This window comes from Streptomyces sp. AC550_RSS872, assembly GCF_019049285.1.
In the GTDB taxonomy this organism is placed as follows: domain Bacteria; phylum Actinomycetota; class Actinomycetes; order Streptomycetales; family Streptomycetaceae; genus Streptomyces.
This window is the reverse complement of record NZ_JAGMUL010000140.1, coordinates 56493-107543: the sequence shown is the minus strand read 5'-3', so window position 1 is coordinate 107543 and position 51051 is coordinate 56493. Positions and strand designations below refer to the sequence as shown.

General features: G+C 71.6%; 52 protein-coding genes, 1 pseudogene and 1 riboswitch (1 of these 54 cut by a window edge). Of the genes and pseudogenes, 30 read left to right on the top strand and 23 right to left on the bottom strand.

Going from position 1 to position 51051, the window contains the following annotated elements; translation table 11 throughout:
- Nucleotides 1-295 (bottom strand): annotated as a pseudogene (locus KUM44_RS36660) (hypothetical protein); the annotation flags it as partial.
- A 139-nt stretch (nt 296-434) separates the two neighbouring features.
- On the opposite strand from KUM44_RS36660, the gene KUM44_RS36655 reads away from it, so the two are divergent.
- On the top strand, nt 435-2390 hold the full coding sequence (locus tag KUM44_RS36655; protein WP_217214080.1) for a serine/threonine-protein kinase: 1956 nt from the start codon (nt 435-437) through the stop codon (nt 2388-2390).
- 13 nt (nt 2391-2403) lie between these two features.
- The gene (locus KUM44_RS36650) at nt 2404-2592 is read left to right on the top strand and encodes a hypothetical protein (RefSeq protein WP_217214079.1); all 189 of its coding nucleotides are present in this window, start codon (nt 2404-2406) and stop codon (nt 2590-2592) included.
- A 3-nt stretch (nt 2593-2595) separates the two neighbouring features.
- Here KUM44_RS36650 and KUM44_RS36645 read toward each other — a convergent pair whose 3' ends face one another.
- The 4 genes from KUM44_RS36645 to KUM44_RS36630 are packed head-to-tail and all read right to left on the bottom strand — an operon-like array spanning nt 2596 to nt 6742.
- Nucleotides 2596-3810 (bottom strand): sensor histidine kinase, encoded by a 1215-nt coding sequence (locus KUM44_RS36645; protein ID WP_217214078.1) that lies wholly within the window; start codon nt 3808-3810, stop codon nt 2596-2598.
- A gap of 37 nt (nt 3811-3847) precedes the next feature.
- Nucleotides 3848-5560 carry a cation acetate symporter gene (locus tag KUM44_RS36640; protein ID WP_217214077.1) on the bottom strand — a complete coding sequence of 571 codons (1713 nt, stop codon included), beginning with the start codon at nt 5558-5560 and terminating at the stop codon, nt 3848-3850.
- A 40-nt stretch (nt 5561-5600) separates the two neighbouring features.
- Entirely contained in the window at nt 5601-5960 is a 360-nt protein-coding gene (locus KUM44_RS36635) for a hypothetical protein (protein WP_217214089.1), read from the bottom strand.
- 2 nt (nt 5961-5962) lie between these two features.
- On the bottom strand, nt 5963-6742 hold the full coding sequence (locus tag KUM44_RS36630; protein WP_217214076.1) for a LytTR family DNA-binding domain-containing protein: 780 nt from the start codon (nt 6740-6742) through the stop codon (nt 5963-5965).
- 89 nt (nt 6743-6831) lie between these two features.
- Here KUM44_RS36630 and KUM44_RS36625 point away from each other — a divergent pair, with 89 nt between their 5' ends.
- From KUM44_RS36625 to KUM44_RS36600, 6 genes are all read left to right on the top strand, one after another.
- Nucleotides 6832-7347, top strand: coding sequence for an Lrp/AsnC family transcriptional regulator (locus tag KUM44_RS36625; protein ID WP_217214075.1), 516 nt, complete (start codon nt 6832-6834; stop codon nt 7345-7347).
- A gap of 123 nt (nt 7348-7470) precedes the next feature.
- On the top strand, nt 7471-8283 hold the full coding sequence (gene ddaH, locus KUM44_RS36620) for a dimethylargininase (RefSeq protein WP_217214074.1): 813 nt from the start codon (nt 7471-7473) through the stop codon (nt 8281-8283).
- Nucleotides 8280-9497: an ornithine--oxo-acid transaminase gene (gene rocD, locus KUM44_RS36615; protein WP_217214073.1), complete on the top strand. Its 1218-nt coding sequence runs from the start codon at nt 8280-8282 to the stop codon at nt 9495-9497. The genes ddaH and rocD overlap by 4 nt, the downstream gene beginning before the upstream one ends.
- Nucleotides 9498-9701: 204 nt before the next feature.
- Nucleotides 9702-12161, top strand: coding sequence for a SpoIIE family protein phosphatase (locus KUM44_RS36610; RefSeq protein ID WP_217214072.1), 2460 nt, complete (start codon nt 9702-9704; stop codon nt 12159-12161).
- Between the two features lie 94 nt (nt 12162-12255).
- Nucleotides 12256-13488 (top strand): PP2C family protein-serine/threonine phosphatase, encoded by a 1233-nt coding sequence (locus KUM44_RS36605; RefSeq protein ID WP_217214071.1) that lies wholly within the window; start codon nt 12256-12258, stop codon nt 13486-13488.
- A gap of 342 nt (nt 13489-13830) precedes the next feature.
- Nucleotides 13831-14556, top strand: coding sequence for a 1-acyl-sn-glycerol-3-phosphate acyltransferase (locus KUM44_RS36600; protein ID WP_217214070.1), 726 nt, complete (start codon nt 13831-13833; stop codon nt 14554-14556).
- Here KUM44_RS36600 and KUM44_RS36595 read toward each other — a convergent pair.
- The 7 genes from KUM44_RS36595 to KUM44_RS36565 form a co-directional block, all read right to left on the bottom strand.
- Nucleotides 14549-15337 (bottom strand): urease accessory protein UreD, encoded by a 789-nt coding sequence (locus tag KUM44_RS36595; protein WP_217214069.1) that lies wholly within the window; start codon nt 15335-15337, stop codon nt 14549-14551. The two genes, KUM44_RS36600 and KUM44_RS36595, sit on opposite strands and share 8 nt — an antisense overlap.
- Complete coding sequence (ureG, locus tag KUM44_RS36590; RefSeq protein WP_217214068.1) at nt 15325-16008, bottom strand: urease accessory protein UreG; 684 nt, start codon at nt 16006-16008, stop codon at nt 15325-15327. The genes KUM44_RS36595 and ureG overlap by 13 nt, the downstream gene beginning before the upstream one ends.
- A 156-nt stretch (nt 16009-16164) precedes the next feature.
- Complete coding sequence (locus KUM44_RS36585) at nt 16165-16839, bottom strand: urease accessory protein UreF (RefSeq protein ID WP_217214067.1); 675 nt, start codon at nt 16837-16839, stop codon at nt 16165-16167.
- A 34-nt stretch (nt 16840-16873) separates the two neighbouring features.
- Nucleotides 16874-18595, bottom strand: a complete 1722-nt coding sequence (locus tag KUM44_RS36580; RefSeq protein ID WP_217214066.1) for an urease subunit alpha — start codon at nt 18593-18595, stop codon at nt 16874-16876.
- Nucleotides 18588-18899: an urease subunit beta gene (locus KUM44_RS36575; RefSeq protein ID WP_217214065.1), complete on the bottom strand. Its 312-nt coding sequence runs from the start codon at nt 18897-18899 to the stop codon at nt 18588-18590. Before KUM44_RS36575 ends, KUM44_RS36580 begins: the two co-directional genes overlap by 8 nt.
- Before the next feature lie 11 nt (nt 18900-18910).
- Nucleotides 18911-19213: an urease subunit gamma gene (locus tag KUM44_RS36570; protein WP_028808600.1), complete on the bottom strand. Its 303-nt coding sequence runs from the start codon at nt 19211-19213 to the stop codon at nt 18911-18913.
- Nucleotides 19214-19345: 132 nt separating this feature from the next.
- Complete coding sequence (locus KUM44_RS36565; RefSeq protein ID WP_217214064.1) at nt 19346-19975, bottom strand: TetR/AcrR family transcriptional regulator; 630 nt, start codon at nt 19973-19975, stop codon at nt 19346-19348.
- 118 nt (nt 19976-20093) lie between these two features.
- Between KUM44_RS36565 and KUM44_RS36560 the strand changes: the two genes are divergently transcribed.
- Nucleotides 20094-21113 (top strand): ABC transporter permease, encoded by a 1020-nt coding sequence (locus KUM44_RS36560; protein ID WP_217214063.1) that lies wholly within the window; start codon nt 20094-20096, stop codon nt 21111-21113.
- Between the two features lie 90 nt (nt 21114-21203).
- Here KUM44_RS36560 and KUM44_RS36555 read toward each other — a convergent pair whose 3' ends face one another.
- Nucleotides 21204-21491 carry a type II toxin-antitoxin system Phd/YefM family antitoxin gene (locus KUM44_RS36555; protein WP_217214062.1) on the bottom strand — a complete coding sequence of 96 codons (288 nt, stop codon included), beginning with the start codon at nt 21489-21491 and terminating at the stop codon, nt 21204-21206.
- 68 nt (nt 21492-21559) lie between these two features.
- On the opposite strand from KUM44_RS36555, the gene KUM44_RS36550 reads away from it, so the two are divergent.
- The 3 genes from KUM44_RS36550 (at nt 21560) to KUM44_RS36540 (ending at nt 23540) form a co-directional block, all read left to right on the top strand.
- Entirely contained in the window at nt 21560-22195 is a 636-nt protein-coding gene (locus KUM44_RS36550; protein WP_217214061.1) for an ATP-dependent Clp protease proteolytic subunit, read from the top strand.
- A 7-nt stretch (nt 22196-22202) separates the two neighbouring features.
- Complete coding sequence (locus KUM44_RS36545) at nt 22203-22511, top strand: hypothetical protein (protein WP_217214060.1); 309 nt, start codon at nt 22203-22205, stop codon at nt 22509-22511.
- Between the two features lie 341 nt (nt 22512-22852).
- Nucleotides 22853-23063: riboswitch (cyclic di-AMP (ydaO/yuaA leader) on the top strand.
- Nucleotides 23064-23066: 3 nt separating this feature from the next.
- On the top strand, nt 23067-23540 hold the full coding sequence (locus KUM44_RS36540; RefSeq protein WP_217214059.1) for a C40 family peptidase: 474 nt from the start codon (nt 23067-23069) through the stop codon (nt 23538-23540).
- Nucleotides 23541-23604: 64 nt separating this feature from the next.
- Here KUM44_RS36540 and KUM44_RS36535 read toward each other — a convergent pair whose 3' ends face one another.
- Nucleotides 23605-24219 carry a LysE family translocator gene (locus KUM44_RS36535; protein WP_217214058.1) on the bottom strand — a complete coding sequence of 205 codons (615 nt, stop codon included), beginning with the start codon at nt 24217-24219 and terminating at the stop codon, nt 23605-23607.
- A 124-nt stretch (nt 24220-24343) separates the two neighbouring features.
- Here KUM44_RS36535 and KUM44_RS36530 point away from each other — a divergent pair, with 124 nt between their 5' ends.
- Nucleotides 24344-25258 (top strand): LysR family transcriptional regulator, encoded by a 915-nt coding sequence (locus KUM44_RS36530; protein WP_217214057.1) that lies wholly within the window; start codon nt 24344-24346, stop codon nt 25256-25258.
- 107 nt (nt 25259-25365) lie between these two features.
- On the opposite strand, the gene KUM44_RS36525 is transcribed toward KUM44_RS36530, so the two are convergent.
- Nucleotides 25366-25809 (bottom strand): ATP-binding protein, encoded by a 444-nt coding sequence (locus KUM44_RS36525; RefSeq protein WP_217214056.1) that lies wholly within the window; start codon nt 25807-25809, stop codon nt 25366-25368.
- Nucleotides 25810-26022: 213 nt separating this feature from the next.
- On the opposite strand from KUM44_RS36525, the gene KUM44_RS36520 reads away from it, so the two are divergent.
- A complete protein-coding gene (locus tag KUM44_RS36520) occupies nt 26023-26892 on the top strand; it encodes a helix-turn-helix transcriptional regulator (RefSeq protein WP_217214055.1) in 870 nt (289 codons plus the stop codon).
- A gap of 9 nt (nt 26893-26901) precedes the next feature.
- Nucleotides 26902-27126 carry a DUF397 domain-containing protein gene (locus KUM44_RS36515; protein WP_217214054.1) on the top strand — a complete coding sequence of 75 codons (225 nt, stop codon included), beginning with the start codon at nt 26902-26904 and terminating at the stop codon, nt 27124-27126.
- Nucleotides 27127-27227: 101 nt separating this feature from the next.
- Here KUM44_RS36515 and KUM44_RS36510 read toward each other — a convergent pair whose 3' ends face one another.
- Nucleotides 27228-28355: an 8-amino-7-oxononanoate synthase gene (locus KUM44_RS36510; RefSeq protein WP_217214053.1), complete on the bottom strand. Its 1128-nt coding sequence runs from the start codon at nt 28353-28355 to the stop codon at nt 27228-27230.
- A gap of 146 nt (nt 28356-28501) precedes the next feature.
- Between KUM44_RS36510 and bioB the strand changes: the two genes are divergently transcribed.
- The 3 genes from bioB to bioD are packed head-to-tail and all read left to right on the top strand — an operon-like array spanning nt 28502 to nt 31737.
- Nucleotides 28502-29728: a biotin synthase BioB gene (gene bioB / locus KUM44_RS36505; RefSeq protein ID WP_217214052.1), complete on the top strand. Its 1227-nt coding sequence runs from the start codon at nt 28502-28504 to the stop codon at nt 29726-29728.
- Complete coding sequence (locus KUM44_RS36500) at nt 29721-31019, top strand: adenosylmethionine--8-amino-7-oxononanoate transaminase (protein WP_217214051.1); 1299 nt, start codon at nt 29721-29723, stop codon at nt 31017-31019. Before bioB ends, KUM44_RS36500 begins: the two co-directional genes overlap by 8 nt.
- Before the next feature lies 1 nt (nt 31020).
- A complete protein-coding gene (gene bioD, locus KUM44_RS36495; RefSeq protein WP_217214050.1) occupies nt 31021-31737 on the top strand; it encodes a dethiobiotin synthase in 717 nt (238 codons plus the stop codon).
- Between the two features lie 308 nt (nt 31738-32045).
- On the opposite strand, the gene KUM44_RS36490 is transcribed toward bioD, so the two are convergent.
- Nucleotides 32046-34286, bottom strand: a complete 2241-nt coding sequence (locus KUM44_RS36490; protein ID WP_217214049.1) for a helix-turn-helix transcriptional regulator — start codon at nt 34284-34286, stop codon at nt 32046-32048.
- 109 nt (nt 34287-34395) lie between these two features.
- Here KUM44_RS36490 and KUM44_RS36485 point away from each other — a divergent pair, with 109 nt between their 5' ends.
- Complete coding sequence (locus tag KUM44_RS36485; RefSeq protein ID WP_217214048.1) at nt 34396-35082, top strand: triacylglycerol lipase; 687 nt, start codon at nt 34396-34398, stop codon at nt 35080-35082.
- Between the two features lie 125 nt (nt 35083-35207).
- The gene (locus KUM44_RS36480) at nt 35208-35900 is read left to right on the top strand and encodes a class I SAM-dependent methyltransferase (RefSeq protein WP_217214047.1); all 693 of its coding nucleotides are present in this window, start codon (nt 35208-35210) and stop codon (nt 35898-35900) included.
- A gap of 15 nt (nt 35901-35915) precedes the next feature.
- Here the strand turns inward: KUM44_RS36480 and KUM44_RS36475 are convergent, their stop codons facing one another.
- Nucleotides 35916-36290 carry a fic family toxin-antitoxin system, toxin component gene (locus KUM44_RS36475; RefSeq protein ID WP_217214046.1) on the bottom strand — a complete coding sequence of 125 codons (375 nt, stop codon included), beginning with the start codon at nt 36288-36290 and terminating at the stop codon, nt 35916-35918.
- A 4-nt stretch (nt 36291-36294) separates the two neighbouring features.
- Nucleotides 36295-36522 carry a hypothetical protein gene (locus tag KUM44_RS36470; protein WP_030053911.1) on the bottom strand — a complete coding sequence of 76 codons (228 nt, stop codon included), beginning with the start codon at nt 36520-36522 and terminating at the stop codon, nt 36295-36297.
- Between the two features lie 193 nt (nt 36523-36715).
- Here KUM44_RS36470 and KUM44_RS36465 point away from each other — a divergent pair, with 193 nt between their 5' ends.
- The 7 genes from KUM44_RS36465 to KUM44_RS36435 all read left to right on the top strand — a co-directional run bounded on the left by KUM44_RS36465 (nt 36716) and on the right by KUM44_RS36435 (nt 45033).
- Nucleotides 36716-37552 (top strand): ABC transporter ATP-binding protein, encoded by an 837-nt coding sequence (locus KUM44_RS36465; RefSeq protein WP_217214045.1) that lies wholly within the window; start codon nt 36716-36718, stop codon nt 37550-37552.
- Nucleotides 37553-37556: 4 nt separating this feature from the next.
- Nucleotides 37557-40142 (top strand): ABC transporter permease, encoded by a 2586-nt coding sequence (locus KUM44_RS36460; RefSeq protein WP_217214044.1) that lies wholly within the window; start codon nt 37557-37559, stop codon nt 40140-40142.
- Between the two features lie 94 nt (nt 40143-40236).
- Complete coding sequence (locus tag KUM44_RS36455) at nt 40237-41148, top strand: LLM class F420-dependent oxidoreductase (protein ID WP_254390645.1); 912 nt, start codon at nt 40237-40239, stop codon at nt 41146-41148.
- 56 nt (nt 41149-41204) lie between these two features.
- Nucleotides 41205-41630, top strand: coding sequence for a GNAT family N-acetyltransferase (locus tag KUM44_RS36450; RefSeq protein WP_217214042.1), 426 nt, complete (start codon nt 41205-41207; stop codon nt 41628-41630).
- A 166-nt stretch (nt 41631-41796) separates the two neighbouring features.
- Entirely contained in the window at nt 41797-43191 is a 1395-nt protein-coding gene (locus KUM44_RS36445) for a hemolysin family protein (RefSeq protein ID WP_217214041.1), read from the top strand.
- On the top strand, nt 43188-44201 hold the full coding sequence (locus tag KUM44_RS36440; RefSeq protein ID WP_217214040.1) for a hemolysin family protein: 1014 nt from the start codon (nt 43188-43190) through the stop codon (nt 44199-44201). The genes KUM44_RS36445 and KUM44_RS36440 overlap by 4 nt, the downstream gene beginning before the upstream one ends.
- Nucleotides 44202-44250: 49 nt before the next feature.
- Nucleotides 44251-45033 carry an SGNH/GDSL hydrolase family protein gene (locus KUM44_RS36435; RefSeq protein ID WP_217214039.1) on the top strand — a complete coding sequence of 261 codons (783 nt, stop codon included), beginning with the start codon at nt 44251-44253 and terminating at the stop codon, nt 45031-45033.
- A gap of 63 nt (nt 45034-45096) precedes the next feature.
- Here the strand turns inward: KUM44_RS36435 and KUM44_RS36430 are convergent, their stop codons facing one another.
- Complete coding sequence (locus KUM44_RS36430) at nt 45097-45891, bottom strand: hypothetical protein (protein ID WP_217214038.1); 795 nt, start codon at nt 45889-45891, stop codon at nt 45097-45099.
- Nucleotides 45892-46372: 481 nt separating this feature from the next.
- On the opposite strand from KUM44_RS36430, the gene purB reads away from it, so the two are divergent.
- Together purB and mug are read left to right on the top strand one after the other, a co-directional pair.
- Nucleotides 46373-47815, top strand: coding sequence for an adenylosuccinate lyase (gene purB / locus KUM44_RS36425; RefSeq protein WP_217214037.1), 1443 nt, complete (start codon nt 46373-46375; stop codon nt 47813-47815).
- A gap of 13 nt (nt 47816-47828) precedes the next feature.
- On the top strand, nt 47829-48374 hold the full coding sequence (gene mug / locus KUM44_RS36420; RefSeq protein ID WP_217214036.1) for a G/U mismatch-specific DNA glycosylase: 546 nt from the start codon (nt 47829-47831) through the stop codon (nt 48372-48374).
- Between the two features lie 104 nt (nt 48375-48478).
- Here mug and KUM44_RS36415 read toward each other — a convergent pair whose 3' ends face one another.
- From KUM44_RS36415 to KUM44_RS36405, 3 genes are read right to left on the bottom strand one after another with little or no spacing between them, the layout of a single operon-like run.
- Nucleotides 48479-48907, bottom strand: a complete 429-nt coding sequence (locus KUM44_RS36415; protein ID WP_217214035.1) for a hypothetical protein — start codon at nt 48905-48907, stop codon at nt 48479-48481.
- A 41-nt stretch (nt 48908-48948) separates the two neighbouring features.
- Complete coding sequence (locus KUM44_RS36410; RefSeq protein WP_217214034.1) at nt 48949-49674, bottom strand: ABC transporter permease; 726 nt, start codon at nt 49672-49674, stop codon at nt 48949-48951.
- 3 nt (nt 49675-49677) lie between these two features.
- Nucleotides 49678-50598 (bottom strand): ABC transporter ATP-binding protein, encoded by a 921-nt coding sequence (locus KUM44_RS36405; RefSeq protein ID WP_217214033.1) that lies wholly within the window; start codon nt 50596-50598, stop codon nt 49678-49680.
- A gap of 108 nt (nt 50599-50706) precedes the next feature.
- Here KUM44_RS36405 and KUM44_RS36400 point away from each other — a divergent pair, with 108 nt between their 5' ends.
- A protein-coding gene (locus tag KUM44_RS36400) for a sensor histidine kinase (RefSeq protein WP_217214032.1) crosses the window boundary here: on the top strand, nt 50707-51051 show its 5' portion. Its footprint extends 825 nt past the window's final position; only the first 345 of its 1170 coding nucleotides appear in the window; the start codon lies at nt 50707-50709; its stop codon lies off the right edge, out of view.

The following is a 51051-nucleotide window of genomic DNA, read 5'->3' as shown; positions in this document are numbered from 1 at the left end:
CCACTCCCACTCCCACTCCCACTCCCACTCCCCCGGCCCCTACCCCTACCCCGACGCCGACGCCGACGCCGCCCAAGTCATCGCCGTCTTCGTCGTCGCCGCCTTCGCCGTCCGCATCGACTCCGCCGCCCTCGTCTCCCGGGAGCTCCCGGCCCGGAAGCTCCACGCCGTCCGGCCCGGGCCCTACGAGCGGCCCCCCGTCCACGGGAACGTCCTCCGCACCCCCTCCGACGGCCAAGCCCACCACGCCCAGCTCACCGCCCTCGCCGCCACCCCCGACCAGCGCCCCGGTCACCACCGGCGCACCCCCGTCCGAGACCGGCGCGCCCGCCACCACCGACCCGGCGACCGGCGCTCCCTCCGCCGTCGAACCCCCCGCGAGCACGACCGCCTAGCAACCACGCAGCGCAGCCGTAGAACCCGGGAGTCACCGGATGCCTTCAGGATCATCGACGTCGGGAGCGGGCCGGGTCGTCGCCGGCCGTTATCTGCTGCTCAACCGGCTCGGCAGCGGCGGCATGGGCCATGTCTGGCTCGCCCACGACCGGAGACTCGCCTGCGAGGTCGCGCTGAAGGAGATCGTGTTCCGGGACCCGGCCGAGGCCGACGAGCGCGATGCCAGGGTGGCCCGCGCCCGGGCGGAGGCCCGGCACGCGGCGGGGCTGCGCGGGCATCCGCACGTGGTGACCGTGCATGACGTGCTGGAGCACGACGGGCTGCCGTGGATCGTCATGGAGTACGTGGCCGGCGCCGTCAACCTGCGTGATCTCATCGACCGGCACGGCCCGCCGGCGCCCGCGGAGTGCGCCCGCATCGGGCTCGCCGTGCTCGACGCGCTGACCGCCGGACACGAGCGGGGCGTCATGCACCGGGACGTGAAACCGGCGAACATCCTCCTCGCGCCGGACCGCTCCGGGGCGCCGTACGGGCGTGTGCTGCTCGCCGACTACGGCATCTCGGTGCAGCCGGACGCCGGGGAGACGCGGTACACGCTGGCGTCGGTGCTCGTGGGTACGGCGGGCTATCTGGCGCCGGAACGGGTCACGGGCGGGGCGCCCACGCCGGCCACGGATCTGTTCTCGCTGGGCTGCACGCTGTACCACGCGGTCGAGGGGCGGGGACCCTTCGACCGCGAGTCGCATCTCGCCCAGGTGACCGCGGTGGTCATGGAGGAGCCCCGGCCGGCCGCGCGGGCCGGGGCGCTGGGGCCCGTCGTACGAGCCCTGCTGGAGAAGGATCCGGCACGGCGGATGTCCGCGGCGGAGGCGGAGGCGGCGCTGTCGCGGATCGTCACGCCGGAGGTCGACGCGTACGCGCGCACCCAGACGGACCTCGGCTCGCAGCCGCACTGGGGCGGGGCGCCGCCTGCGCCCGTGCCGGGGCATCCCGAGGGGCGGCGCAGTCCGGGCTCGGGGTTCGGGCAGCCCAGGGGGTCGGTGGGCTTCGGTCCCCCGCCAGGGACGCCCAGGACGCCCGAGTCATCCGAGTTACCCGAATTTCCTGAATCACCCGACTCATCTGGTGGTCCGTGGGCCTTCGGCGGCGGGCCCGGTCCCGGAGGGCCGCGCCGAACCCGTCCCCGCATCCTCCACGCGGTGCTCGCCGGTCTCCTCGGGCTGGCACTGGCGGGGGCGGGCGCCTGGTACGCCGTGTACCGGGAGTCGGCCCCCGGCGGGACGGAGCGGCCGTACGGCGACGCCGTCGGGCTCGGGGATCCGCTCAAGGGCGGTGACTGCGTGGTGGCCGACTGGCCGGGCGCGAGCGCCTTCCAGGGCACGCCCCGGTTGCGGGTGGATCCCAGCTGCCGGGAGCAGGCCCCCGACGGGCAGGTGATGGCGCTCGTCGCCGCCGCGTCCGCCGCCGAGGCGCGCCGGGAGGGGCCGACGGCATGCGAGGCACGGACGGAGGCGCTCCGCGAGCGGCTCGCGGATGTGCGCAGCTTCGCCGTCGTACCGTCCGAGGCGGGGTTCGAGGCGGCCGGACGGCGCACCGCCTGTCTGGTGCTGGGCGCGCACGGGCCGGTGTTCGGGCCGCTGGGTGAGCACCGGAAGGCGGGGGCGGCGTTCGCCGACACGGCGACCATGCAGCGGCGGGACTGTCTGGACGTGCGCTCGCGCCGGGGCGCCCGCCTGGTGGCCTGCGCGGATCCGCACGACGAGCAGGTGCTCGGGTTCACCCGACTGGGCACCGACGTCACGCTGACCGAGGCGCGTACCGAGTCGGACACGGCGTGTGCCCGGGAGGTGCCGCCGCGCGACTACGGGTTCGACCCTTCCGTGTACACCGCGGGCTCGTGGACGAGCGAGGGGTCCTGGAAGAACGGGACTCATTTCGTCGTGTGCACCGTCAGGAAGCAGAACGGGGGCACCATGGAGGGGGACGAACCATGAGGAGGGTGTCGCGATGCCCGGTTCTAGCGGTTCTGGCGGTTCTACGGACAGTTCTACCAAGGCGATGGGGGTGGTCACCGTCGGCGGTCTCGTCGTGGTGACGGCCTACACGGTGGCGCTCGGGAGCAATGGCTGGCTGTGGTTCGGGTGGGTGGTGCTGGGGCTGATCACACTGGGGCTGGTCGTCAGCCGGAGCACCTGAGCCTCACTCCCGGGGGAGCCGCCCCGCGGAGTGCACGCCCGGCTGGTACTTCGGCAGCCGGGCGGTGATCTTCATGCCCGCTCCCGGGGCGGTCTCGATGACGAGGCCGTAGGCGTCGCCGTACACCTGTCGGAGACGGTCGTCGACGTTGGACAGCCCGATGCCGCCCGACGGGCTGACCTCGCCGGCGAGGATGCGGCGCAGCAGGGCCGGGTCCATGCCGGCGCCGTCGTCCTCGATGACGACGAGGGCCTCGGCGCCGGCGTCCTGGGCGGTGATGCTGATGTGGCTCTTGCCGGCCGGCGCCTTCTTGCCCTCCAGGCCGTGTTTGACGGCGTTCTCGACGAGCGGCTGGAGGCACAGGAAGGGCAGGGCGACCGGCAGTACCTCCGGAGCGATCTGGAGGGTGACGGACAGGCGGTCGCCGAAGCGTGCCCGCACGAGCGCCAAGTAGTGGTCGATGGCGTGGAGTTCCTCGGCGAGGGTGGTGAAGTCGCCGTGCCTGCGGAAGGAGTAGCGGGTGAAGTCGGCGAACTCCAGGAGCAGTTCGCGGGCGCGCTCGGGGTCGGTGCGGACGAAGCTCGCGATCACCGCGAGGGAGTTGAAAATGAAATGGGGGGAGATCTGGGCGCGCAGTGCCTTGATCTCGGCCTCGATCAGACGGGTGCGGGACTGGTCGAGGTCGGCCAGTTCCAGCTGGACGGAGACCCAGCGGGCCACCTCGCCGGCCGCCCGCACGAGGACCGCACTCTCGCGGGGCGCGCAGGCGACGAGGGCGCCGTGGACGCGGTCGTCGACGGTGAGCGGGGCGACCACGGCCCAGCGCACCGGGCAGTCGGGGGCGCCGCAGGTGAGCGGGAAGGCCTCGCCGCGGCCCGACTCCAGGGGGCCGGCGAGGAGTTCCATGATCTCCGTACGGTGATGTCCGCCGACGCCGTCCCAGACCAGGACGTCCTTCTGGTCGGTGAGGCACAGCGCGTCCGTGCCGAGCAGGGAGCGGAGTCTGCGGGCCGACTTGCGGGCGGTCTCCTCGGTGAGTCCGGCCCTGAGCGGGGGTGCGGCGAGCGAAGCCGTGTGCAGGGTCTCGAAGGTGGCGTGCTCGACGGGGGTGCCGAGGCCGCCGAGGTTCTGCGGGCGGGCGGTGCGCCGGCCCAGCCAGAAGCCGGCGGCGAGCAGCGGGAGGATCGCCACGCACAGACCCGCGATGAATCCGCTCATGTCGTCACCGCCTCGCGCCGTCCGGCGATGAGGTCGCTCATGCCTTCACCTCCGCCCGCAGCTCCTCCGGCAGATGGAACCGTGCCAGGATCGCCGCCGTCCCCGCCGGGACCCGCCCCGGGGTGGCCAGCGACACCAGGATCATGGTGAGGAAGCCCAGTGGCACCGACCAGAGCGCGGGCCAGGCCAGCAGCGCGTGCAGGGCTCCGGAGCCCGGGAAACCCGCCATGGTCGCCGCCACGGCGAGCAGCGCCGAGCCGCCGCCGACCAGCATTCCGGCGGCCGCGCCGGGCGGGGTCAGCCGCCGCCACCAGATGCCGAGCACGAGCAGCGGGCAGAAGGACGACGCCGACACGGCGAAGGCGAGGCCCACCGCGTCGGCGACGGGGAGTCCGCCGACCAGGGCGCTCGCGGCGAGCGGGACGGCCATGGCGAGGACCGTGCCGAGCCGGAAGTGCCGTACGCCCCGGGACGGCAGGACGTCCTGGGTGAGCACGCCCGCGACGGCCATGGTCAGGCCCGAGGCCGTCGACAGGAACGCGGCGAAGGCGCCGCCCGCGACCAGCGCGCCGAGGAGGTCGCCGCCGAGGCCGCCGATCATCCGCTCGGGCAGCAGCAGGACGGCGGCGTCCGCGTCGCCGGAGAGGGTGAGTTCGGGGGCGTAGAGGCGGCCCAGGGCGCCGTAGACCGGGGGCAGGAGGTAGAAGGCGCCGATCAGGCCGAGGACGGCGACGGTGGTGCGGCGGGCGGCGACGCCGTGCGGGCTGGTGTAGAAGCGGACGACGACGTGCGGCAGGCCCATGGTGCCGAGGAAGGTGGCGAGGATCAGTCCGTACGTGGCGTACAGCGGGCGTTCACCGCGGTTCTCGGCCTGCGAGGGCGAGAGGCTGCCGCCGCTGCCGCGGTCGGGTTCGGGGACGGAGGCGCCCTGGTCGAAGGTGAGGCGGGTGCCGGCCTCGACGTGGTGGGTGCCGGCGGGGAGCCGGATCTTGTCGTCCTCGTGTGTGCGGCCGTCGACGGTGCCGGTGACGGTGACGGTCAGGGGACGGTCGAGTTCGAGGTCGAGGGTGTCGTCGACGCGGACGGCGCTCTGTTCACGGAACGTCGCCGGTTCGTCGAAGGCGTGGCGGGGGGCGCCGTCGCCCTGCCAGGCGAGGATCAGGAAGAGGGCGGGGACGAGCAGGGCGGTGAGTTTGAGCCAGTACTGGAAGGCCTGGACGAAGGTGATGCTGCGCATGCCGCCGGCGGCGACGATGGCGACCACGACGACGGCGACGATCACCCCGCCGAGCCAGTCGGGTGCGTTCGTCAGCACGGTCAACGTCAGCCCGGCGCCCTGGAGTTGGGGCAGCAGATACAGCCAGCCGGTGCCGACGACGAAGGCGCCCGCGAGCCGTCGTACGGCCTGGGAGGAGAGGCGGGCCTCGGCGAAGTCGGGGAGCGTGTAGGCGCCGGAGCGGCGCAGCGGGGCCGCGACGAACAGCAGCAGGACCAGATAGCCGGCGGTATAGCCGACGGGGTACCAGAGCATGTCCGGACCCTGGACGAGGACCAGGCCGGCGATACCGAGGAAGGAGGCGGCGGAAAGGTACTCGCCGCTGATCGCGGCGGCGTTGAGGCGGGGGCCGACGGTGCGGGAGGCGACGTAGAAGTCGGAGGTGGTGCGGGAGATGCGCAGGCCGAAGGCGCCGACGAGGACGGTCGCGAGGACGACGAGGGCGACGGCGGGGACGGCGTAGCTGGAGTTCACGACCGCATCGGTTCTTTCGGGCTCAGTCGGTCTCTTGGGCTCAGCGGTCTTCGACGAGCCGTACGAAGTCCCGTTCGTTGCGCTCGGCGCGGCGCACGAACCAGCGGGCCAGCAGGACCAGCGGGGCGTAGAGGCCGAAGCCGAGGATCGCCCAGACCAGGTGCTGGGCGTCCGGCATCGCCGCGAAGAGCAGGGGGAGCGGGCCGACGAGGAGGCCGAGCACGGCGAACACGGCGAGGGCGGTGCGCAGTTGGGTGCGCATGAGGGAGCGGACGTAGGTGTGGCCGAGGGTGGTCTGTTCGTCGATCTCGGTGCGCGGGCGGTAGTAGCCGGAGACGCGGCGGGCCTGCCGGGGCGGGCCGGTGACGACGACGCGGCGGTCGGCGGGGTTCTGGGGCATCGTCATGACCTCCGCATGAGCAGGTCCCGCAGTTCGCGGGCGTGGCGCCGGCTGACCTGGAGTTCCTCGGGGCCGACCATGACGCTGACCGAGCCCGCGTCCAGGCGGAGCTCGCCGATGTGGCGCAGGGCGACGAGATGGCGGCGGTGGATGCGGACGAATCCGCGCGAGCGCCAGCGCTCCTCCAGGGTGGACAGGGGGATGCGGACGAGGTGGCTGCCCTTGTCGGTGTGCAGCCGGGCGTAGTCGCCCTGGGCCTCGACATGGGTGATGTCGTCCACGGCGACGAAGCGGGTCACGCCGCCGAGCTCCACGGGTATGTGGTCGGGGTCGGGCTCGCTCACGGGTATGCGGGGCGTGGTGTCACGTTGGGCGGCATCCCGCCGGGAGGCGGCGCGCAGTTCGACGGCGCGGCGGACCGCCTCGGCGAGCCGTTCCTTGCGGACGGGTTTGAGGACGTAGTCGACGGCCTTGAGGTCGAAGGCCTGGACGGCGAAGTCCTCGTGGGCGGTGACGAACACGACCAGCGGCGGTGTCGCGAAGCCGGTGAGCAGCCGGGCCAGGTCCAGTCCGTCGAGGCCGGGCATGTTGATGTCGAGGAAGACGACGTCGATCGCCTCGGGCCCGCCGGGCCCCGACTCCAGGGCGCGGTTGATGCGGCGCAGTGCCTCGGTCGCGTCGCCGGCCCCCTCCGCGCTGCCGACGCGGGGGTCGGCGTTCAGGAGGTAGAGCAGTTCCTCCAGCGAGGGGCGTTCGTCGTCGACAGCCAGGGCGCGCAGCATGAACCCGGAGTGTAGGAGCAATTCGCACGCTTGGACATGTGCTCCCGGTCCGCGTTCGCGCTGGGTGTCGGGCCGCTTACAGTGCCCTCATGAACAGCGGCGCGGCGTCCTTCGACGAACTCGACCGGAAGATCATCACCGCCCTGATGGCGAACGCCAGGACGAGCTTCGCCGAGATCGGCACGAGCGTGGGGCTGTCCGCGACGGCGGTGAAGCGGCGTGTGGACCGGCTGCGCGACACGGGCGTGATCACCGGGTTCACGGCCACGGTCAAGCCGTCGGCGCTGGGCTGGCGTACGGAGGCGTACGTCGAGGTGTACTGCGAGGGGGCGGCACCGCCCAGGCGGCTCGCGGAGGTGGTCCGCAACCATCCGGAGATCACCGCGGCGATGACGGTGACGGGGGGCGCGGACGCGCTGCTGCATGTGCGGGCGCGGGACGTGGAGCACTTCGAGGAGGTGCTGGAGCGCATCCGGGTCGAGCCGTTCATCCGCAAGACGATCAGCGTGATGGTGCTGTCCCATCTCATCCCGGAGAGTCCGGAGGCGGGCGCCAGCCAGCCCGTCCCGAGCGCGGTCCGGAGCGACGCAGCAGACGTGCGCTGAACCGGCCTAAGACGCAGCATTCCTGCGTGGACACGCAATTCTTGTTTCTTGTCGCTCGTCGGCCCGCTTTCTTACCTTGGTGTCAATCCTCATCGACACCGTAGGAAGCGGAGGAACCCCTCTGTGTCCGAAACACGTGTGCCGCGCCGGCGGCGCTTCCTCGTCTGTGAACCCAGACATTTCGCCGTGCAGTACGCGATCAACCCCTGGATGCAGCCCGACGTCCGGGTGGACGTCGATCTGGCCCAGGAGCAGTGGCAGGCGCTGATCCGCGCCTACCGTTCCCACGGCCACTCGGTCGACACGCTGGAGCCGGTCGCCGGTCTCCCCGACATGGTGTTCGCGGCGAACTCGGCGGTCGTCGTCGGCGGCCGTGTCTTCGGTTCCCTGTTCCATGCACCCGAGCGGCGCCCGGAGTCCACGCACTACGAGACGTGGTTCAAGACGGCGGGCTTCGACGTGTACCGGCCCGAGTCCGTGTGCGAGGGCGAGGGCGATCTGGTGTGGACGGGCCGGTACCTGCTCGCCGGCACCGGTTTCCGCACCACCCGCGAGGCGCACCGCGAGGTGCAGGAGTTCTTCGGCCACCCGGTGATCAGCCTGACGCTGGTGGATCCGTACTTCTACCACCTGGACACGGCGCTGTTCGTGCTCGACGACGACAACATCGTCTATTACCCGGAGGCGTTCTCGCCGGGCAGCCGTGAGGTGCTCGCGCGGCTGTACCCGGACGCGGTGCTCGCCACCCGCGACGACGCGACCGCCTTCGGCCTGAACTCCGTGTCCGACGGCCGCCACGTCTTCATCGCGCCGCAGGCCGAGGCCCTCGCGGCCCGGCTGGACGAGCGCGGCTATGTCCCCGTCCCCGTCGACCTGTCGGAGTTCCGCAAGGCCGGCGGTGGCATCAAGTGCTGCACCCAGGAGATCCGCTCATGACCGCGCCCGCGCAGACCCGTTCGTCCGCCGATCTGATCCGCGCCGAGGAGCCGGTCCTGGCGCACAACTACCATCCGCTGCCGGTGGTCGTCGCCCGCGCCGAAGGCACCTGGGTGGAGGACGTCGAGGGCCGCCGCTACCTCGACATGCTGGCCGGCTATTCGGCGCTGAACTTCGGCCACCGTCATCCGGCCCTGATCGAGGCGGCGCACGCCCAGCTCGACCGCCTGACCCTCACGTCCCGGGCGTTCCACAACGACAGGCTCGCGGAATTCGCCGAACGGCTCGCGCTGCTGACCGGCCTGGACATGGTGCTGCCGATGAACACGGGCGCCGAGGCCGTGGAGAGCGGCATCAAGGTGGCCCGCAAGTGGGCGTACGACGTGAAGGGCGTCCCGGCCGACCGGGCGACGATCGTGGTCGCGGCGGACAACTTCCACGGCCGTACGACCACGATCGTGTCGTTCTCCACGGACGAGACCGCGCGGCAGGGCTTCGGCCCGTTCACGCCGGGCTTCCGGGTCGTGCCGTACAACGACCTGCCGGCGCTGGAGGCGGCGGTCGACGAGACGACGGCGGCGGTGCTGCTGGAGCCGATCCAGGGCGAGGCGGGGGTCCTGATCCCCGACGAGGGCTACCTGGCCGGCGTCCGTGAACTGACCCGCCGCAAGGGCTGCCTGTTCATCGCGGACGAGATCCAGTCGGGCCTCGGCCGCACGGGTCGCACGCTCGCCGTCGAGCACGATTCGGTCGTCCCGGACATGCTGCTGCTCGGCAAGGCACTGGGCGGCGGCATCGTGCCGGTGTCCGCGGTGGTCGCCCGCCGTGACGTGCTCGGGGTGCTGCGGCCGGGCGAACACGGCTCGACGTTCGGCGGCAACCCGCTTGCCGCCGCGGTCGGCACGGCCGTGGTCGAGCTCCTGGAGACGGGCGAGTTCCAGCGCCGCGCCGCCGAACTGGGTGTGGTCCTGCGGGGCGGCCTGTCGGCCCTGCTCGGGCGGGGCGTCGTCGGTTTCCGCGCGCGGGGCCTGTGGGCGGGCGTCGACATCGACCCGGCGGTCGGCACGGGCCGTGAGATCGGCGAGCGCCTGATGCGCGAGGGCGTCCTGGTCAAGGACACCCACGGTTCCACGATCCGCCTGGCACCGCCCCTGACGATCACGGCGGAGGAGCTGACGGGGGCGCTGGGGGCGCTGGAGAAGGTACTGGCGTAGCGGCCTGGGACGGCAGCCCGGCTCTCGAAGGGTGAGGGCCGGGCTGCCGGCCCTCACCCCTCCACCGCCCCTTCCCTTTCCCTGCCTGGCGTCACCCCCTTTCCTCCCCCCACTCCCGGCCCCCGCAAAGAGGCAGCGGTGACCGGAAGGGTGAAGATGGGGACAAGAGGTGGTAGACCGCTCTCAGCGACAGAGAGGTCGGCCGTGGGCACACACGAGGAGCGGGGCGTTGCCGGGCAGGGGTTCGACGTGGCGGATGCCGCGCCGCTGCTGCTCGACGCGCAGGGTCTGGTGACGGCGTGGACCAGAAGCGCAGAGCGGCTGCTGGCCTACGCGGCACCGGAGACGGTCGGGAAGAGCGTCGCCGAGTTGCTGAGTGCCGAGGACGCGGGCCGGGTGCCGGAGCTGATCGACCGGTGCCGCAGGGACGGCGGCTGGGCCGGCCTGCTGACCGCCCTGCACCGGGACGGCCCCCTGGTCCGGCTCATGGTGCGGATCACCTCGGCCCTCGACACCCAGGGCCCGGCGCGCTGGCTCGTGCTGCTGTCGGAGCTCGCGGACGCGCCGGGCTGGGACATGAGCCGCGCCACGCTGGAGCAGATGGTCACCCGCTCCCCCATCGGCATAGCGATCGTCGACACGGACCTGCGCTACGTGTGGTCGAACGCGGCCCTCGCCCAGTACGGCGGCGGCCCTCCGGCCAACCGGCTCGGACTGCGCCTTGCGGACGTCCAGCCCGGTCTGGACGCCGAGTCCATCGAGGCGCAGATGCGCCAGGTGCTGGCGACGGGCGAACCGATCGTCGGCTACGAGCACGTGGGCCACGCACGCTCCGCCCCGCTGCGCGAGACCGCCCACATGCTGTCGTTCACCCGGATCGACGACGGCGACGGCCACCCGACCGGCGTGTACTACACGGTGGAGGACATCACCGACCGCCATCGCGCCCGGCAGCGGCTGGCCCTGCTCGACCGGGCCGGCGAGCACATCGGCCGTACGCTCGACATCACGCGCACCGCCCAGGAGCTGGCGGACGTGGCCGTACCGGGACTCGCCGACCTGGTCACCGTGGATCTGCTGGAGTCGGTGCTGCGGGGTGGGGAGCCTGCGGCCGGGCCGCTGAGCGACACGGCCTGGGTGCCGCTGCGCCGCGCGGGGCAGCGTTCGGTGACCCGGAGCGTGCCGGAGGCCGTCCTCGACATCGGCGACGTGGTCACGTATCCCGCGGGGTCACCGCCGATCCGCTGCCTCAGGACGGCACAGTCCTGGCGCAAGGAGCGCCTGGACCCGCTCGGCGAGGCCTGGGCCGAGCACGCGCGCGGCGGCCGGGCCGCCATCTTCCTCGAACTGGGTCTGCACAGCGTGATGATCGTGCCGGTCCGCGCGCGGGGCGTCACCCTCGGTGTCACCACTTTCTTCCGGCGCCACCGCCAGGAGCCGTTCGAGGAGGACGACCTGAATCTCGCCGAGGACCTCGTCTCACGGGCCGCTGTCTGTGTCGACAACGCCCGGCGCTACACCCGCGAACGCGACGCCGCCCTGGTCCTCCAGCGCAGCCTGCTGCCGCACCGGCTGCCCGAGCAGGACGCGCTGGAGGTGTCCGCCTGCTACCGGCCGGCCGACGAGCTGACCGGTCTCGGCGGTGACTGGTACGACGTCATCCCGCTGTCCGGCGCCCGCGTCGCCCTGGTGGTGGGCGAGGTGCCCGGGCACGGCATCGACGCCGCCGCGGCGATGGGGCGGCTGCGGACGGCCGTACGGACTCTCGCGCTGCTGGACCTGCCGCCCGAGGAGGTGCTGGCCCATCTCGACGACCTGGTCGCGCGGTCGGCCCGGGAGGAGGGCGCGCAGACGGCCGCGGAGGAGGCCGCGGTCGCCCAGTCCGTGGGGTCCGGGTGCGTGTACGTCGTCTACGACCCGGTCGACGGGCAGTGCACCATGTCGGCCGCGGGCCATCCGGCGCCGGCCGTCGTGCTGCCCGACGGTGGCGTCACCTTCGTCGATCTGCCGCAGGGCGCGTCGCTCGGCGTGGGCGGTCCCCCGTACGAGTCGGTCGAGCTGGCCCTGACGGCGGGCAGCACGCTCGCCCTGCACACCGACGGTCTGCTGGCGCACGGGGACGACTGGGCCGTGGACGCAGACCGGGACCGGCTGCGGCAGGCGCTGGAGCGGCAGGCGGCCTCGCTCGACCTGCGCTGCCGGGCGGTGGTCGACGCCCTGACCCCGGCCCGCCCGCACGACGACGTGGCCCTGCTGATGGCCCGCACCCGGCTCCTCGGCACCGAGCAGGTCGCCGACTGGGATCTTCCCTCCGACCCGGCCGCGGTCGCCGACGCCCGGAAGTCGGCCGCCCGGATGCTGGCGGAGTGGGGTCTGGAGGGGCTGGCCTTCACGACGGAGCTGGTCGTCAGCGAGCTGGTCACCAACGCGATCCGGTACGCCGCCGGCCCCATCCGGCTGCGGCTGATCAGGGAGCGTGCGCTGATCTGCGAGGTCTTCGACGGCGGCGCCACCGCCCCGCACCTGCGGCATCCGCGCACCACCGACGAGGGCGGGCGCGGGCTGCTGCTGGTCTCCCAGGTCACCCAGCGTTGGGGCACGCGTTTCGTCCCCGAGGGGAAGATCATCTGGGCCGAGCAGTCACTGACGGATCCGTCGCCCTGACCTGCCGGATCGGCGGATATGTAGTACATCGGTACATACGTCGTACAGCGCGGGAAGCTGGTCGGATCCCGGTGGTGAGGCGGGAGCGGGAGCCATGGACGAGAAGGCGATCGACTACGAGGCCGTGTTCCAGGGCCTGCCCGGAATGGTGGCGCTGCTCACCCCGGAGCTGGTCTATGCCGATGCCAACGAGGACTTCCAGCGCCTGTCCGGCCGAACCCGCGCCGAGCTGGTGGGCCGGTACATCTTCGACGTCTTCCCCGACAACCCCAACGACCCCGCCGCCACCGGAATGCGCGACGTACGGGCGTCGATGCTGCGCGTGGTGGCCACCGGCGAGCGCGACACGATGGCACTCCAGCGCTACGACGTGGAGGATCCCGCGCGCCCCGGCCACTGGGAGGAGCGCTACTGGAGCCCGATCAACGCGCCGGTCCTCGCCCCCGACGGACGGGTGGCGTTCGTCCTGCACCGGGTCGAGGAGGTCACCGAGCTCATCCGCCTGCGCGGCGGCGCGGGCGGTGACAGCCGGGCGCGGGTGCTGGAGGCCGAGCTGTACACCCGTGCACGCGAGCTCCAGGAGCTCAACGACCGGCTGCGCCAGGCGCACGCCCGCGAGCGCGAAGTGGCCCTCGCCCTCCAGGAGGCGATGCTGCCCGCCCGCCGGCAGGTGCACAACCACCGGGCCGCCGTACGCTATCGGCCCGCGGTCGGCGCGCTGAACGTGTGCGGCGACTGGTACGACCTGATCGACCTGGTGGGCGGCAACCGCATCGGCGTCTCCGTGGGCGACGTGGTCGGACACGGCCTGGCGGCGGCCGGCGTGATGGGCCAGCTGCGCAGCGCGCTCAGCGCCACCTCCCGCGTCGCGGACGGCCCGGCGCAGGCGCTCGACGTACTGGGGCGGTACGCCCATGTCGTCGACGGCGCCGAATCGGCCACGGCGGTCACGACGTTCATCGACTTCGACGCCCGCACGATCGCCTACAGCAGCGCGGGTCACCCGCCTCCCGTCCTCGTCCACCCCGACGGCGGCGTGGAGTTCCTCGACCGGGCCACCGACACTCCGCTGGACGCACGCCCGGACCCGATCCCGAGACCGCAGGCCGTCACCGCGTACACCAACGGCGCCACGCTCGCCCTCTACACCGACGGCCTGATCGAACGCCGCCGCGAGGACATCGACACGGGACTGGGCCGCCTCGCCGACTCCCTGGTCCGCCATCGCACGTCCGATCCCGAGACCCTCGCCGACGCCGTCCTGCTGGAGCTGCTGCCTCCGGGAGGCGCGACGGACGACACGGCCCTGATCATCGTGCGGCTATGACGGGCTGTGACGAGCCGTGACGAACGAGCAGACGCGAAGACTCCCCGCAAGGGCGGCCCCCCTGCCACCGGGCAATCACGATCACGCCAAACCGCACCACCGGGTTGCCGCGCACCGATCCCGGACACCAGGCTGGTCCGGCGGCCCCTCCCCACCCGCAAACCGCCCCGCCCACCCGTTCCCTGACCACCAGTCAGGAAATCGCCGTGGCGGCACCCGTCCGACCCGACCCGGTTCCGGCCTGTCCCGCCTGCGCCTACACTGGCAGCCCCACGGCACGCTGGTTGACCTGCCAGGACGCGGCGGTTGGAGTTGAATCCGCCGGAGTGAGGAGCGACCCCCTTGTTCTACTACGTACTGAAATACGTGTTGTTGGGACCTCTGCTGAGACTGGTCTTCCGGCCCCGAATAGAAGGCCTTGAGCACGTACCGGCGACGGGCGCGGCCATCGTCGCCGGCAACCACCTGTCGTTCTCCGACCACTTCCTGATGCCGGCGATGCTCAAGCGGCGCATCACCTTCCTCGCGAAGAAGGAGTACTTCACCGGCCCCGGCATCAAGGGCCGCCTCACCGCGGCCTTCTTCCGCAGCGCCGGCCAGATCCCCGTCGACCGAACGGGCAAGGAGGCCGGCCAGGCCGCGATCCGTGAGGGCCTCGGTGTCCTGAGCAAGGACGAGCTCCTCGGCATCTACCCGGAGGGCACCCGCTCGCACGACGGCCGCCTCTACAAGGGCAAGGTCGGCGTCGCGGTGATGGCCCTCAAGGCCCAGGTCCCGGTCATCCCCTGCGCGATGATCGGCACCTTCGAGGCCCAGCCGCCCGGCAAGGTCATCCCCAACGTCCACCCGGTCACCATCCGCTTCGGCAAGCCCCTCGACTTCTCCCGCTACGCGGGCATGGAGAACGAGAAGGCGATCCTGCGCGCCGTCACCGACGAGATCATGTACGCCATCCTGTCCCTGTCCGAGCAGGAATACGTCGACCAGTACGCGGCCGTCGCCAAGGCCGAGGAGGCCGCGGCCCAGGTGGAGAAGGAACGCAGGTTCCCGCGGATGCCGATCAGTTGACGGAATCGAGGGGGGCGAGGGACTCCAGCGCCTCGTCGAGCAGTCGGCGTAGCCGCAGTGCGTCCGGTGCGACCGCGCTCACCAGTGCGGCGGGTCCGGCAAGGGGCATCACTGCGGCGTGGTCGCCCAGCACCCGGGCCGTCACCGGGGTTTCGGCGAACTCGGGCCGGACGAGGATGAGTTGGCCGACGGCCCGGTAGCCGCCGAACCCCGCGGGCCCGTCCCAGCCGCCCGGTGCACCGGGGCCGCAGGCGAGCTCCTGATCGAGGACGTCACGATCCGCTACCCGCACGCGGAGGCGGCTGGTCAGCCGCCCCGGCTCCTCGCCCACCCGTCCGAGCACCTGCTCCTCGCGCAGCACGAGCCGCCCGCCGGCACCGACGTCGACGCGGGTCGTCACGTACAGGTCGCTGCCCCGGGCGGAGATCAACTGTTCGGGGAGCCAGTGGAGTTCGGCGCCGTCGGCCACCGACAGGCGTACGTCGTAATGGGCCTCGCTCTTGCTCTGGCCCGGCAGGGCGATCGTCGCCGCCGCCGAGCCGACGCGCAGTCGGGCGCCGGGCTGCACGTCGGCCTCCACGGTGAAGTGGTCGCCGCCGAGGGGGCCGCTCATCGCGCCGACGAGCACGACCCGGGCCTCGGCGCCGCTCCCCCGGGTCCGCCGGAGCGCCAGTGGTCCGTCGCCGTCGAGTACCGGCAGCGAGGTGCCGCCCCGTCCGTCGTCCCGGGCGACGATCCGCGCGACGGCCCGTACCCCACCGGTCACGGTCATGCCGTCCATGCCGCGAGCCGGGCCCGCACCCAGTCGGCGACGTCCCGGACTCCCGGCTCGGTCCTGAGCGACTGGAAGACGACCGGCAGTTCGGCCCGCTGCGCCTTGGCGTCGGCCGCCATCCGCGCCAGGTCGGAACCGACGTACGGCGCGAGGTCGGTCTTGTTGACGACGAGCAGGTCGGCCGTGGTGACCCCAGGCCCGCCCTTGCGCGGAATGTCGTCCCCTCCGGCGACATCGATCACGAAGATCTGCGCGTCGACGAGCCCCTTGGAGAAGGTGGCGGTGAGATTGTCCCCGCCGGACTCGACGAGGACGAGGTCGAGGGGACCGACCTCGTCCTCCAGGTCCTCGACGGCTTCGAGGTTCGCGGAGATGTCGTCCCGGATCGCGGTGTGCGGGCAGGCCCCCGTCTCCACGGCCGTGATCCGCTCGGGCGGCAACACGGCCTCCCGCAGCAGGAACTCGGCGTCCTCGCGCGTGTAGATGTCGTTCGTGACGACGGCGAGGGACAACTCGTCGCGCAGGGCACGGCAGAGCGCGGCGACGGTGGCGGTCTTGCCGGACCCGACGGGCCCGCCGAGGCCGATACGCAGGGCACGGCGCGTCCCGTCGGGACGGTGCGCGTCGGCGCTGACGGCGGCGGGACCGTCGTGGGTGTGAGCGTGGTCGAGATGCATAGAAGCAGCTCCAATCATCTTCGGCCGGCCGTCTTCAGCCCGTCCGGCGTTTGAGGACGAGGCCCGAAGGGCCGACAGCGGGGGTCTGGGGGCGCAGCCCTCAGGGACGGGACGGGGGACGGGACGGGTAGGGGCGGCGGGGGCGAGAGAGACCGGCTACGACGCGAACAGCCGAACCCCCCAAGCCGCATGCACCTCCGCCCCGATCTCCAGCAGCGGAGCGGAAACCGCAGGCAACTCCTCCACCCCACCCCCGACGACCCGCCGCCCCGCCTCCACCGCCCGGTCCACTACCAGGTCCACCGCCGGCGCCAACCGCGCCAGCACCGCCGTGGCGTCGAACGGATCAAGACTCAGCAACCGCACCGTCGCACTCGCCGGCCCACTCACACTCTCGTAAGCCGCACAGTAAGCCGCCTCGACGGCCCCCAACCCCGCGGCCCGAGCAGCGACTCCGAGCACCACCGGCTGATGGGCCCCCTTCGGAAACCGTCGAGCCAGGTCGTCCAGCTCACCGGACGGCCAGGTCGCCCGAGCGGCCCGCATCAACTGCCGTCCCAGCTTCCGCGCGGCCGCCCGCAGGGCGGGAGACGGGGTCCGGGCATCGGCCGCCGCGTCCAGCGCCACCGCGTCCACCCCGACCGCGGCCGCCGCGGCGAGCGAGGCCGCGACCAGCCCGGCCGTGTGCAACCGCCCCCGGCAGAAGTCCTCCAGGCTCGCGGCGCCGGTGATCCGCCCCGCCTTGACGGCCTCCTCCGCCCCGCCGGAGTGCGCGTGCCCCCCGGCGGGAAAGCGGCCGTCGGCGAGGACCAGAAGTGCTGTCCGTGACATCAGAACCCAGCCGTCGGAGTCATCTCAACCACCCTCAGAACAGGAAGTACCGCTGCGCCATGGGCAGTTCGGCGGCGGGAGTGGCCTCCACCAGCTCCCCGTCGATGTGCACCGCGAAGCTGTCGGGGTCGACCCGCACCTCGGGCCGCGCGTCGTTCTGACGCATGTCGGCCTTGGTGACCCCACGCGTCGATTCGATGGCCACGAACCGCTTCCCGAGCTGGAGCCGTTCCGGCAGCCCGTCCTCGATGGCGAGCGGCGCCACGAAGTTGAACGAGTTGGCGGCGGGCGCCCGCCCGATCGCCCCGTACATCGGCCGCGGGAGGATCGGCTGCGGCGTCGGGATCGAGGCGTTGGCGTCGCCCATCTGCGCGTACGCGATCTGCCCGCCCTTGATGACGAGGTGGGGCTTGACGCCGAAGAACGCCGGCTCCCACAGCACCAGGTCGGCGAGCTTGCCGGTCTCCACGGAGCCGATCTCGTGGGCCAGGCCCTGGGCGAGCGCGGGGTTGATCGTGTACTTGGCCACGTACCGCCGCACCCGCTGGTTGTCGGCCCGCCCGTCGCCGGGGAGCGCGCCGCGGCGCCGCTTCATCACATGGGCGGTCTGCCAGGTCCGCATGACGACCTCGCCCACCCGGCCCATGGCCTGCGCGTCCGACGAGATGATCGAGATCGCGCCCAGGTCGTGCAGGACGTCCTCCGCGCCGATCGTCGACGGCCGGATCCGCGACTCGGCGAAAGCGAGGTCCTCGGGTACCGCCGCGTTGAGGTGGTGGCACACCATCAGCATGTCGAGGTGTTCCTCGGCGGTGTTGACGGTGAACGGCCGCGTCGGGTTCGTCGAGCTGGGCAGCACGTGCGACTCGGAGACGACGGTCATGATGTCCGGCGCGTGCCCGCCGCCCGCGCCCTCGGTGTGGTACGCGTGGATGCCGCGTCCGGCGATGGCCGCCAGCGTGTCGCCGACGAAGCCCGCCTCGTTCAGGGTGTCCGTGTGGATGGCGACCTGGATGCCGGTCCGGTCGGCGACGGTCAGCGAGGCGTCGATGACGGCGGGCGTAGAACCCCAGTCCTCGTGCAGCTTCAGCCCCAGCGCGCCCCCTCTGATCTGGGACAGCATCGCCTCGTGGGAGACGGTGTTGCCCTTGCCGAGGAAGCCGATGTTGAGCGGGTACTGCTCCATCGCCTCCAGCATCCGGGCCAGATGCCACGGACCGGGCGTGACGGTGGTCGCCTTGGAGCCCTCGGCCGGTCCGGTGCCGCCCCCGACGAGCGTGGTGACGCCGCAGGACAGCGCCTCGTCGGCGATCTGCGGGCAGATGAAGTGGACGTGTGCGTCTACGGCGCCGGCCGTGAGAATCCGCCCGTTGCCGGCGATGATCTCGGTCTCGGGGCCGATGACGAGGTCGGGGTGGACCCCGTCCATGGTGTCGGGGTTGCCGGCCTTGCCGATGCCGGTGATCCGGCCGTCGCGGATGCCGACGTCGGCCTTGACGATGCCCCAGTGATCGATGATCACGACGCCGGTGATCACCGTGTCCGGGGTGCCGTCGGCGCGCGTGGCCCGGGACTGCCCCATGGACTCGCGGATCACCTTGCCGCCGCCGAACACGGCCTCGTCCCCGGCGAGTCCGGGACCGCCGGAACGGTCCTCCTCGATCTCGACCAGCAGATCGGTGTCGGCGAGCCGGATACGGTCACCGGTGGTCGGCCCGAACAGGTCGGCGTACGCGGCGCGGGAGATCTCAGGCATCGAGGGCACCTCCGGTCTCGCCGCGCAGTCCGGGCACCACACGGGCGCCGGTCAGCGGGACGAGTTCGACGTCGACGGGGATCCCGGGCTCGAAGCGGACGGCGGTGCCGGCGGCGACGTTGAGCCGCTTGCCGCGGGCCGCCGCACGGTCGAATTCCAGGCCGGGGTTGGCCTCGGCGAAGTGGTAGTGGGAGCCGACCTGGACGGGCCGGTCGGCGGCGTTGAGGACGGTCAGCCGGGTGACGTCACGGCCTTCGTTGTAGACGATCGGGTCTGCGGCGAAGAGGATCTCTCCGGGAATCACGGCAGCCCCCGTCAGACGATCGGGTCGTGGACGGTGACGAGCTTGGTGCCGTCCGGGAATGTCGCCTCGACCTGGACGTCGTGGATCATCTCGGGGATGCCCTCCATGACGTCGTCCCTGGTGAGCAGCTTGCGTCCGGAGGACATGAGCTCGGCGACCGTACGGCCGTCCCGGGCGCCCTCGAGGATGTGCGACGTGATGAGGGCGACCGCCTCGGGGTGGTTCAGCCTCAGCCCACGGGCGCGGCGCTTCTCGGCCACGTCGGCCGCCACGTGGATGAGCAGCCTCTCTTGCTCGTGCGGGGTCAGTTGCACGTCCCACCTCACAGTCCTCGCTCCGGACCGTGCGGGGTCCGGTTGCCGCGGCCACGGGGCAAACTGCCTGGTGGCGTGGATGGGAAGGCTAGTTGCGTCGCATTTCAAGCAAGTTAACCGAGCTGTGATCCTTCAGGCGCCCGGCCGCGCCGCCGACATGCTCATCAGCGCTCGCAGCCCGTCCTGGAGGACCTCCACCGGTGCCGCCCCGAACAGGGCCTGCTGGGTGATGAACCCCTGCACCGCGGCGATCATGGTGCGTGCCGCGTGTTCCGCCGGGACGTCCGACCGCATCATCCCGGCCTCCTGGTACGCCTCGACGGCCAGCATCCATCTCTCGCGCAGTTCCGTGAACACGTCCGTCAGAACGGCCGCCAGCTCCTCGTTGCGCATGGTCTCCGCCCAGACCTGGATCATCAGGCGCGGGAACAGCGGTTCTCCGTCGCCGTTCAGGGACGACCAGACGCGCAGGGTCCGTCCCAGGACAAGGCCGACCAGGATGTCCGGCGGTGGCGGCGGGCTCTGGCGGGTCACGTCCTCGAAGGCCGCGCGGATCTCGCCGAGCACCTCCTTGACGATCGCGGCGATCAGCTCGTCCTTACCGCTGAAGTAGCGGTACACCGCTCCGGCCGAGAGGTCGACCTCTTTGAGCACGTCCTGCATGGACGTGGCGTGGAAGCCGTTGCGGGCGAAGAGCCGGGCGGCACCGTCGAGGATCTGACGGCGGCGGGCGTCGAGGTGCTCCTGGGATACGCGTGCCATGACCAAAACGTAAAACGAACATTCCTTCTTGACAAGTAACGGCAGGCGGCAGGACTGTGGAGGCACAAGCAAAACGAACGATCCTTCTTTTTACGTCCCACTCCCCGAGGGAGCCCTCATGACCACCCCCTCCGCTACACCGCCCAGGAGCGCCACACACCGGCACCTGATCGCGGTCGTCGTCCTCGTCCCCCTCCTCGCCGCGCTCGCCCTGTGGGCCTTCGCCTGGCCCGCCGCCCGTACCGCTCCCCGCGACCTGCCCCTCGCAGTGGCCGGGCCGACCGCCGCCACGGCCCAGGTGGAGCGGCAACTCGCCCAGCACGAGGGCGCGTTCGAGATCCACCGCTACGCCGACGAGGCCACCGCCCGGGAGGCCGTCGAGGACCGGACCGTATACGGCGCGGTCGTCGTCACCCCGCAGGGCCCGAAGCTGCTGACCGCCTCGGCCGCGAGCCCGGCCGTCGCCCAACTGCTCCAGCAGTCGGTGGCGCAGCAGGCCTCCGCCGAGGGCACGGAGGTCAGGACGGTCGACGTCGCGCCCGCGCCCGCCTCGGACCCGCGCGGCGCCGCCCTCACCGCGAGCGTCCTGCCGCTCGCCCTGGCCGGCATGGCGGCCGGCGCGGCGGTGACACTGCTCGGACTGCGGGGGATTCGTGCCGCGAGCGCCCTGGTCGGCGCCGCCGCCCTGATCGGCGTGCTCGCGGCCGCGCTCGCGCACAGCTGGCTGGGCGTTCTCGTCGGCGACTGGTGGGCGGAGGCCGGGGTGTTCGCGCTGACGACCCTGGCCGTGAGCGCGGCCGTCGCCGGGCTCGCCGCCCTCGTCGGGCCGGCCGGGGTCGGGATCATGGCCGCGGTCATCATGCTGGTCGGCAACCCCTTCTCCGGAGCGGCCTCGGCGCCGCAGATGCTGCCCGAGCCGGTCGGCGCGATCGGTCAGTGGCTGCCACCCGGCGCGGGCACGACCCTGCTGCGCTCGGCGTCGTTCTTCGACGGCGCGGCGGCGACGGGCCCGGCCCTGACGCTGACCTGGTGGGCCGCGCTCGGCCTGGGCGCCGTACTGCTTGGCAACGCCCTCAGGAAGTCGCGCGCGACGAACACCGGGGCGACGACCGAGAGGGAGCCGGCCGCCGTCGGCTGACCGACCGGCACACCGATACGACCGTGCACCCCCGCTGTAGCGGACGGGGGTGCACGGTTGTCTGCTTTCCGGAGGCCCGAACCGCGGGCGCTAAGAGGGGCTCGGCCCCCGATGCTCGGCGGCGATACCGAAGCGCTGCCGTTCGCGGGGAGCGGACGCCACCTCGCGGACGCTGGAGACAGCGCTGATCACCTGCTCCTCGGCGAGTTCCGCCGGCTCCCCGAGCTTTTCCAGTCGCTCCAGGTCAGCGGCGGAGACAAGGGCGACAAGGGGCTTTCCGTGCCGCGTCACGACGACGCGTTCACCGCCGTACACCACGCGATTGATCAGATCGGCGAGCTCAGCCCTGGCTTGCGTCACCGGAATCTCGTAGGCCATGCTCCCTACATTACGTTATGTACGTCCTGTACATTTTTTACAGGCACCCCGCCAAGGGAGCGTGAGCCATGACCCGACCGACCGCCCGCCACGTACTGCCCGAGTTCACGGAGCGCACGAGTACCGGCACCAGGACGCAGGACCCCTACTCGAAGCTGCTGGAGGAGCGGATCGTCTTCCTCGGCACACAGATCGACGACATCTCGGCGAACGACGTGATGGCCCAGTTCATGTACCTGGAGCACAGGGACCCCGACCGGGGCATCTCGCTGTACATCAATTCGCCGGGCGGCTCGTTCAGCGCCATGTCGGCGATCTACGACACCATGCGGTACGTCACCTGTGACGTGGAGACGATCTGCCTGGGCCAGGCCGGCGCGTCCGGCGCGGTACTGCTGGCCGCGGGCACGCCGGGCAAGCGATTCGCGCTGCCGGGAGCCCGGGTGGTGATCCATCAGCCGGGGCTGCCCGAGCCGGTCGAAGGCCAGGCCAGCGATCTGGCCATCCAGGCCGACGAACTGACGCGCGTTCGGAACCGCCTGGAGGAGATGCTCGCCCTGCACACCGGACACAGCCGCCAACAGGTGAGCGAGGACATCGAGCGGGACAAGATCCTGAACGCCCAGGAGGCGCTGGAGTACGGGCTGGTGGACGCGATCATCCCCAGCCGCAAGGCCACCCTCGCGCCGCCCACGGGGCGGTGATCGGCCGGTGCTTCCACCCGAGATGCCGCCGCTGCCCGCGCTGACCCGCGCGGAGGGCGAGTTGATCGACCGTTACCTCGACGTCGTGGATCTGCTCGGCCGGATCAACCCGGGCCGGCACGGCGACACCTACGGCGGACTGCGCGCCGCCCAGGCGCTCGTGAGCAGGGCCGCTGAGCTCCGGGACGCGCTGGCGCTGATGCATCAGCGGGGCGAGACGGAGCTGCACGCCCCCACGCTGGCGCGTGCGTTGCGCGTGCTGGACGGAGAGCGCCGCACGGCTCGCGTCACGGTGCCGCCGCGCTCCGACAGTTGACGACGTGTACAGACCGGTTCCGGACGTCTCGACCCACTGACGAGGCGTCCGGAACGGAGCTGAAACGCACCAAACGACGTACCCCCTTTCGGCGTATCCGCGTCTCCATTTGCGCGCCCGCCAAGGTTGCACAACAGGCATGGCCGCGAGACGGAATCCGACGTTCCGTCCCTGGTCCGGGGCTCGTTGGGCACCTGGACACCTCCTCGAACACAGGGGTGTCCACCCGAACGGGTGAGTGGTGAGTAACGCCACAAATCCCCGGTTCCGTTGGGATTTTCATTCAACTGTGCGTCAAGATCCCTGTCTGACGACAAGCCCCCGCCACCGCGGCGGGGCGGTCCGGGCGGACGCCGAGTCCTGCCGCCGCCCGGACGACCGGTCGACAGGAGTGGATCGGCAGGAGTGGAGGACCCGAGCAAGACGGGTCGCCGGAGCGGACGTTCGTTCGATCCGAGCAACCCTTGGGGTGAAGCCGCGGCAACGCGGCCGGGCAACTTCGCCAGCCCGAATCCGACAGGTCATCCTTCACAGGCGGCTGACGAAGGGTTGCGCATGACTGCGCTCAATCGTGTCCCGTCGCTCATGGTCCGGGCCGGAACGGCCTCGGCCCTCACCATCGCCGCAGTGGGCGGCTCGATAGTGGCACCCGGCTTCGCCCCCGAGGCCGAAGCGGCCACGCCGGCGACGAAGGCACTCCAGGTCGCGGCCTCCAAGAAGGGCTCCCCGTACAAGTGGGGCGCCGTCGGGCCGAACCGATTCGACTGCTCCGGGCTGACGCTGTACTCGTTCAAGAAGGCGGGCAAGAAGCTGCCCCGTACGGCGGCCCAGCAGTACAACAAGACCCGCCACATCTCCGCCAAGAACCGCAAGGCCGGAGACCTGGTGTTCTTCCACTCGGGGTCGTACGTCTACCACGTCGGCATCTACGCCGGGAAGGGAAAGATCTGGCACTCCCCGAAGAGCGGGGACGTGGTGAAGCTGCAAAAGATCTGGACCAGGAGCGTGTGGTACGGCCGGGTCAAGTGACCTTCCCGGGGGCGGTGACGGCGATCTGACGCGCTGTCATCGCCCCCGGGGCATCAGACGGCCCTCAGAGCGCCGACAGCGGCCCGGCGAGCAGTGCCCCGCCGAAGGCCGTCAGCGCGGCGCCGGTGACGGTCGTGACGGCCCGGGCGGCCCGCGGGCGGCGCAGCCACCTGCCGAGCCGGTCCACGAGCAGGGCGACCACCTGGAACCACACGAGGGCTATCGCGAGCACGATCAGCGCGAGCAGCAGGGTCCGGGGCAGTGCCGGAGCGCCCGCGGGCACGAACTGGGGCAGCACGCTGAGGAAGGTGAGGGACGCCTTCGGGTTGAGGGCGTTGGTCACGAAGCCCTGCCGCAGGGGTCGGCCGGTGGAGTCCTCGCGCTCCTCCGTGACCTCGGCGCGCCGCTGCCGCAGCGTTTGGACACCCAGATACAACACATAGACGCCGCCGACCACTTGGAGCGCGCGGAACAGCGCCGGCATGGCCGCCAGCACCGCGGCGACCCCCACCACCGCCAGCGTCACATGCACCAGCAGCCCGGCCCCGATCCCGAGCGCGCAGGCGATTCCGGCCCGGCGGGAGACGAGGGCGTTGCGTACGACGGCGGTGAAGTCGGCCCCGGGCATGGCGACCAGGCCGGCGGCGACCCCGGTGAAGGCGATGAGCTGAGCATCCATGTCTGTCAGCCTGCCGCCTGGGAGCCTTCAGCAGGTATGTCGAATATTCTGGGTGCTGCTTAAGCAATGCTTTAGGCACGGGCTTCACGAGACCCGCCCGGCCCTGTGCTCGAAGGGACCTGCCATGTACGACCCGACCCGCCTCGCCGCCCTGGTGGCGGTGGCCGAGGCGGGTTCGATCACCCGGGCCGCCGAGCGGCTCGGCTACACCACGCCGGCGCTCTCGCAGCAGCTGGCCAAGCTGGAGCGCGAGGCGGGCACCGCCCTTCTGGTACGGCACCACCGCGGGGCCCGGCTGACGGGTGCGGGCGAGCTGCTGGTGGTCCGGGCGCGGCGGGTGCTCGACGAGCTGGAGCGGGCCCGGCATGAACTGGCCCGGCTGACCGGCCTGACCGGCGGCACGCTCCGGCTCGGCACCTTCCAGACGGCGGGCATCCATCTGCTGCCCCCGGCTCTCAGCGCCTTTCGCCGGGCCCATCCGGACGTGGAGCTGACGGTCGCCGACTACGAACCGTCCTCGGGTGTAGCCGCGGTGGCGGCGGGCGAAGTCGATGTGGCCCTGACTCACGCCTACGAACCGGGAGACCCGCCCCCGGTCCCCTCCTCGGTCACCATCGAGCCGATCCTCGTCGAGGAACTCGTCCTGGTGTCCGCTCCGGGCCACGTCCTCACCAGCGGCGCGACGCGACTGCCCTTGACCGAACTCGCGGGCCAACCCCTGATCAGCATGGCCCCGGACGCTCCGGCCCGCCGGGGTGTCGAGGCGGCCCTGACCAGAGCGGGGGCCACGCCTTCGGTGCTCGTCCCGACGCCGGGCTACCTACTGGTCTGCGCGCTGGCCAGCGCGGGGCTCGGGGTCGCGGTCGTACCGGAGATGGTGGCGCGGACGTCGGTGACTCCGGTGGGGGTACGGGCGCTGGAGGGCGGGCAGCTGCGCCGTACGATCTCGGTCGCCTTCCGCAGCGAGGAGACAGCGCCTGCGGCGGATGCCTTCCGAGCGCTACTGCGGGGCACTTTCAGCCGAGGCCAGCAGTCCTGACCCAAGCGGCGCGGGGCTGTGTCGACATGCGGCTCCGCCGCGTGGGCGCGACCAACCACGACGAACCCGCAGACGCCGGACAGCCGTTCGCGGCACCCCCCGGCGCGCTACGGCTCAGGCGCCGCAGGCACAGGCACAGTCCACGGCAGTTCAATGGAAACCGTCTTCCCACCCTCCCGCGTCGGCCGCACTCTGAGCTTGCCGCCGCACTCAGCGGTCAGCCAGCGGATGATGACCATGCCGCGGCCGTTGTCCTGCTGGACGGCGGCCGGCAGCCGCTTGGGGAAGCGGGGGTGGCTGTCGGTGACGCCGATGCGCAGGTGTTCGTCACGGTCGAGCGCGAGGTCCACCGTGAAGGTGGGTGACTGACCGAGGGTGTGCTGTACGGCGTTGGTGGTGAGTTCGGAGACGATCAGGCGGATGGTGTCGGCCACCTCCGTGTCCGGTGGCAGTCCCCACTCGGCGAGAGTGGTGAGCACGTAGGCCCGGGCCGCGGAGACCGAGGCGGGATCGCTCGGCAGAGTGACGGATGCTTCCAGATGGTCTGCCATGGCGACGTCGTCCCTTTCCCACGGGACCGCAGTCCGACACGGAGCGGAGGGTTCGAGTACGGTCCCGGACTGGTGCTTCGTCGCCAGACTGCCATTACCGCGCCCGTCAGGAGTGGCGATCCACCAAGATGTGCATATATCTGTCGCTCGAAGCGGTGAACTCTGCGACGGCAGAGCGTATTTGGGCGGCTCGGTTGGAGTAAGGAGTTGCCCATGCAGCACGGTCCCGCGGTGCGCCGCCGAAAACTGGGCGCGGAACTGCGTGCGTTGCGCACCGGGGCGGGGCTCACCAGTGGTGAGGCGGCCCGGCTGGTGGGCTGGCACCAGTCGAAGGTGAGCCGGATCGAGACCGGCGCCAGCGGGGTGAAACCGGCCGATGTGCGGTTACTGCTCGACGTCTACGGCGTACAGGACGCCCGGCTACGGGAGTTGCTGCTGGTGCTGGCGGGCTCCGACGGGGGTGGCGGCGGTCATCACTGGTGGCACGCGTACCGCGGGGTGCTGCCGCCGACGTACCGCGACTTCATCAGCCTGGAGTCCCAGGCGAGCGCGATGCGCACGCTGGAGACCTCCGTGGTGCCCGGGCTGTTGCAGACACCCGAGTACGCGCGGGCGGTGACCCGGGCCGCGGTGGGAGGCCTCGACGACGACGCGGACGAACGTCTGGAGGCGCTGGTCGCGGTCCGGCTGGCCAGGCAGGACGTGCTGCGCGCGGATCCGCCGATGGAACTGAGCGCGGTGCTCGACGAGGCGGTGCTGCGCCGGGAGATCGGCGGGCCGGAGGTCATGGCGCGGCAGTTGGGGCGGCTGGTGGAGGCGGCGCGTCTGCCCCAAGTCCGGTTGCAGGTACTGCCGTTCGCGGCCGGTGAGCATGTCGGCATCACCGGGCCTTTCGTTATCTTCTCATTTTCGCGCACTTCTGATCTGGATGTGGTTGTTCTCGACCACTTGACGAGTAGCCTCTATCTCGAACGGAAAGAAGACCTCCAGGCCTACACGGAGGCCTTCAACTCCCTTCGGATCCACGCCCTTTCGCCCGAGGAATCGTTGGATTACATCGCCGCGCTGGCTGGCGGCGTGTAAGGAGGCACCATGACCGCACCGCCTCGGAACGTGACTTCTACCGATCTGCTCGGTGCGCGGTGGCTGCGCAGCAGCTACAGCACGGGAGCGAACAACTGCGTCGAGACGGCGCGGCAGCACTCCGGCCCATGGACCGGACTACTCGCCGTGCGCGACTCCAAGGACCCGGCCGGACCCGCGCTGCTCTTCTCCCCCGAGAGCTGGACGGGCTTCACGACCGCGTTCCAGTCCTGACCGCACCGATCAACTCCGACCGGTTCTGATCGATTACCTTCTGATCGATCCCACTCTGACCAGTCCCGACTGCTGCGACGGCAGGGCCGTGTCACGCCGACTCATGGTCGTGTCTCGCCGATCACCCGTACAGCGCGTGCGATCTGCCCCTCGGAGAGGTCCGCGCGGGCGGTCAGCCTCAGCCGCGAGACGCCGTCGGGAACGGAGGGAGGACGGAAGCAGCCCACGGCGAGGCCCGCCGCACGGCACTCGGCCGCCCAGAGCACGGCCTCTTCGGGGGACGGCGCGCGCACGGAGACGACCGCGGCGTCCGGACGTACGGCCTCCAGGCCCGCGGCCGTCAGACGGGTGTGCAGTTCGCTCGCCACCGTGCGGGCCCGCGCCGCGCGCTCCGGCTCGCGGCGCAGCAGCCTCAGTGCCGCCAGGGCAGCGCCCGCCGCCGCGGGGGCGAGGCCCGTGTCGAAGATGAACGTCCGGGCCGCGTTGACCAGGTGGTCGATGACCCGGGCGGGGCCGAGGACGGCGCCGCCCTGGCTGCCGAACGACTTGGACAGCGTGACCGTGACGACGACATCGGCGGCGCCCGCGAGCCCCGCGGCGTGCGGGGCGCCGCGGCCGCCGTCGCCCAGCACGCCGAGGCCGTGGGCGTCGTCGACGACCAGCCCGGCACCGTGTTCCCGGCACGCCTCGGCGAACCGGGCCAGCGGGGCCGCGTCGCCGTCGACCGAGAAGACGGTGTCGGTCACGACGACGGCAGGCCCGTCGTGCGTCTGGAGCGCCTTGCGCACGGCGTCCGGTTCGGAGTGCGCGACCACCTGTGTCGTGCCCCGGGCCAGCCGGCAGCCGTCGATCAGCGAGGCGTGGTTGCCCGCGTCCGAGACGATCAGCGAGCCGTGCGGTGCCAGCGCGGTGACCGCGGCGAGGTTGGCCGCGTAGCCCGACGAGAAGACCAGGGCCGCCTCGAAGCCGCAGAAGTCGGCCAGCTCGCGCTCCAGCTCGGCGTGCAGCTCGGTCGAGCCCGTGACGAGCCGTGAACCGGTCGCACCCCCGCCCCACGTCCGCGCCGCCCGCGCCGCGCCCTCGGTGACCTCGGGATGGCGGGCCAGACCCAGGTAGTCGTTGCTCGCGAGATCCAGGAGCGGCGAGTCGGCGGGGCGCGGGCGCAGGGTCCGTACGAGTCCGGCGCGGCGGCGCAGCTCCGCCTGCTCGTCGATCCAGCCGAACGCCATGGCTCCTCCGGGCTTTTGTAGGCAGTGCACAGACACTAGTCGCAGGGTCGACGGCCCACGGTGTGGCAATACCCACACATCGAAGTGACAGGGTTGTCCGAAGTCTCCTTGGCTCGGAGGCCCTCCGTGCGTAAGGATCAGCTCCCATGGACCTGCTGAACACGCTGGTGGACAAGGGGCTTCGGCGCGAGCTGCCGACCCGCGAGGAAGCCTTGGCCGTCCTCGCCACTTCCGACGACGACCTGCTGGATGTGGTGGCCGCGGCCGGGAAGGTGCGCCGGCACTGGTTCGGCCGACGGGTGAAACTCAACTACCTCGTCAACCTGAAGTCCGGGCTGTGCCCCGAGGACTGCTCCTACTGTTCCCAGCGCCTCGGCTCGACCACCGGCATCCTGAAGTACACCTGGCTCAAGCCCGACGAGGCCTCCCAGGCCGCGGCCGCCGGTTTGGCGGGTGGCGCCAAGCGGGTCTGTCTGGTGGCGTCCGGGCGCGGCCCGACCGACCGTGACGTCGACCGGGTCGCGGGCACCATCAAGGCGATCAAGGAGCAGAACGAGGGCGTCGAGGTGTGCGCCTGCCTCGGCCTGCTCTCCGACGGCCAGGCGGAGCGGCTGCGCGAGGCCGGCGCCGACGCCTACAACCACAACCTCAACACCTCCGAGGCCACCTACGGCGAGATCACCAGCACCCACACCTACGCCGACCGCGTCGACACCGTGAACAAGGCACACGCGGCCGGTCTGTCCGCCTGCTCCGGCCTGATCGCGGGCATGGGCGAGAGCGACGAGGACCTGGTCGACGTCGTGTACTCGCTGCGCGACCTGGACCCGGACTCGGTGCCGGTCAACTTCCTGATCCCGGTCGAGGGCACCCCGCTGGCCAAGGAGTGGAACCTCACCCCGCAGCGCTGCCTGCGCATCCTGGCGATGGTCCGCTTCGTCTGCCCGGACGTCGAGGTCCGCATCGCGGGTGGCCGCGAGGTCCACCTGCGGACGATGCAGCCCCTCGCCCTGCACCTGGCCAACTCGATCTTCCTCGGCGACTACCTGACCACCGAGGGCCAGGCCGGCAAGGCCGACCTGGAGATGATCGCGGACGCCGGGTTCGAGGTGGAGGGCGCCGACCAGGTGACGCTGCCGGAGCACCGGGCGGCGGCCGGGAGCGGGTGCGGCTCGCACGTGAGCGCGGGCTGCGGGTCCCAGGAGGGTGCCGGGTGCGGTGGGCACGACGGCGCCGGGTGCGGATCTCACGAGGGGGCCGGTGTGTGCGGTACGGCCGCGGCGGCTGCGGCGCCGGTCGTCACCGAGCCGCGCACCGACCTGGTCGCCGTACGCCGCCGGGGCGCCGGTACGGACCTCGCGCCCAATGCCTGACCCGCGCACCGGACCCGAGCTGACCGTGCCCGAGCTGCTGGAGCTCGACCGGCGGCACGTCTGGCATCCGTACAGCCCCATGCCGGGCCGTGTCGAACCGCTTGTCGTGGAGTCGGCGAGCGGGGTGCGTCTCACCTTGGCGGACGGCTCGGGTGAGCTGGTCGACGGCATGTCGTCCTGGTGGTCGGCGATCCACGGCTACAACCACCCGGTGCTCAACGAGGCGGCGCACGAGCAGCTGGCGCGCATGAGCCACGTCATGTTCGGCGGGCTCACGCACGAGCCCGCCGTACGGCTGGCGAAGCTCCTTGTCGACATGTCGCCCGATGGTCTGGAGCATGTGTTCCTCGCGGACTCCGGGTCGGTGTCGGTCGAGGTCGCGGTCAAGATGTGCCTTCAGTACTGGCGTTCGCTGGGCCGCCCCGGCAAGCAGCGGCTGCTGACCTGGCGCGGCGGCTACCACGGCGACACCTGGCAGCCGATGTCGGTGTGCGACCCCGAGGGCGGGATGCACGAGCTGTGGACCGGCGTCCTCCAGCGCCAGGTGTTCGCTGACCCGCCACCGGTGGAGTACGACGAGGCGTACGCCGACCGGCTGCGGTCGCTGATCGAGCGGCACGCCGACGAACTGGCGGCGGTGATCGTCGAACCGGTCGTGCAGGGCGCGGGCGGCATGCGGTTCCACTCCCCCGCGTATCTGCGGGTGCTGCGCGAGGCGTGCGACGCGCACGACGTGCTGCTCGTCCTCGACGAGATCGCGACCGGGTTCGGGCGTACGGGCGCGCTGTTCGCGGCGGAGCATGCGGCGGTGACGCCGGATGTGATGTGTGTGGGCAAGGCGCTGACCGGCGGATACATGACGATGGCGGCCACGCTGTGCACCTCGCGCGTGGCCGAGGGGATCTCGCGGGGCGAGGTGCCGGTGCTGGCGCACGGCCCGACCTTCATGGGCAATCCGCTGGCGGCCGCCGTCGCCTGCGCCTCGATCGAGCTGCTGCTCGGCCAGGACTGGGTGGCCGAGGTCAAGCGGATCGAGGCGGGGCTGCGGGAGGGACTGGCCTCGGCTCTGGACATTCCGGGCGTGAAGGACGTACGGGTCCTGGGCGCGATCGGGGTCGTCCAGTTGGACCACGCCGTGGACATGCGGGCGGCGACGGCAGCGGCCGTGCGCGAGGGCGTGTGGCTGCGCCCGTTCCGCGACCTCGTCTACACGATGCCGCCGTACGTCACGGGCGACGCGGACGTCGCACGGATCGCCCGCGCGGTGTGCGCGGCTGCGCGAGAGGGCTGACATGCCGGTACTGGTGATCACGGGCACGGGCACGGAGGTCGGCAAGACGGTCACGACCGCCGCTGTCGCGGCGGCGGCGGTGACGGCGGGCCGGTCGGTGGCGGTCCTGAAGGCGGCGCAGACGGGCGTACGGCCGGACGAGCGCGGGGACGCGCAGGAGGTCGCACGCCTCGCCGGCGCCGTGACGACCGCGGAAGTCGCCCGCTACCCCGAGCCGTTGGCCCCGGCGACGGCCGCGCGACGGGCCGGTCTCGCCCCGGTGCGGCCGCACGAGATCGCCGAGGCCGCCGCCAAGCTGGCCACCGAGCACGAGCTGGTGCTGGTGGAGGGGGCGGGCGGGCTGCTGGTCCGCTTCGACGACGCGGGCGGCACCCTGGCCGACGCGGCCGAGCTGATGGCGGCGCCGGTCCTGGTGGTGGCGTCGGCGGGCCTGGGCACACTGAACACGACGGAGCTGACGGCACGCGAACTGCGCCGTCGACGGCTGGACTTGCTCGGCGTCGTGATCGGCAGCTGGCCCGAGGCACCGGATCTGGCGTCGCGTTGCAATGTCGCGGACCTGCCGGACGTGGCGGCGGCGCCGCTGCTGGGCGCGGTGCCGGCGGGTGCGGGAGCGCTGGCGCCCGCCGACTTCCGCGCCGGGGCGCCGGGTTGGCTGGCGCCACGGTTGTTCGGGACGTGGGACGCGGACGGGTTCCGGGGGCGGGAAACGCCCTGACGAGGTATCCGTGCGACGACGTGCCGGAAGACGACGAGCCGGACAACTGGTTCGAAGGTCGGATGACGCGTGAGATCTGGGCCTGCCCGCGGAGCCTTGCCGGGTTCGCCCGCGACTTCGCCTAGGCCCTGTCGTTTGGATCAGCCCGGCTGTGAGGCGCGGCTCCTTTCAGCCGACCCGAGCGGGGCCTGGTGCGTGCAGCTGCAAGGCGGAGGAGGGCGCCAACGCGGAGCGTTGGCAACCGACGACAACGCCGCAGATGCACGCACCAGGCCCCGCTCGGGTCGGGGTGATCCAAACGACAGGGCCTAGGTCTCGACGGCGTCGGTCTCGGCGACGATCCGTACCAGTTCGATGCGGGAGCGGATCCCGAGGCGGGTGAACACGCCGCGCAGGTGGTGGTCGATGGTGCGGGGACTGAGGGCCAGGCGGGCGGCGATCTCGCGGTTGGTGGCGCCCTCGGCGGCCATCCGGGCGACCAGGAGTTGCTGGGCCGTGAGGCGATGGGCGGTCGGGGTGTCGGAGCCGCTGCGCGCCGGGGTACCGAGGGCGCGGAGCTCGGTCCGGGCCTGGTCCGCGCAGTGCGGGGCGCCGAAGGATTCGAACGCCTCCAGGGCGCTGTGCAGCCGGTCGCGTGCCTCCGTACGGCGGCGCAGCCGACGCAGGGCACTGCCGAACAACAGCTCCGTGCGGGCGCGTTCGAAGTCACGGGTGCCGTGGGAGTGCAGGCCGAGGGCGGTGCGGTAGTGGTCCACGGCTTCCGCGCCGGGGGCGAGCAGGGCATGGCAGCGGGCGCTGAGGGCGAGGTCGTCGGGACTGCGCACGGTGCTCGCCCAACGGTCGTAGTCGGCGTGCGCGACGCGGGCGACCCGGGTGTCACCGGTGCGGACGGCCGCCTCGACGTAGTGCGGGGTGGCCAGGTGGCGGATGGCCCGGTGGCCGTGTCCGGGGCCGAATCCGGCGAGGGCACGCAGCCGGGCCGCCGCGGCGGCGAAGCGGCCACTGCCCAGGTCGAGGAAGGCGAGCGCCCACTGGGCGAGCGCCGCGGGCAGACCAAGGCCGTGGGCAAGGGCGTACGACCGTGCGGTCGCGGCGCGTTCACGGCAGAGGTCCGCGTCACCGGTCAGCGCCGCGAACATCGCGAGGGCGGCCTGAAGATGACAGGCGCCGTTGTCCTGACCGGTGGCGTGGGCCTGCCAGAGCCCGTCCACCGCGGCGGCCTCGCCGGCCCGCGGGCGTCCCGTCCAGAAGTCGGCGTACGCCCGGAACTCCATCGCCTGCGCCACGGCCACCGGGGTGCCCCGTGCCCGCGCGGAGGCAGCGGCACGGACGGTCGCGGTGGCGGCGCGGGTGTGGTCGCCGAGGAGCAGGGCGGCGATTGCGGCGTGGACCAGGACGGTCGGATCACCGCCCGGCCCGCACTGCCCGGCCGCTGCCCTCAGCAGGTCCCGCGCGTCCTCGTAGCGCCCGTCGAACGCGGCGACCAGCCCGCCGAGCGTGCCGGGCGGCACGGCCCCGAGCCGGTCGGCGACCCGCGCGGCCTCACGCAGGCGGCGTACGTCTCCGGTGTAGATGGCGGCCTCGGTGGCGCGGGCGAGGAGGTGTTCGGTACCGAGGAGGTGTTCGGTGCCGGCGTCCACCGTCCGCGAGGCCACGCCCCGCGCAACGACCCCCACCCGCACCACTCCCGTCAGCAACGCGTCGAACGCCTCCGACGCGTTCCCCGCCCGGAGGGCGAGCACCCCCGTCAGAGCGTCGTCGGTGCCCGCGGCGGCCAGCCGGCGGGCTCGGTCGCCGTCGCCCGACTGCCAGGCGTAAGCGGCGGCGCGGGCGACCAGGCGGGCCCGCTCGGGCGGCTCGGGGCAGAGTACGGCGGCGCGCTCCGCCAGGGGCCGGGCCAGGGGGAGCCGCCCCGCGGTGGCCGCCTTGTGCGCGGCGGCGCCGAGTTCCGCCGCCAGCCGGGCGCTGGGCCCGGGCGCCCCCGCGCCCCGGTGCCAGGAACGCCACGGTGTCTCCCCCGCGCCGCCCAGCACACGGGCCAGCAGGCGGTGGACGTCGCGGCGGTCGGCCGGGGAGCCGGTCTCGTAGGCCGCGATGCGGGTCCACGCGTCGCGGAACACGACCCCGCCCGCGCCCGCGTGCGCGATCCCGGCCGCCTCTGCGGCGTCCAGGGAGCGGGTGTCGAGGCGGGCGGCCATGACGGCGCGCAGGAAGGCGTCCGTGGCGACCGGATACTGATCGGCCGCCGCGAGCAGCAGCAACAGGCGCGTGTCGTCCGGCAACGCCCTGATCTCCGCCCGGCGTTCGCGCAGCAGCAGTGGGGCCAGTCGGGCGGGTTCCGTCGGGAGCGGGTCGAGGCCCGTCGCCTGACGGCCGGTCAGGAGCGGGACCAGCTCGACGGCGGCGCGCGGGTCGCCGTACACCGCACGGAGCACCCGGACGCGGACGGCTTCGGGGAGCGTGGCGGCCAGTTGTCGCCACGCTTCCGTGAGCTGCGGTGGCGAAGTGCGGTCAAGAGGCGGGGGGTTCACCGGAGTCACCACACACATGACGTTACTGGCGGGTTAATTGAACCGTAAAGACCGGCGATTTCGCCGATGCGGCGCGCGTAGACCCGGCTCGACACTCCTGACAACCCCACACGTTTCAGGAGGCATCATGCAGCGCCGCACGCGTCGCATGGCCACGGCCCTCACGGCCCTGGCCTCATCGCTCCTTCTGTCACTCACCCTCTCCCCCACACCCGCGCACGCCGCGGCCCACGACCCCGTCGTCTTCGTGCACGGCCTGAGCAGCTCGGCGAGCAGCTGGGACGACTGGGCCGGCTACTTCGAGGCCGACGGATACACCTCCGCCGAGCTGGACGCCTGGTCGTACGACTGGGCCCGGTCGAACGCCACCACCGCCCAGCAGCTCGCGACCGAGATCAGAAACGTGCTCGCCCGGACCGGCGCCTCGAAGGTCGACCTGGTCGTCCACTCCATGGGCACGCTCAGCGCCCGCTACTACCTCAAGAACCTGGGCGGGACGTCGTACGTCGACGACTTCGTCTCCACGGCCGGCGTGAACCATGGCACGTCCACCGCCTCCTGGTGTGCGTGGCTGTACACCTCCTGCGCGGAGATGAACACCGGCAGCTCGTTCCTGTCCGCCCTGAACTCCGGGGACGAGACCCCGGGCGGCGTGTCGTACGCCAGCTACTGGTCGAACTGCGACGACGCGCTCACCCCTGACACCACCGCGATCCTGAGCGGCGCCACGAACGTCGAGGTCGGCTGCGTCTCGCACACCGACATGAACAATGATCACGGCGTGTACGAGCAGGTCCGGGACTTCATCGGCTGACCTGCCCCGACCTGACCGGAAAGGGACGGAACGACCAGGAAAGACGGCCACCGCGGCGGCGGGGGGTGCGTCGGCCCCGTACGGGGGACAATCAGGGTGAGCCCCGTCCCACCCGGGAGGTCCCCATGGCCGTACGGTCCGCCGGCTCCGGCAAGGTGTCACGGGGTTCCGTGCACCACCCGCTGTTCGCCCGTTTCTACGCCCGGATCAGCGTCAACGCGGAGACGCGGATGGGCATGGGCGACATCCGTGACCGGCTGCTGGCCGGGCTGTCGGGCCGGGTGATCGAGATCGGCGCCGGCAACGGTCTGAACTTCGCCCACTATCCGAGTGCGGTCTCGGAGGTCGTCGCCATCGAACCGGAGCCCCTGCTACGGAAGTTGGCGGTGGAGTCCGCGCTGCGCGCCGAGGTTCCGGTGGACGTCGTCCCGGGCGCGGCGGAGGCGCTGCCGGTCAAGAGCGAGGCGTTCGACGCGGTGGTGCTCTCGCTGGTGCTGTGCAGTGTGCGGGACGTGCCGCGGGCGCTCGGTGAGGTGCGGCGGGTGCTGCGGCCCGGCGGTGCGGTGCGGTTCTTCGAGCACGGCCGGGGCGGCGGACGCGCGATGCTCCTCACCCAGCGCGCGCTGGACCGGACGGTGTGGCCGCTGGTGAGCGGCGGCTGCCATGTCTCCCGCGATCCGGTCGCGGCGCTGCGCGAGGCGGGGTTCCAACTGGGCCCGTGCCGGCAGGTGATGATGCCGGAGAACGGGCCGGTGCTCCCCTCGTCGTACTGCGTGCTGGGCACGGCGTGGCGGCCGACGGAGGAGCGGTCCGGCTGATCACGGACTTTCGTTTCACAGACTCCACTGGCGCAGTTCGCGGGCGATGTCCTCGACCGAGGCCTCACCGCTCTTGACCAGGCGTGCCAGGTCGCGCACCTGCTCGGGTGAGGTGACGACCTTGAGGCCGCTGGCGACCAGGTAGGCGTAGGCCACCGCGGAGGCGAACAGCGCGTTGGAGCGCTCCAGGGCCGGGACGTGGATGAGGAGTTGGAGCAGGGCTGCGGCGCGGGCCTGCGGACTGTCGTAGACGGGGATGTCGAATATCTCCGCCCGGTGGCGGGCGACGGCGGCGACGAGGGCTCCCCAGTCGGTGACCTGGGGGTCCCCCGGGGTCCTCTTCTCGGCGAGCATGAGCAGCCAGGCAAGGTCGATGTTCAGATTGCTCAACGGATCAGCGACGACCTTCGTGCTCCGCGCCGAACTCCTCGGCGAAGACGGACTCGTACTGCTTCATGAAGTCGGCGGCGGCGTCCACGAAAGTGTGCCCGACCTCTCCGGTGTCCTTTCTGACCAGCTCCTCGATGTAGCGGTTGACGCTCATACCGCGAGCCAGGGCACGTTCGCGTGCCGCGCGGGCCGTGCCCTCGTCCACTCTCACGTTCAGCTGGGTCTTCGCCATACCTCAAAGCTAGCGCTCGGGTGCTAGCAGCGGCAAGGAGTCACCCCGGAGGCGGAGCGTGCCCCTTACATCGATATCAGGGGCCCGACCTGGGGTGGAGACCGACCGGGACCTTGGGCGGATACCGAGTGTGTGGTGGATCACATTACGCTCGGCGGTGACGGTGAGTCGTTCCGTCCCTGAGGAGGCGGTCTTGTCCACAGCAGCTGCCCAGTACGCCCCGGACCCCGCGTCGGCAGACGGGATCGCGGCCCGCGCCCGCGGCCTCACCAAGGCGTACGGCTCGGGAGAGACGACGGTGCTCGCCCTCGACTCCGTGGACGTGGACATCGCGCGTGGCCGCTTCACGGCGGTCATGGGGCCGTCGGGTTCCGGGAAGTCCACGCTGATGCATTGTCTGGCGGGGCTCGACAACGTCTCGGCGGGGCAGGTATGGCTCGGCGGCACCGAGATCACCGGGCTGAAGGAGCGCGAGCTGACCCGGCTGCGGCGGGACCGGATCGGGTTCATGTTCCAGTCGTTCAACCTCATCCCGACCCTGAACGCGGCCGAGAACATCACGCTGCCCATGGACATCGCGGGCAAGAAGCCTGACGAGAAGTGGCTGGACCAGGTCATCGACACGCTGGGGCTGCGGGACCGGCTGGGGCACCGGCCGTCCCAGCTGTCCGGCGGGCAGCAGCAGCGCGTCGCCTGCGCCCGTGCGCTCGCCTCCAGGCCGGAGCTGATCTTCGCGGACGAACCCACCGGCAATCTGGACTCGCGGGCCGGGCTGGAGGTGCTCGGGTTCCTGCGGGAGGCCGTCGACCAGCTGGGGCAGACCGTCGTCATGGTCACCCATGACCCGGGCGCCGCCGCCCACTCCGACCTGGTGCTGTTCCTGGGCGACGGGCGGATCGTCGACGAGATGGAGCGGCCGACCGCGGAGGCCGTACTGGAGCGTATGAAGCGATTCGATGTGATCCGCGGCCAGGACGCGGTCCGCGACCGGCTCGACGACGGCGGGCCCACGGCATCCGAGGAGCGCTGACCCCGTGCTCAAGGCGACGCTTCGCAGCTTCCTCGCCCACAAAGGGCGGTTGCTGCTCTCCGCGCTGGCGGTGATCCTGTCCGTGGCGTTCGTCGCGGGCAGTCTGATCTTCTCGGACACCGTCAGCCGCACCTTCGACCGGCTCTTCGCCTCGACCGCGGCCGACGTCACCGTCACGCCGAAGGAGACCCTCGACGAGACCGTGCCCTCGGGACAGACACTGATGCTGCCGGCCTCGCTCGCCGACCGCCTGGCCCGGGTCGACGGGGTCGCGGCGGCACGCGCTGAAGTGGACGTGCAGGGACTCACCGTCGCCGACGAGGACCGGGAGTCGGTGGGCCCGACCACGGGCGCCCCGACGATCGGCACCGCCTGGAACCCGACCGAGCGCAGCCCCGTGGAGCTCACCTCCGGGCACGCCCCGAAGGGCGACGGGCAGGTGCTGATCGACGCGGACACCGCCGACGGCAAGGACGTACGGATCGGCGACCGGCTCACGGTCATCGGGCAGGAGGGCTCCTTCCCGGTCGAGGTCGTCGGCATCGTCACCTTCACGACCACCAACCCCGGTGCCGCGCTTGTCTTCTTCGACACCGAGGCGGCGCAGACGAAGCTGCTGGGCGACCCGAAGGCGGCCACCTCCATCTCACTCGACGCTGCCGAGGGCGTCAGCGACGCGGAGCTCAAGCGGCGCGTGGGCGATGCCCTCGGCCCCGACGCGGGCGCCGACACCGGCAGGTACGAGCTGCGCACCGCCGACGAGCAGGCCGAGTCGGACGTCGAACAGCTCGGCGGATTCCTCGACATCATCAAATATGTGATGCTCGGCTTCGCCGGGATCGCCGTACTCGTCGGTGTCTTCCTGATCGTCAACACCTTCTCGATGCTGATCGCCCAGCGCACCCGCGAGCTGGGCCTGTTGCGGGCGCTCGGCGCGGACCGGCGTCAGGTGCGGCGCTCGGTCCTCACCGAGGCGCTGCTGCTCGGCCTGGTCGGCTCGACGGCAGGCCTCGCGGCCGGCATCGGGCTGGCCGTCGGACTCATCGAGCTGATGGGTCTGTTGGGCATGAACATCAGGGCGACCGAGATGGTCATCGGCTGGGGGACGCCGGTGACCGCGTACGTGGTCGGCCTGGGCGTCACCTTCGTCGCGGCGTACCTCCCGGCCCGGCGTGCGGCGGGCGTCTCGCCGATGGCGGCTCTGTCGGACGCCGAGATCGCCGACATCGGACGGCCGCTGCGGCTGCGCGCGGTCGTCGGCTCGGTGGTGGGGGCGGCCGGTGCGGCTGCGCTCGTGGGCTGTGCCATGGCGTCGAGGACATCGACGTCGGCGTCCCTGCTGGGCCTCGGCGTCATCCTGACCCTCGTCGCGACCGTGATCGCGGGACCGCTCCTCGTACGGCCCGTGATCCGGGTCCTCGGCGGGGCCTTCCCCGCGCTGTTCGGCTCGGTCGGCCGGATGAGCCAGCGCAACGCCCTGCGCAATCCGCGCCGCACCGGAGCGACGGCCGCCGCCCTGATGGTGGGGCTCGCGCTGGTCGGCGGGATGTCGGTGGCCAGCGCCTCGATGACCAAGTCGTTCGACGAGCAGATCGACAAGACGCTGGGCGCCGACTTCGTCGTACAGAACAGCAACTTCGTCCCCTTCCCCCGAGAGATCACCGACCGGATCCGCGACACCGAGGGCGTGGGGCTGGTGGTGCGCTCGCAGTTCACGACGATCGCCGTGCACCTCCCGGACGGCGAGCGCGTGAAGACGACCGCCGCGGCCTACGAACCCGAGCTCGACGAGGTCGCCAACATCACCTACGCGCAGGGCGACAGCGCGGCAGCGCTCGCGGACGGGCGCCTCGCCATGGACAAGGACTTCGCCGAGGACCACGGCGCAAGCGTCGGCAGCACCGTCCCCGTCGAGTTCCAGGGCGGCCGGCGGGCCGAGCTGGCGGTGGGCGCCCTCACCGACCAGGAGTCAGCCGACGGGTTCGGCAGCCAGGGCGGGATCTACTTCGGCCTGGGCACGCTGGAGAAGTACGCGCCGGGCGGGCAGGACGCGGCCGTGTACGTCAACGCCGCCTCCGGCACGAGCGCGGACGACCTGCGGGCCGGCCTGGAGAAGACGCTCGACCCGTATCCGCAGGTGCAGGTCCGGGACATCGCCGACTACAAGGAACTCGTGCACAACCAGATCGCCGTGCTGCTCTACCTCGTCTACGCGCTGCTCGGCCTCGCGATCATCATCGCGGTGCTCGGGGTGGTGAACACCCTGGCCCTGTCGGTCGTCGAGCGCACCCGGGAGATCGGTCTGCTCAGGGCCATCGGGCTGGCCCGGCGGCAGCTGCGCCGGATGATCCGGCTGGAGTCGGTGGTGATCGCCGTGTTCGGCGCGGTCCTGGGACTCGCGCTGGGTCTGGTGTGGGGTGTGTGCACCCAGCAGGTACTGGCGTTGCAGGGCATGACGGCGCTGGCGATCCCCTGGGGCACGATCGTGGCGGTGGTGATCGGCTCGGCGGTGGTGGGTGTCGTGGCGGCGCTGCTGCCCGCGTTGCGTGCATCGCGCATGAATGTACTGGCGGCCATCGCGCACGAGTGATGGAATCGCGACAGGTACTCAAGTCCCTTGAAAGTGAGGAGAGTTCGTGTCGCAACCGGTGAGCCCGCGTCCGTTCCGCTTCGGCGTCAACCTGATGACCTCCGCCCCTGCCGACGAGTGGCGGGCCAAGTGCCGGCGGGCCGAGGAACTCGGCTACGACGTGATCCTGGTCCCCGACCATCTCGGCATGCCCGCGCCGTTCCCGGCCCTGGTCGCGGCGGCCGAGGCGACACAGCGTCCAAGGCTGGGCACGTTCGTGCTCAACGCCGGTTTCTGGAACCCGGCGTTGCTCGCCCGCGAGGTCGCGACCACCGACGCCCTCACGGGCGGACGGCTCGAACTCGGCCTCGGCACCGGCTATGTGAAGGCCGAGCACGACACGGCGGGTCTGCCATGGCTGCCCCCGGGTGAGCGCGTGGACCATCTGCGGCACACGATCGAGGAGCTGTACCGGCTGCTCGCCTCCGAGGACCTCCCTCACTCCCGAATCCGCTCGAGCGGGGGGACCCCCATGCCGCAGCAGGTGCAGAAGCCCCGGGTGCCGCTGCTCGTCGGCGGCAACGGCGACCGCGTGCTGCGCCTGACCGCCGAGCACGCCGACATCGCGGCCTTCACCGGCGCGCGCTCGGTGCGGGGCAGCTCAACGGGACAGCTGGAGGTCATGCTCGCCGGGGAGCTGGAGGAGCGGGTCGCGCTGTACCGGGAGCTGGCTGCGGCTGCGGGCCGCGAGAACCCGGAGCCGGAGCCGGCGGAGCTGAACCTGCTGATCCAGTTCGTGCTCGACACCGACGACCGCGAGGCCGCCGTACAGTCCCTGATGGAACGGGTCCCGTACCTCACTCCGGACCAGGTCCTGGAGCTGCCCATCGGTCTCATCGGCACCGTGGAGGAGATGGCCGCGCAGGTACTGGCGCAGCGCGAGCGGTACGGGTTCACCTATCTGACCGTCCTCGAACCCAGCATGGAGGCGTTCGCGCCGGTGATGGCGCGGCTGCGCGGCAAGTAGCCGTCCGGATGCTGGAATTCCGGGTGCCGTCCGGTCCCCCGTGATGTGATCACGGCATGACTGATCTGCGGATACGGGCCGCTACGGCCGACGACCTCGACGCCGCGCTGGCCTTCTGGAAGACGGCCGCCGAGGGCACGAGCATCAGCGACGACCGGGACGGCGTGGAGCGGTTGGTCGCCCGCGACCCCGAAGCGCTGATCCTTGCGGAGCTGGAGGGGGAACTGGTCGGCACGGTGATCGCGGGTTTCGACGGCTGGCGCTGCCATCTGTACCGGCTCGCGGTGCATCCGGAGCGCCGGCGGCGGGGTATCGGCTCGGCCCTGCTCTCCGCCGCCGAGGAGAGGTTCGTACGACTCGGCGGGCGCCGTGGCGACGCGATGGTGCTCCAGCGCAACGAGACCGCGCACCATGCCTGGCGCGCGGCCGGGTACGCGCCCGAAGACAAGTGGCGCCGGTGGGTGAAGCATCTGACCGACTGAGCCGGGCATGACGGCCGGGACGAGGCACTTTGCCCACCCTTTACTATTGGGGACCGCTTCGGTCCTCCCATGAAAGGTGTGAGCGTCCGCCCATGGACGAGCCTCCCAGTACCCGACATCGCGCGATCCTCCCCACCCTGTCCGACCATGGGACGGAGGTGACCCGATGACCGAAGTGATCCTCCTGCTGGTGGCGATCCTGCTGTCGCTCGCCTGCGGTGCCTTCGTCGCGGCCGAGTTCTCGCTGACCACGGTCGAGCGCAGCGAGCTGGAGCGGGCCGTCGAGCGCGGCGAGCGGGGCGCTTCCGGCGCCCTGAAGGCCGTACGGAACCTGACCTTCCAGCTCTCCGGCGCGCAGCTCGGCATCACGGTCACCAACCTGGTCGTCGGCATGCTCTCCGAACCGTCCATCGCCAAACTGATCGCGGGCCCGCTGGAGTCGCTCGGCGTCTCCAGCTCGGCGTCCGGCTCGATCGCGCTCGTCATCGGTACGGCGCTGTCGACGGTCGTGCTGATGGTCGTCGGCGAACTGGTGCCGAAGAACTGGGCGATCTCCTCGCCCCTGGCCGTGGCGAAGACGGTCGGCAACGCGCAGCGCTGGTTCAGCGCGATCTTCCGCCCCTTCATCACGCACCTCAACAACACGGCGAACCGCGTCGTGCGCCGCTTCGGCGTGGAGCCCACCGAGGAGCTGGCCGCCGCACGCGGCCCCCAGGAGCTGGCCGCCCTCGCCCGGCACTCGGCCCGCGAGGGTGCCCTCGAGGCGGACACCGCCGAGCTCTTCGTACGGACCCTGAACCTGGCCGACCTGACCGCGGAGAACGTCATGACCCCGCGCGTCCAGGTCATCGCCCTGGAGGCGCAGGCGACCTGCGAGGACGTGGCGAACGTGACGCGGGCGACCGGGCTGTCCCGGTTCCCCGTGTACCGCGGCAGCCTCGACTCGGTCGTGGGCACCGCGCACATCAAGGACATCCTGGCGGTGCCCGCCGAACGCCGGCCCCGGGTCTCCGTCGCCGAGCTGATGCGCGAGCCGCTGCTCGTCCCCGAGACGCTCACCGTCGACCGGCTCCTCGACCGGCTGTCCGGCAAGCGCACCATGGCCGTGGTCATAGACGAGTACGGCGGTACGGCGGGCGTGGCGACGCTGGAGGACATCGTCGAGGAGGTCGTCGGCGAGGTGCGGGACGAGCACGACCCGCATGAGACGCCCGACCTCGCCCACGCGGGCAGTGACGCGGAGGGCCGGGAGCTGTACTCGGCGGACGGATCGGCGCGGGTGGACCAGCTCGCGCGCGTGGGCCTGAGGGCACCGGAGGGGCCGTACGAGACGCTGGCCGGCCTCGTCGCGACGGAGCTGGGCCGTATTCCCGCTGTCGGTGACTGCGTCGAGGTGGCCGGCTGGCGGCTCGACGTGGTGGACGCCGCGGGCCGCCGGGCCGCCCGAGTGCTGCTGCACGCACCGTTCGACGACGCGACGCAGAACGAGAAGCACGACAAGTACGACAAGCACGAGAAGCACGAGAAGTACGAGAGGAACGAGAAGGAGGGCGGGCGATGACCGCCGTACAGCTGTTCATCGGTTTCCTGACGCTGGTCGTCAACGCCTTCTTCGTCGGCGCCGAGTTCGCGCTGATCTCGGTGCGGCGCTCACAGATCGAGCCGTACGCCGACCAGGGCGACAGGCGCGCCAAGAGCGTGCTGTGGGGTCTCCAGCACGTGTCCGCGCTGATGGCGGCCGCGCAGCTCGGCATCACGCTGTGCACGCTGGTCCTCGGTGTCGTCGCGGAGCCCGCGATCGAGCATCTGCTGGAGCCGGTGTTCCACGCGGTGGGCGTGCCGGAGGGCGCCGGGCACGTGGTCTCCTTCGTGATCGCGCTGACGCTGGCCACCTATCTGCACATGCTGCTCGGCGAGATGGTGCCGAAGAACATCGCGCTGGCCGAGCCGGTGCGCAGCGCGCTGGTGCTCGGTCCGCCGCTGGTCACGCTGTCCCGGGCGCTGCGGCCGGTCATCTTCACGATCAACGCCTTCGCCAACACGCTGCTGAAACTGCTGCGCGTCGAGACCAAGGACGAGGTCACGGCGACCTTCTCGGACGCCGAGCTGGCCCGGCTGGTGCGCGACTCCGGCGAGGCCGGCCTCATCGACGAGCGCGCACGCGAGCGGCTGCACGACGCCCTGGAGCTGGGCCGCCGGCCGGTGCGCGACGTGGTCCTCCCGCTGGAGCGCGTCGTCTACGCGCGCGTGGGCGTCACGCCGGAGCAGCTGGAGGCGCTGTCGGCCGAGTCGGGCTTCTCCCGCTTCCCGGTCGTGGACGAGGGCCGCCGGATCGTCGGCTATCTGCATGTGAAGGACGCCCTGGACGCCCCCGCACGGGACGTGCCCTTCCAGGTGCGGGACATGCGTCCCATCGCCCGCGTCCGGGAGAGCACCCCGCTCGACGACGTCCTCACGGCCATGCGCGGCAGCCGCACACACCTGGCGGCCGCACTGGGCGGCGACGGCCGGCTGGCGGGGCTGGTGACCATGGAGGACGTGCTGCGGGAGCTGTTCGGGCAGCGGGCCTGAGGGCCGACCGACTGATGGGTATGGTCCTCGGGCTACCATTTCTGTCGCCATGCAGACGAATCCCACTTACAGCAGCCTGGTCGCGGTCGGCGACTCCTTCACCGAGGGCATGTCGGACCTGCTCCCGGACGGTTCCTACCGGGGCTGGGCCGACCTCCTCGCCGGGCGGATGGCCGCCCGTACACCCGGCTTCCGCTACGCCAACCTCGCGGTGCGCGGGAAGCTGATCGGGCAGATCGTCGAGGAGCAGGTCGACGTGGCGGCCGCGATGGGCGCCGACGTGATCACTCTGGTCGGCGGGCTCAACGACACCCTGCGGCCCAAGTGCGACATGGGACGGGTGCGCGGCCTTCTGGAGGAGGCCGTGGAGAAGCTGGCCCCGTCGTGCCGGCAGCTGGTGCTGATGCGCAGCCCGGGACGGCAGGGACCGGTCCTCGATCGGTTCCGGCCACGTATGGAGGAGCTGTTCGCCTGCGTCGACGAGCTGGCCGGGCGGCACGGCGCGATCGTCGTCGACCTGTACGGGGCGCCGTCGCTCGGCGACCCCCGCCTGTGGGACGTGGACCGGCTGCATCTGACGGCCGAGGGGCACCGCCGGGTCGCGGAGGCGGTGTGGCAGACGCTCGGCTACGACCCCGAGGACACCGAGTGGCGTACGCCGATACCGGCCACGCTGCCGCCTGGGTGGGTCGCACGGCGGGTCGCGGACGCCCGGTTCGCCCGGCAGTACCTGCTGCCGTGGATCGGGCGGCGGCTGACCGGTCGGTCCTCCGGCGACGGGCTGCCGGCCAAGCGGCCGGAGCTGCTGCCGTACGAGGGCCCGGCGGCGTAGACCCGGCCAGGGGTGGGGACAGCACGAAGGTGCCGGGCTGTCCACCCGGCACCCTGCGGCTTCCTACTGACGCGACGCGGCCCGGCTTCGCCGGTACAGGACGGTTCCGGCGATCAGCAGCGCCCCACTTGCGGCGATGCCCCCGACGACGCTCTCGATCCCGACGCCGGTCTCGGGCATGTGGGGGTGCTCCTTCCCCGGAGGCGTCGGCTTGTGCTCGTGGGGCGGCGGGGTGGGCTCGCCGGGCGAGTCCTCGCCATAGCCGTACCCGTAGCCGTCCTCCTCCGGCTCCTCGGCGCCGTAGCCGCTCGGCTCCTCCTCGCCGTAGCCGTAACCGCCCGGCTTCTCGTCGCCGTAGCCGTGGTCCTTCGGCTCGTCGTCGCCGTAGCCGTACCCGTAGCCGGTCGACTTCTTGTCGTCGTGGCCGTATCCACTCGACTTCTCCGCGCCGTAACCGTGGTCCTTCGGCTCCTCGGCGCCGTAACCGTGCTCCTTCGGCTCCTCGGCGCCGTAACCGTGATCGCTCGGCTTGTCGGCGCCGTAACCCTGCTCGCTCGGCTTCTCCGCGCCATAGCCGTGGTCGCTCGGCTTCTCGGTGCCATAACCTTGGCTGCTCGGCTCTTCCGCTCCGTAGCCGGAGTTGCCATATCCGGGGGTGCTGTTGTCAGAAGCCGGCTGCGACGCACCCATGTGGCTGAACTTTTCGTTCAGCTCACCGAATTTGTCCTGCATCTCGCCGATTCTCTCGTGCATCCTGCCGAATTTGTCGTGCATGTTGGCGAGTTTGTCGTCGAACTCGTCCAGCCCGTCCGAGCCCCATGGATCCGTACGGCCTGACAGTGCAGCGGCGGAGTTCACCACGGTCCCCTGCACGCGTGGGGCCGAGGACGCGCATGTGCCGTACAGAGAAAGGGCGCTCGTCGTGGCGGCGGCCACAATCAATCCCCTGGTCAGGGCCTGTCGCATTCTCGTTTTCTCTCTCTCGGGCGGAAGGGGGAAAGCCGACGGTCGGTCATGGACGCGATGTCGTCGATTGCCGGGATTAGCGAGGTCGTCGCAGGAGCCGTGATGCCGCACGTTCACCATCGCCACGACGTGCAGACTATGAACGAGAAAGGGAGGTCCCAGGAAGCGAGGACGCGATGACAGCCAGGGAATTCACCCGATCGCCCGCCGAGATCGGCGCCCACGGGACCAAATCCCGTCGAGACCGCCCGTCCGTCCTGCAAGCGGTCTCGCAGTCCGGCGGACGGACTGCATGTGGAGCAGCTCTGACCTGGGACGCTCCGCGCTGGACAGCCGACCGGGGCCCGCCGGGTGACGGGTAAACTCCGTACACGTGACTTCTGCGCCCGCCAAGCCCCGCATCCCGAACGTCCTCGCCGGACGTTACGCCTCCACCGAGCTCGCCACGCTCTGGTCCCCCGAGCAGAAGGTGAAGCTGGAGCGGCAGCTCTGGCTCGCCGTGCTGCGGGCCCAGAAGGACCTCGGCATCGAGGTGCCGGACGAGGCGCTCGCCGACTACGAGCGTGTCCTGCACACCGTCGACCTGGCCTCCATCGCCGAGCGCGAGAAGGTCACGCGGCACGACGTGAAGGCGCGCATCGAGGAGTTCAACGACCTCGCCGGGCATGAGCACGTGCACAAGGGCATGACGTCCCGGGACCTCACGGAGAACGTCGAGCAGCTCCAGATCCGCCTCTCGCTGGAGCTGATGCGCGACCGTACGGTGGCCGTGCTGGCGCGCCTCGGAAAGCTGGCCGGTGAGTACGGCGAGCTGGTCATGGCCGGCCGCTCCCACAACGTCGCCGCCCAGGCCACGACGCTGGGCAAGCGGTTCGCGACGGCCGCCGACGAGCTGCTCGTCGCCTACGGCCGGGTCGAGGAACTCCTCGGCCGCTACCCGCTGCGCGGCATCAAGGGCCCGGTCGGCACCGCGCAGGACATGCTCGACCTGCTCGGCGGGGACGCGTCGAAGCTGGCGGACCTGGAGAACCGGATCGCCGGCCATCTGGGCTTCTCACAGGCGTTCACCTCCGTCGGCCAGGTCTACCCGCGCTCCCTCGACTACGAGGTCGTCACCGCGCTGGTGCAGCTGGCGGCGGCGCCGTCGTCGCTGGCGAAGACGATCCGGCTGATGGCCGGGCACGAGCTGGTGACCGAGGGCTTCAAGCCGGGCCAGGTCGGCTCCTCCGCGATGCCGCACAAGATGAACACCCGCTCCTGCGAGCGCGTCAACGGCCTCATGGTGATCCTGCGCGGCTACGCCTCGATGACGGGCGAGCTCGCGGGCGACCAGTGGAACGAGGGCGACGTGTCCTGCTCGGTGGTGCGCCGGGTCGCGCTGCCGGACGCGTTCTTCGCGCTGGACGGGCTGCTGGAGACGTTCCTGACGGTGCTGGACGAGTTCGGCGCGTTCCCGGCGGTCGTGGCCCGTGAGCTGGACCGTTACCTGCCGTTCCTCGCCACCACCAAGGTGCTGATGGGCGCGGTGCGCGCGGGCGTCGGCCGTGAGGTCGCGCACGAGGCGATCAAGGAGAACGCCGTCGCCTCCGCGCTGGCGATGCGCGAGCAGGGCGCCGAGCGCAACGAGCTGCTCGACAAGCTGGCCGCCGACGCGCGCATCCCGCTCGACCGCGCCGCGCTGGACGCGCTGATGGCCGACAAGCTGTCCTTCACCGGCGCCGCTGCCGAACAGGTCGGCGTCGTCGTCGGCCGCATCGAGGAGATCGTGAAGCAGCGCCCGGAGGCCGCCGGTTACACGCCCGGGGCCATCCTCTAGCGCGCCGCTCGGCATGGCGCGCTTCACCGCCGAGCAGTTGGAGGCCGCCCGCGACCGTCTGGTACCGGACGTAATCGCGGACGGCCTCCATGTGCTGTTCTGCGGCATCAACCCCGGTCTGATGACGGCCGCGACCGGCCATCACTTCGCCCGCCCCGGCAACCGATTCTGGCCGGTCCTGCACCTGTCCGGCTTCACACCGAGACTCATGAAACCGTCGGAACAGCAGGAGTTGCTGTCCTACGGCCTGGGCATCACGAACGTCGTGGCACGGGCGACCGCACGGGCCGACGAGCTGAGCGCGGAGGAGTATCGCGAGGGCGGGCGGCTGCTGGCGACGAAGGTGGAGCGGCTGCGGCCGCGTTGGCTGGCCGTGGTCGGCGTCACCGCGTACCGGGCCGCGTTCGACGACCGCAAGGCTCAGGTGGGCCCGCAGGAGCGGACGATCGGGGACACGCGCGTGTGGGTGCTGCCGAATCCGAGCGGGCTGAACGCGCACTGGACGGCGGCGTCGATGGCGGAGGAGTTCGGGCGGTTGCGGACGGCAGCCCAGGGCTGACGGATCGCGCCGGGGCCCGGCGGATCACGCCGGGGTCTGAAGGGTCACGCCGGGGTCTGAAGGGTCACGCCGGGGTCTGAAGGGTCACGCCGGGGTCTGAAGGGTCACGCCGGGTCGATCTCCGTGACCACGCCGAGCAGCTGCACGTCGTCGGCCTCGTCCTGGTCGGCGACGACGACCGCGACCCAACGGCCCGTCCCCTCCGCTTCCCAGACGCACGCCACGCGGGCGCGTGCGCTGAGCGAGGCCCAGGGCTCGGGTATCTCCTCCAGCGCGGTACGCAGCGAGACGGTCTGGAGGTTGTAGGGGGCCGTCTCTCTCCAGCGGTCCGCGAACTGATCGTCCAGGGCGTCGCGGTACTTCTCGTACTGCTCCACGGTCTCCGCACGGGTCCCACAGTCGCCGTGACTGCTCTCTAACACCACGATGTGGTACCCGGGGCCGCTCCTGTCGCCGTTCGACGAGGTGTGCTCCGCCGCGAACGGGCGGAAGCACAACTCGTCGATGAGGGCGATGTGCCGTGCGATGTTCATGCGTTCCAGTAAACCCGGCCCCACTGACAATTGGCGTGTCGTCAGGCGTCCCGCCGCCGCACGCTCCACGCCCCCGCCAGCAGCGCGGCCGCCGTCCACAGCGCGGTCACCGCCAGGCCGGACCACGGTCCGAGGGTGCCGTCGTACGTCTCGTGCAGGACGATCTGTCCGGCCTTGTCGGGCAGGAAGTCGGCCACGGTGCCCGCGGCGTCGCCGATGACGAAGGACACCACGAGGATGAACGGGATCAGGAGAGAGAGCGTGGCCACTCCGCTGCGGAGCACGGCGGTCAGGCCCGCCGCGAACAGGGCCATGAGCATGAGGTAGATCCCGCAGCCCAGGACGCCGCGCACCTGCTCGCCCGTCGTGACCCCGTCCGCCGCCGAACCCAGCCCCGCCCGTGCCACGACGTACGCCGTACCGGCGGTGACGAGGCCGACGAGCAGTGCCGGCACGGCGATGGCCGTCACCTTGGCGGCGAACCACCGTCCGCGCCGCGGCACCGCGGCGAGCGTCAGCCGGAGCGCACCCCCGTGGTACTCCGACGACACGGCCATCGCGCCGAACGAGATGGCCGCGATCTGCCCGGGCAGGACACCGGACAGCGCGGTGAACAGCGGATCGGACTCGGGGTCGGAACTGCCGTCGGTGCCCGCCAGCGCGGAGAACGCCGTGGTCGCGGCGAACAGTGCGAGCAGCGCTCCCGGCAGCGAGCGGAGCGTGCGGATCTTGAGCCACTCCGAGTGGAGCGCGGGTGCGAATCCCATGGTTCAGGCCTCCTGGGGCTGTGCGGTGAACTCGGCCTCGGTCGCTGTCAGGTCGAGGTAGGCCTGCTCCAACGTGGCTTCCTCCGCAGCGAGTTCGAGGAGGGGGACACCGGCCTGCGAGGCGATGCGGCCGACGTCGTCCACGCGCGCGTGGCGCACGGTCCAGTGCCCGTCCTCGTGCTCGACGGCGTCGTGACCGTGTCGGTCGAGGGCCGTCTTGAGCGCGGTGGCATCCGTGGTGCGGACGCGGACGCGGGGCTCCACGCGTGCGTGGATGAACTCGCGCATCGGGGTGTCGGCCAGCAGGCGCCCCCGGCCGAGGACCACCAAGTGGTCGGCGAAGGACGCGGTCTCGTTCATGAGATGGCTGGACACCAGGACCGTGCGCCCCTCCCCCGCGAGACGGCGCAGCAAGGCGCGGATCCAGATGATGCCCTCGGGATCGAGGCCGTTGGACGGCTCGTCGAGCATGACCACCTCGGGGTCGCCGAGGAGGGCTGCCGCGATGCCGAGCCGCTGGCGCATGCCCAGGGAGTACGTCTTCACCCTGCGGCGCGCGACCGAGGCGAGCCCGGTCTCCTCCAGCACCTCGTCCACCCGGCGGACGGCGATGCGGTTGCTCACGGCGAGGACGCGCAGGTGGTCACGGGCGGTGCGGGAGCCGTGCGCGGCCTGGGCGTCCAGCAACGCGCCCACATGGCGCAGGGGTTCGCGCAGGTTCTCGTAGGCGCGGCCCCCGATCGTGACGGTTCCGGACGTCGGCCGGTCGAGGCCGAGCACGAGCCGCATGCTGGTGGACTTTCCGGCGCCGTTGGGGCCGAGGAAGCCGGTGACCCGGCCGGGGAGGACGGTGAAGGTGAGGTCGTCCACGGCTCGTCCGGTGCCGTACTCCTTGGTGAGGGCTTGGACTTCGATGCTTGTCATGGCAGCAGCCTGGCCGTCGGGGGCGGGTGGGGGCCTCCCCCGCCCGAGGAGATCGTCTCCCCCGTGCGGGGGAGGTCCGTTGTCAGTGGTGGCTGGCACGATGACGAAATGGTCCGTTTGCTGCGCCCGTTCGGTCGGGTGGTGACGTACACACGATTGCTGCATTTGTGCATCGTCATCGTGTGGCCGTCGATGCTGCTGTTCATCAAGGAAGCGTGGTGGACCTGGGTGCTGGCGGCCGCGCTGCTCGCGCCCGTCGGGCTCGTGCCGGCGATGCGCAGCGTGGAAGGGCTCCAGGCAAGGCTGCTGCTGACCGGTCACCGGCAGGACAGTGGAAGCACCGGCATCGTCGTCACGCCGTCCGCCTCCTGGGGCGACCGGGCCCGGCTCGTCGTGTGGCTGGAGGTGCGGCTCCTGCTCGGCTGCGCGACCTCGATGTTCACCTTCCAACTG

Excerpts from the sequence above, each read along its gene's own strand:
- KUM44_RS36540 (WP_217214059.1), top strand. The coding sequence starts at position 23,067 with ATGACTGCGCTCAATCGTGTCCCGTCGCTCATGGTCCGGGCCGGAACG.
- KUM44_RS36435 (WP_217214039.1), top strand. The coding sequence starts at position 44,251 with ATGCAGACGAATCCCACTTACAGCAGCCTGGTCGCGGTCGGCGACTCC.
- KUM44_RS36450 (WP_217214042.1), top strand. The coding sequence starts at position 41,205 with ATGACTGATCTGCGGATACGGGCCGCTACGGCCGACGACCTCGACGCC.
- KUM44_RS36560 (WP_217214063.1), top strand. The coding sequence starts at position 20,094 with ATGACCACCCCCTCCGCTACACCGCCCAGGAGCGCCACACACCGGCAC.
- KUM44_RS36635 (WP_217214089.1), bottom strand. The coding sequence starts at position 5,960 with ATGCCCCAGAACCCCGCCGACCGCCGCGTCGTCGTCACCGGCCCGCCC.
- KUM44_RS36490 (WP_217214049.1), bottom strand. The coding sequence starts at position 34,286 with ATGTGTGTGGTGACTCCGGTGAACCCCCCGCCTCTTGACCGCACTTCG.
- KUM44_RS36655 (WP_217214080.1), top strand. The coding sequence starts at position 435 with ATGCCTTCAGGATCATCGACGTCGGGAGCGGGCCGGGTCGTCGCCGGC.
- ureG (WP_217214068.1), bottom strand. The coding sequence starts at position 16,008 with ATGCATCTCGACCACGCTCACACCCACGACGGTCCCGCCGCCGTCAGC.
- KUM44_RS36555 (WP_217214062.1), bottom strand. The coding sequence starts at position 21,491 with ATGGCCTACGAGATTCCGGTGACGCAAGCCAGGGCTGAGCTCGCCGAT.
- KUM44_RS36440 (WP_217214040.1), top strand. The coding sequence starts at position 43,188 with ATGACCGCCGTACAGCTGTTCATCGGTTTCCTGACGCTGGTCGTCAAC.
- KUM44_RS36630 (WP_217214076.1), bottom strand. The coding sequence starts at position 6,742 with ATGCTGCGCGCCCTGGCTGTCGACGACGAACGCCCCTCGCTGGAGGAA.
- KUM44_RS36445 (WP_217214041.1), top strand. The coding sequence starts at position 41,797 with ATGACCGAAGTGATCCTCCTGCTGGTGGCGATCCTGCTGTCGCTCGCC.
- KUM44_RS36535 (WP_217214058.1), bottom strand. The coding sequence starts at position 24,219 with ATGGATGCTCAGCTCATCGCCTTCACCGGGGTCGCCGCCGGCCTGGTC.
- KUM44_RS36525 (WP_217214056.1), bottom strand. The coding sequence starts at position 25,809 with ATGGCAGACCATCTGGAAGCATCCGTCACTCTGCCGAGCGATCCCGCC.
- rocD (WP_217214073.1), top strand. The coding sequence starts at position 8,280 with ATGACCGCGCCCGCGCAGACCCGTTCGTCCGCCGATCTGATCCGCGCC.
- KUM44_RS36480 (WP_217214047.1), top strand. The coding sequence starts at position 35,208 with ATGGCCGTACGGTCCGCCGGCTCCGGCAAGGTGTCACGGGGTTCCGTG.
- KUM44_RS36470 (WP_030053911.1), bottom strand. The coding sequence starts at position 36,522 with ATGGCGAAGACCCAGCTGAACGTGAGAGTGGACGAGGGCACGGCCCGC.
- KUM44_RS36585 (WP_217214067.1), bottom strand. The coding sequence starts at position 16,839 with ATGTCACGGACAGCACTTCTGGTCCTCGCCGACGGCCGCTTTCCCGCC.
- KUM44_RS36515 (WP_217214054.1), top strand. The coding sequence starts at position 26,902 with ATGACCGCACCGCCTCGGAACGTGACTTCTACCGATCTGCTCGGTGCG.
- bioD (WP_217214050.1), top strand. The coding sequence starts at position 31,021 with ATGCCGGTACTGGTGATCACGGGCACGGGCACGGAGGTCGGCAAGACG.
- KUM44_RS36520 (WP_217214055.1), top strand. The coding sequence starts at position 26,023 with ATGCAGCACGGTCCCGCGGTGCGCCGCCGAAAACTGGGCGCGGAACTG.
- KUM44_RS36500 (WP_217214051.1), top strand. The coding sequence starts at position 29,721 with ATGCCTGACCCGCGCACCGGACCCGAGCTGACCGTGCCCGAGCTGCTG.
- KUM44_RS36580 (WP_217214066.1), bottom strand. The coding sequence starts at position 18,595 with ATGCCTGAGATCTCCCGCGCCGCGTACGCCGACCTGTTCGGGCCGACC.
- KUM44_RS36605 (WP_217214071.1), top strand. The coding sequence starts at position 12,256 with ATGGACGAGAAGGCGATCGACTACGAGGCCGTGTTCCAGGGCCTGCCC.
- KUM44_RS36410 (WP_217214034.1), bottom strand. The coding sequence starts at position 49,674 with ATGGGATTCGCACCCGCGCTCCACTCGGAGTGGCTCAAGATCCGCACG.
- KUM44_RS36595 (WP_217214069.1), bottom strand. The coding sequence starts at position 15,337 with ATGGACGGCATGACCGTGACCGGTGGGGTACGGGCCGTCGCGCGGATC.
- KUM44_RS36550 (WP_217214061.1), top strand. The coding sequence starts at position 21,560 with ATGACCCGACCGACCGCCCGCCACGTACTGCCCGAGTTCACGGAGCGC.
- KUM44_RS36530 (WP_217214057.1), top strand. The coding sequence starts at position 24,344 with ATGTACGACCCGACCCGCCTCGCCGCCCTGGTGGCGGTGGCCGAGGCG.
- KUM44_RS36510 (WP_217214053.1), bottom strand. The coding sequence starts at position 28,355 with ATGGCGTTCGGCTGGATCGACGAGCAGGCGGAGCTGCGCCGCCGCGCC.
- KUM44_RS36455 (WP_254390645.1), top strand. The coding sequence starts at position 40,237 with ATGACCTCCGCCCCTGCCGACGAGTGGCGGGCCAAGTGCCGGCGGGCC.
- KUM44_RS36565 (WP_217214064.1), bottom strand. The coding sequence starts at position 19,975 with ATGGCACGCGTATCCCAGGAGCACCTCGACGCCCGCCGCCGTCAGATC.
- bioB (WP_217214052.1), top strand. The coding sequence starts at position 28,502 with ATGGACCTGCTGAACACGCTGGTGGACAAGGGGCTTCGGCGCGAGCTG.
- KUM44_RS36645 (WP_217214078.1), bottom strand. The coding sequence starts at position 3,810 with ATGAGCGGATTCATCGCGGGTCTGTGCGTGGCGATCCTCCCGCTGCTC.
- mug (WP_217214036.1), top strand. The coding sequence starts at position 47,829 with ATGGCGCGCTTCACCGCCGAGCAGTTGGAGGCCGCCCGCGACCGTCTG.
- KUM44_RS36415 (WP_217214035.1), bottom strand. The coding sequence starts at position 48,907 with ATGAACATCGCACGGCACATCGCCCTCATCGACGAGTTGTGCTTCCGC.
- KUM44_RS36405 (WP_217214033.1), bottom strand. The coding sequence starts at position 50,598 with ATGACAAGCATCGAAGTCCAAGCCCTCACCAAGGAGTACGGCACCGGA.
- KUM44_RS36625 (WP_217214075.1), top strand. The coding sequence starts at position 6,832 with ATGAACAGCGGCGCGGCGTCCTTCGACGAACTCGACCGGAAGATCATC.
- KUM44_RS36650 (WP_217214079.1), top strand. The coding sequence starts at position 2,404 with ATGCCCGGTTCTAGCGGTTCTGGCGGTTCTACGGACAGTTCTACCAAG.
- KUM44_RS36485 (WP_217214048.1), top strand. The coding sequence starts at position 34,396 with ATGCAGCGCCGCACGCGTCGCATGGCCACGGCCCTCACGGCCCTGGCC.